This is a genomic window from Nitratidesulfovibrio sp. 1201_IL3209, from assembly GCF_036763125.1.
Lineage (GTDB): Bacteria > Desulfobacterota > Desulfovibrionia > Desulfovibrionales > Desulfovibrionaceae > Cupidesulfovibrio.
Genome location: NZ_JBAIYT010000022.1, coordinates 1 through 57,671 on the forward strand (window position 1 = coordinate 1; position 57,671 = coordinate 57,671).

The 57,671-nt window shown below is 70.0% G+C and carries 47 protein-coding genes and 1 tRNA gene (1 of these 48 running past the window's edge); 29 read left to right on the plus strand and 19 right to left on the minus strand.

The genetic code is table 11. From position 1 onward, the window contains the following. Positions 1-170: 170 nt before the first annotated feature. Positions 171-725 (minus strand): rhodanese-like domain-containing protein, encoded by a 555-nt coding sequence (locus V6B97_RS11080; protein WP_333506571.1) that lies wholly within the window; start codon positions 723-725, stop codon positions 171-173. 219 nt (positions 726-944) lie between these two features. Between V6B97_RS11080 and ilvN the strand changes: the two genes are divergently transcribed. The 4 genes from ilvN (at position 945) to V6B97_RS11100 (ending at position 4,624) form a co-directional block, all read left to right on the plus strand. Beyond that, positions 945-1,427 carry an acetolactate synthase small subunit gene (ilvN, locus tag V6B97_RS11085; RefSeq protein ID WP_333506572.1) on the plus strand — a complete coding sequence of 161 codons (483 nt, stop codon included), beginning with the start codon at positions 945-947 and terminating at the stop codon, positions 1,425-1,427. Between the two features lie 54 nt (positions 1,428-1,481). Then, positions 1,482-2,456 (plus strand): phosphate acyltransferase, encoded by a 975-nt coding sequence (locus V6B97_RS11090; protein ID WP_333506573.1) that lies wholly within the window; start codon positions 1,482-1,484, stop codon positions 2,454-2,456. Positions 2,457-2,610: 154 nt separating this feature from the next. Beyond that, a complete protein-coding gene (gene buk / locus V6B97_RS11095) occupies positions 2,611-3,792 on the plus strand; it encodes a butyrate kinase (RefSeq protein WP_333506574.1) in 1,182 nt (393 codons plus the stop codon). Between the two features lie 271 nt (positions 3,793-4,063). Further along, a complete protein-coding gene (locus V6B97_RS11100; RefSeq protein WP_333506575.1) occupies positions 4,064-4,624 on the plus strand; it encodes a TetR/AcrR family transcriptional regulator in 561 nt (186 codons plus the stop codon). 255 nt (positions 4,625-4,879) lie between these two features. Here V6B97_RS11100 and V6B97_RS11105 read toward each other — a convergent pair whose 3' ends face one another. Continuing rightward, the gene (locus V6B97_RS11105; protein WP_333506576.1) at positions 4,880-6,271 is read right to left on the minus strand and encodes an NAD(P)/FAD-dependent oxidoreductase; all 1,392 of its coding nucleotides are present in this window, start codon (positions 6,269-6,271) and stop codon (positions 4,880-4,882) included. A 494-nt stretch (positions 6,272-6,765) separates the two neighbouring features. On the opposite strand from V6B97_RS11105, the gene V6B97_RS11110 reads away from it, so the two are divergent. The 7 genes from V6B97_RS11110 (at position 6,766) to V6B97_RS11140 (ending at position 16,647) form a co-directional block, all read left to right on the plus strand. Then, positions 6,766-8,277, plus strand: a complete 1,512-nt coding sequence (locus V6B97_RS11110; RefSeq protein WP_333506577.1) for an aldehyde dehydrogenase family protein — start codon at positions 6,766-6,768, stop codon at positions 8,275-8,277. A gap of 250 nt (positions 8,278-8,527) precedes the next feature. After that, positions 8,528-10,282, plus strand: coding sequence for an ArnT family glycosyltransferase (locus V6B97_RS11115; RefSeq protein ID WP_333506578.1), 1,755 nt, complete (start codon positions 8,528-8,530; stop codon positions 10,280-10,282). Position 10,283: 1 nt separating this feature from the next. Next, on the plus strand, positions 10,284-11,135 hold the full coding sequence (locus tag V6B97_RS11120) for a YkgJ family cysteine cluster protein (protein ID WP_333506579.1): 852 nt from the start codon (positions 10,284-10,286) through the stop codon (positions 11,133-11,135). Between the two features lie 11 nt (positions 11,136-11,146). After that, entirely contained in the window at positions 11,147-13,570 is a 2,424-nt protein-coding gene (locus tag V6B97_RS11125) for a penicillin-binding protein 1A (protein WP_333506580.1), read from the plus strand. Between the two features lie 149 nt (positions 13,571-13,719). Continuing rightward, positions 13,720-14,124, plus strand: a complete 405-nt coding sequence (locus tag V6B97_RS11130; RefSeq protein ID WP_333506581.1) for a cupin domain-containing protein — start codon at positions 13,720-13,722, stop codon at positions 14,122-14,124. A 278-nt stretch (positions 14,125-14,402) separates the two neighbouring features. Next, positions 14,403-15,995 (plus strand): DUF4139 domain-containing protein, encoded by a 1,593-nt coding sequence (locus V6B97_RS11135; RefSeq protein WP_333506582.1) that lies wholly within the window; start codon positions 14,403-14,405, stop codon positions 15,993-15,995. A 424-nt stretch (positions 15,996-16,419) separates the two neighbouring features. Further along, positions 16,420-16,647: a hypothetical protein gene (locus tag V6B97_RS11140; protein ID WP_333506583.1), complete on the plus strand. Its 228-nt coding sequence runs from the start codon at positions 16,420-16,422 to the stop codon at positions 16,645-16,647. 237 nt (positions 16,648-16,884) lie between these two features. On the opposite strand, the gene V6B97_RS11145 is transcribed toward V6B97_RS11140, so the two are convergent. Further along, positions 16,885-17,754: a hypothetical protein gene (locus V6B97_RS11145; protein ID WP_333506584.1), complete on the minus strand. Its 870-nt coding sequence runs from the start codon at positions 17,752-17,754 to the stop codon at positions 16,885-16,887. Between the two features lie 593 nt (positions 17,755-18,347). On the opposite strand from V6B97_RS11145, the gene V6B97_RS11150 reads away from it, so the two are divergent. From V6B97_RS11150 to V6B97_RS11175, 6 genes are all read left to right on the plus strand, one after another. Continuing rightward, positions 18,348-18,424, plus strand: a tRNA-Glu gene (locus V6B97_RS11150). Positions 18,425-18,695: 271 nt separating this feature from the next. After that, a complete protein-coding gene (locus V6B97_RS11155) occupies positions 18,696-19,943 on the plus strand; it encodes an ATP-binding protein (protein ID WP_333506585.1) in 1,248 nt (415 codons plus the stop codon). Between the two features lie 380 nt (positions 19,944-20,323). Next, on the plus strand, positions 20,324-22,108 hold the full coding sequence (locus V6B97_RS11160) for a transporter substrate-binding domain-containing protein (protein ID WP_333506586.1): 1,785 nt from the start codon (positions 20,324-20,326) through the stop codon (positions 22,106-22,108). Then, on the plus strand, positions 22,105-23,553 hold the full coding sequence (locus V6B97_RS11165) for a sigma-54-dependent transcriptional regulator (protein ID WP_333506587.1): 1,449 nt from the start codon (positions 22,105-22,107) through the stop codon (positions 23,551-23,553). The genes V6B97_RS11160 and V6B97_RS11165 overlap by 4 nt, the downstream gene beginning before the upstream one ends. Positions 23,554-23,922: 369 nt before the next feature. Then, positions 23,923-25,161 carry an alpha-hydroxy-acid oxidizing protein gene (locus V6B97_RS11170; RefSeq protein ID WP_333506588.1) on the plus strand — a complete coding sequence of 413 codons (1,239 nt, stop codon included), beginning with the start codon at positions 23,923-23,925 and terminating at the stop codon, positions 25,159-25,161. Beyond that, complete coding sequence (locus V6B97_RS11175) at positions 25,158-27,062, plus strand: cytochrome b/b6 domain-containing protein (protein WP_333506589.1); 1,905 nt, start codon at positions 25,158-25,160, stop codon at positions 27,060-27,062. Before V6B97_RS11170 ends, V6B97_RS11175 begins: the two co-directional genes overlap by 4 nt. A 151-nt stretch (positions 27,063-27,213) precedes the next feature. Here V6B97_RS11175 and V6B97_RS11180 read toward each other — a convergent pair whose 3' ends face one another. Then, positions 27,214-28,560 carry a UDP-N-acetylglucosamine 2-epimerase gene (locus V6B97_RS11180; RefSeq protein WP_333506590.1) on the minus strand — a complete coding sequence of 449 codons (1,347 nt, stop codon included), beginning with the start codon at positions 28,558-28,560 and terminating at the stop codon, positions 27,214-27,216. Between the two features lie 341 nt (positions 28,561-28,901). Here V6B97_RS11180 and V6B97_RS11185 point away from each other — a divergent pair, with 341 nt between their 5' ends. The 3 genes from V6B97_RS11185 (at position 28,902) to V6B97_RS11195 (ending at position 32,693) form a co-directional block, all read left to right on the plus strand. Continuing rightward, a complete protein-coding gene (locus V6B97_RS11185; RefSeq protein WP_333506591.1) occupies positions 28,902-29,600 on the plus strand; it encodes a hypothetical protein in 699 nt (232 codons plus the stop codon). A gap of 232 nt (positions 29,601-29,832) precedes the next feature. Then, complete coding sequence (locus V6B97_RS11190) at positions 29,833-32,265, plus strand: PAS domain S-box protein (RefSeq protein WP_333506592.1); 2,433 nt, start codon at positions 29,833-29,835, stop codon at positions 32,263-32,265. A 254-nt stretch (positions 32,266-32,519) separates the two neighbouring features. Continuing rightward, complete coding sequence (locus V6B97_RS11195) at positions 32,520-32,693, plus strand: twin-arginine translocase TatA/TatE family subunit (protein WP_333506593.1); 174 nt, start codon at positions 32,520-32,522, stop codon at positions 32,691-32,693. A 123-nt stretch (positions 32,694-32,816) separates the two neighbouring features. Here V6B97_RS11195 and V6B97_RS11200 read toward each other — a convergent pair whose 3' ends face one another. Then, complete coding sequence (locus tag V6B97_RS11200) at positions 32,817-34,148, minus strand: nucleoside recognition domain-containing protein (protein ID WP_333506594.1); 1,332 nt, start codon at positions 34,146-34,148, stop codon at positions 32,817-32,819. A 410-nt stretch (positions 34,149-34,558) separates the two neighbouring features. Here V6B97_RS11200 and V6B97_RS11205 point away from each other — a divergent pair, with 410 nt between their 5' ends. Next, complete coding sequence (locus tag V6B97_RS11205; RefSeq protein WP_333506595.1) at positions 34,559-35,659, plus strand: chemotaxis protein; 1,101 nt, start codon at positions 34,559-34,561, stop codon at positions 35,657-35,659. Positions 35,660-36,270: 611 nt separating this feature from the next. On the opposite strand, the gene V6B97_RS11210 is transcribed toward V6B97_RS11205, so the two are convergent. The 3 genes from V6B97_RS11210 to V6B97_RS11220 all read right to left on the minus strand — a co-directional run bounded on the left by V6B97_RS11210 (position 36,271) and on the right by V6B97_RS11220 (position 40,537). Next, positions 36,271-38,139: a sigma-54-dependent transcriptional regulator gene (locus V6B97_RS11210; RefSeq protein WP_333506596.1), complete on the minus strand. Its 1,869-nt coding sequence runs from the start codon at positions 38,137-38,139 to the stop codon at positions 36,271-36,273. A gap of 123 nt (positions 38,140-38,262) precedes the next feature. Next, the gene (locus V6B97_RS11215) at positions 38,263-39,555 is read right to left on the minus strand and encodes a peptidase U32 family protein (RefSeq protein WP_333506597.1); all 1,293 of its coding nucleotides are present in this window, start codon (positions 39,553-39,555) and stop codon (positions 38,263-38,265) included. A gap of 85 nt (positions 39,556-39,640) precedes the next feature. Continuing rightward, positions 39,641-40,537, minus strand: coding sequence for a PHP domain-containing protein (locus V6B97_RS11220; protein WP_333506598.1), 897 nt, complete (start codon positions 40,535-40,537; stop codon positions 39,641-39,643). Between the two features lie 259 nt (positions 40,538-40,796). Between V6B97_RS11220 and V6B97_RS11225 the strand changes: the two genes are divergently transcribed. The 7 genes from V6B97_RS11225 to V6B97_RS11255 all read left to right on the plus strand — a co-directional run bounded on the left by V6B97_RS11225 (position 40,797) and on the right by V6B97_RS11255 (position 45,003). After that, positions 40,797-40,997 (plus strand): Trm112 family protein, encoded by a 201-nt coding sequence (locus V6B97_RS11225; protein WP_015946274.1) that lies wholly within the window; start codon positions 40,797-40,799, stop codon positions 40,995-40,997. Positions 40,998-41,124: 127 nt separating this feature from the next. Then, the gene (locus V6B97_RS11230) at positions 41,125-41,538 is read left to right on the plus strand and encodes an Hsp20/alpha crystallin family protein (RefSeq protein ID WP_333506599.1); all 414 of its coding nucleotides are present in this window, start codon (positions 41,125-41,127) and stop codon (positions 41,536-41,538) included. 147 nt (positions 41,539-41,685) lie between these two features. Further along, positions 41,686-42,132: an Hsp20/alpha crystallin family protein gene (locus tag V6B97_RS11235; RefSeq protein WP_333506600.1), complete on the plus strand. Its 447-nt coding sequence runs from the start codon at positions 41,686-41,688 to the stop codon at positions 42,130-42,132. 148 nt (positions 42,133-42,280) lie between these two features. Beyond that, positions 42,281-42,829, plus strand: a complete 549-nt coding sequence (gene yfcE / locus V6B97_RS11240) for a phosphodiesterase (RefSeq protein WP_333506601.1) — start codon at positions 42,281-42,283, stop codon at positions 42,827-42,829. A 37-nt stretch (positions 42,830-42,866) separates the two neighbouring features. Beyond that, a complete protein-coding gene (locus tag V6B97_RS11245; RefSeq protein ID WP_442935485.1) occupies positions 42,867-44,027 on the plus strand; it encodes a tRNA dihydrouridine synthase in 1,161 nt (386 codons plus the stop codon). Between the two features lie 165 nt (positions 44,028-44,192). Next, positions 44,193-44,564, plus strand: coding sequence for a MerR family transcriptional regulator (locus tag V6B97_RS11250; RefSeq protein WP_333506602.1), 372 nt, complete (start codon positions 44,193-44,195; stop codon positions 44,562-44,564). After that, positions 44,557-45,003 (plus strand): carboxymuconolactone decarboxylase family protein, encoded by a 447-nt coding sequence (locus V6B97_RS11255; protein WP_333506603.1) that lies wholly within the window; start codon positions 44,557-44,559, stop codon positions 45,001-45,003. The genes V6B97_RS11250 and V6B97_RS11255 overlap by 8 nt, the downstream gene beginning before the upstream one ends. 85 nt (positions 45,004-45,088) lie before the next feature. Here V6B97_RS11255 and V6B97_RS11260 read toward each other — a convergent pair whose 3' ends face one another. From V6B97_RS11260 to V6B97_RS11295, 8 genes are all read right to left on the minus strand, one after another. Beyond that, on the minus strand, positions 45,089-45,628 hold the full coding sequence (locus tag V6B97_RS11260) for a hypothetical protein (protein WP_333506604.1): 540 nt from the start codon (positions 45,626-45,628) through the stop codon (positions 45,089-45,091). Between the two features lie 284 nt (positions 45,629-45,912). Continuing rightward, entirely contained in the window at positions 45,913-46,335 is a 423-nt protein-coding gene (locus tag V6B97_RS11265; protein WP_333506605.1) for a VOC family protein, read from the minus strand. Between the two features lie 32 nt (positions 46,336-46,367). Continuing rightward, positions 46,368-47,321: a serine O-acetyltransferase EpsC gene (gene epsC / locus V6B97_RS11270; protein WP_333506606.1), complete on the minus strand. Its 954-nt coding sequence runs from the start codon at positions 47,319-47,321 to the stop codon at positions 46,368-46,370. A 67-nt stretch (positions 47,322-47,388) separates the two neighbouring features. Then, positions 47,389-48,321, minus strand: a complete 933-nt coding sequence (gene cysK / locus V6B97_RS11275; RefSeq protein ID WP_333506607.1) for a cysteine synthase A — start codon at positions 48,319-48,321, stop codon at positions 47,389-47,391. Between the two features lie 231 nt (positions 48,322-48,552). Next, positions 48,553-49,752 carry a cysteine desulfurase NifS gene (nifS, locus tag V6B97_RS11280; protein ID WP_333506608.1) on the minus strand — a complete coding sequence of 400 codons (1,200 nt, stop codon included), beginning with the start codon at positions 49,750-49,752 and terminating at the stop codon, positions 48,553-48,555. Then, a complete protein-coding gene (nifU, locus tag V6B97_RS11285) occupies positions 49,749-50,594 on the minus strand; it encodes a Fe-S cluster assembly protein NifU (RefSeq protein ID WP_333506609.1) in 846 nt (281 codons plus the stop codon). Before nifU ends, nifS begins: the two co-directional genes overlap by 4 nt. 196 nt (positions 50,595-50,790) lie before the next feature. After that, positions 50,791-51,774, minus strand: a complete 984-nt coding sequence (locus tag V6B97_RS11290; protein WP_333506610.1) for an HD-GYP domain-containing protein — start codon at positions 51,772-51,774, stop codon at positions 50,791-50,793. A gap of 243 nt (positions 51,775-52,017) precedes the next feature. Next, positions 52,018-53,034 (minus strand): HD-GYP domain-containing protein, encoded by a 1,017-nt coding sequence (locus tag V6B97_RS11295; protein ID WP_333506611.1) that lies wholly within the window; start codon positions 53,032-53,034, stop codon positions 52,018-52,020. 314 nt (positions 53,035-53,348) lie between these two features. Here V6B97_RS11295 and V6B97_RS11300 point away from each other — a divergent pair, with 314 nt between their 5' ends. After that, entirely contained in the window at positions 53,349-54,932 is a 1,584-nt protein-coding gene (locus V6B97_RS11300; protein ID WP_333506612.1) for a methyl-accepting chemotaxis protein, read from the plus strand. A 102-nt stretch (positions 54,933-55,034) separates the two neighbouring features. On the opposite strand, the gene V6B97_RS11305 is transcribed toward V6B97_RS11300, so the two are convergent. From V6B97_RS11305 to V6B97_RS11315, 3 genes are all read right to left on the minus strand, one after another. Beyond that, a complete protein-coding gene (locus tag V6B97_RS11305) occupies positions 55,035-55,529 on the minus strand; it encodes an amphi-Trp domain-containing protein (protein WP_333506613.1) in 495 nt (164 codons plus the stop codon). Between the two features lie 64 nt (positions 55,530-55,593). Next, complete coding sequence (locus tag V6B97_RS11310) at positions 55,594-56,820, minus strand: GAK system CofD-like protein (protein ID WP_333506614.1); 1,227 nt, start codon at positions 56,818-56,820, stop codon at positions 55,594-55,596. Positions 56,821-56,833: 13 nt separating this feature from the next. Beyond that, positions 56,834-57,671 carry the 3' portion of an HprK-related kinase B gene (locus tag V6B97_RS11315; protein WP_333506615.1) on the minus strand. 302 nt of this gene lie beyond the right edge of the window, so only the last 838 of its 1,140 coding nucleotides appear in the window; the start codon falls outside the window, past its right edge — the gene reads right to left on this strand; it ends in the stop codon at positions 56,834-56,836.

Genomic DNA, 57,671 nt, shown 5'->3' on the forward strand with positions numbered 1-57,671 from the left:
AACTTTTTTTAAATTTTTCCACCCCTCCCCCGCACCCCCTCCCCTCCTTCAAAACTTTTTCATCGGGTAGCGCATAGACAGCACGCCAGTATGCACGAGGTGGCGGCCCTCCGTCGGGTGGGCCGCCGTTCGCGTGCGTACCTGAGCGAGGAAAGAAGAGGAGGGGCGGTCTACTTTTCCAGCGGCAGATTGGCCGCGTTCCAGGCCAGCGTGCCGCCGTTCATGTGCAGGACGGAGGTGAAGCCGAGGTCGCGGAACACTTCCAAGGCCTTGCCGCTGCGGTTGCCCGAGCGGCAGTACACCAGGTAGGTGCGGTTGCGGTTCAGCGAGCGCACCCGGTCGCGGAATTCCGGCGAGGTGAAGTCGATGTTCCGCGCGCCCTGCACATGTCCTTCGGCGTATTCCGCCGGGGTGCGCACGTCCAGCACCATGAACGTTTCGTCGTTTTGGCGCTGCCGGATGATGGCGTAGGCTTCCTCGGGCGTCACGTCGCGCCAGCCGGTAGCCTGCCCGGCGATCTGTTGGGCGGCCTGCGCCGCGCCCTGCGCGTCATTGCGGGATGAGAGGCCTTCCGGCAGCATGACGTGCACCGAGTACACCGCCACGCACAGGGCGGCCAGCCCCAGCAGCAGCGTGCGCAGCGAGGTGCGCCTGGAGGCATGGGGGATGCGGGCGTGTTCCGCGCGCGGGCTGAATTCCTCGTCGGGTTCGGGGCGGTAGGTCATGGCGGTTCCTGTTTCGGGCAAGGCGGTGAATGGCGGGCCGGAGCCGTACGGCATCGCCGGGGCAAGCGTCCACGCCGTCCATCCATAGATAGGGCCGGGCCGCAGGGCGCGCAAGCCGGGGGGGGCGCCGGTCACGCATGGCGGATATTCCGTCAAGCCGTTGCGTGAAGCGCCACGGCCGCGTTATGCTCCACCCCATCGACACATGGGAGTGCCGCCATGAAACATACCTTGTCCGTGCTGGTGAAGAACAGGGCCGGGGCCGTGGCCGAGGCCACCGACGTCTTCCGGCGCCGGGGCATCAGCTTTCGTTCCATCTCCTGCGCCGAGACCGAGGACTTCGACGTCTCGCGCCTCGTGCTGACCGTGGAGGACCACGAGGCCGAACTGGAAGCCATCGCCGACGAACTGCGCGCCCAGGACGTGGTGGCCATGGTCGAGGACCTTTCTCGCCGCGACTTCGTGGACCGCGAGCTGGTGCTGGTGAAGGTGGACGTGACCCGCGAGACCACCACCCAGATCATGCAGGTGTGCGAGGTGTTCCGCGCCAGCGTCATCGGCATGGGCCAGGAAACCATGACCGTGGAAATGACCGGCGACACCCAGAAGGTGGACGGCTTCATCCGCATGTTGCGCCCGTTCGGCATCCGCAGTCTGGCGAGGACGGGGGTGGTCGCCATGAAGCGCGGCGACGACGATTAGCAGGGGCGGCGATTTTGCCTGATCGCCGCGTCAAACTCCAGCGGAGCAGCCGGTTTGACCACTGAAGCGAACATCTGTCAGAGCCCGCACACGGGCGTGCAGGGGCCGCGCAGCCTCGACGATCTGGTGGCGCGGGTGGCCGACTGCGGGGCGCGTCCGCGTATCGTGCTGGCCGCCTGTGCCGAGGCGCACGCCTTGGGCGCGTTGTTGGACGCCATGGACCGGGGCATCGCCCAGCCCCTTCTGGTGGGCGACATGGAGCAGGCCGCGCGCATCGCGGCGGACCTGTCGCGCGACATTTCCGGCCTCGCCGCCGTGCACGCCCCCGACCCGCGCGAGGCCGTGCAGCGCGCCGTGGATCTGGTGCGCGGCGGCGAGGCCGAGGTGCTCATGAAGGGTCTGGTAAACACCGATGTGCTGCTGCGCCGGGTGCTCAACCGCGCCACGGGCCTGCCGCCCAAGGGCGTGCTGAGCCACGTGGCCGTGTTCGAACTGCCCGTGCGGGGCGGCGGCACGCGCCTGGCCATGATGACCGACGCCGCCGTGAACATCCGCCCCAATCTGCAACGCAAGCTGGAAATCGTGCACAACGCCGTGGCCGTGGCCCGCGCGCTGGGCATCGCCCGGCCCCGCGTGGCCATGCTGGCGGCCACGGAAAAGGTCATCCTGCCCGCCATGCCCGCCACCCTGGACGCCCAGATCGTGGCCCGCATGGCCGAGCAGGGCGAATTCGGCGCGGCGGACGTGGCCGGTCCCATGGCCCTCGACATCGCCATCTCGCCCGACGCCGCCGCCCGCAAGGGCGTGGACCACCCCGTGGCCGGGTGCGCCGACATCCTCGTCGCGCCGGACATCGAGAGCGGCAACATCCTGTACAAGTCGCTGACCACCCTGGCCCACGCGGACATGGCCAGCACCATGGCGGGCAGTTCCGCGCCGCTGGTGGTCACCTCGCGCGGGGACAGCGAACGGTCCAAGTTCTGCTCCGTCGCGCTGGCGGGGTATCTGGCCCTGGCGGCACGCGGGTAGGCAAACCGTCCCGCCCTGTTCCGGCGGCCCGGCTCCCGGTCTGCCGCCCCTGCACGACACAGCCTTTCGAGAGGATACCCATCTGACGTCCCAGTCTTCCCACATCGCCAATCAGGCCGCCAACTCGGCCCCTGCCGCCAGCACACTCGGTCCCGTGGATTCGCCCGGTCCCGCAGTCGAACGCATTCTGGCCATCAACCCCGGCTCCACCTCCACCAAGGTGGCCCTGTATGAGGGCGAGACCGAGGTGTTTTCCGAAACCGTGGAGCACCCGCGCGACGAACTGGCGGCCTTTCCCACGGTGATGGCCCAGTACCGATACCGCCGTGCCGCCGTGGATGCGCTGCTCGCCAAATACGGTGTGGCCGACCTGCCCCTGGCCGCCGTGGCCGGGCGCGGGGGGCTGCTGCCGCCAATGCCCGGCGGGGCGTGGCGCATCACCCCGGCCATGCTGGAAACGCTGGAGCAGGCCCGCTACGGAGAGCACCCCTGCAACCTGGGCGCGCCGCTGGCCCACGACTACGCCGCCCGCTGGGGTGTGGCGGCCTACATCGTGGACCCCCCGGTCACCGACGAGATGGACGAGGTGGCGCGCATCTCGGGCCTGCCCGCCTTGCCGCGCCGCAGCGTGTTCCACGCCCTCAGCCAGCGCTCCGCCGCGCGGCGCGCCGCCACGCTGCTGGGCGTGGACTACGCGGCCAACCGCTGGCTGGTGGCGCACATGGGGGGCGGCATTTCCGTGGCCGCGCACCGCTGCGGGCGCATCGTGGACGTCATCAACGCTCTGGACGGCGACGGCCCCATCGCCCCGGAGCGCACCGGCCGCCTGCCGTCGCTCGGCGTGCTCTCGCTGGTGCAGGACGGCACCTACACCTTCGAACAACTGCGGCGCATCATCCTGCGCGAGGGCGGCATGTGGGCCCACTGCGGCACCAACGACCTGCGCGTGCTGGAGCGGCGCATGGACGGTGCGGCCGGTGACGGCGAGGACGGTGGCGGCGGCGCCGCGCCCGACGCCCACGCCGCACTGGTGTTCGAGGCCGTGGCCTACACCATCGCCAAGGAGATCGCCTCGCTGGCGCCAGCCCTCATGGACGGCGGCAGCGGCACCGGCTGCGGCGAGCCCGTCAATGTGAATGCCTGCCCGGCCCGCATCGCCGGGGTGGTGCTGACCGGCGGCATGGCCCGCAGCGTCCGGCTGACGGAACGGCTGCGCCGGCGGCTGGAATGGCTGGCCCCGGTGGTGGTGCTGCCCGAGGTGGAAGAGATGCACGCCCTGGCATCGGGGGTGCTGCGGGTGCTGCGTGGGCAGGAGACGCCCGGCGACTACGCCTGATACGACAGGCGCGACGGGGTGCGGCGGGCGTAGTCAGGCCGCGCCCCGCCAGTGCGGGGCAGGCTGGAACGATGGTGTCCGGTGCGATGCTGCCGGGCGCGATGCATTCCGGTCCGGACTCCGGGGGCGGCGTTTCGGCATGCCGTTTCGACCCCGCGCAAATTCCGGTGCTTGACGCCGCGTGCGGGAACGTGTCTATGGTGTGCAGCGCAACGCGCGTTCCGCACCTTTCGCTTCCCTTGCGGCGGACGCATCCAGAAAAGAGGCACGCATGGCATCCTCCAAGGACCTGATACTGGAAAACGCACGCGCCCTGTTCGCCGCCAACGGCTTCAAGGGCACCACCATCGCGCAGATCGCCAAGACGTCCAACGTGACGGACGCGGCCATCTACCGGCACTACCGTTCCAAGCAGGAAGTGTTCGACGTCATCGTCGAAACCTACCTGGAAGAGTACCGGAAGCTGATGGCGGCCATCAAGGAACGGCAGAAGAGCGGCTACTGCCTGCTGGAAACGCTGATCCTCGACCATTGCGGGTTCATCGACATGCGCCTGACCGACACGCGGGTGCTGCTGAACACCTACACCACCATCCCCAGCGCCCGCGCGGTGATGGACGCGCTGTCCACCAGCCTGTTCCAGACCGTGGAGGCCTGCCTGATCCGGGGCATCCGCGACGGCACGGTGCGCGACGACATCGACGTGCCGGAAACGGCGCGCATCATCGGCATCCTGCTGCTGGGCCTGAACCGCCGCCGCATCTTCTGGCCGGAAACGCCGGACCTTGCGCGCGGGGTGGTGGCCTTCTGCCAGCGCAGCATCAAGAGCTGACCGGACAGCTTGCGGCGGGGCGCGGGGCCTGCGGCCTTTGGCGCCGCGCAGGCCCCGCCCGGCATCGGCGATGCGCCGATGGGCGCCGCCCGGCGCGCGGTCGTGCCGCCGGTGAAGGCCCGGCATCCCACGATTCCTCCGATTTTTCCTTTTGCGAAAACGGGACGCCCCGCAAGGCGCCCCGTCCGTTTGTCCGCTTCATTCCCGCGTATCGCCCCCATCCCGCCTGCCCGGAGAATGCGGCGCGCCGCCAGGCTACAACCGTTCGATGATGGCCTTGGCCGGAATCAGCCCGGTGGCCGCGGCGGACACGATGTTGCCCGCCACCCCCGGCCCGTCGCCCGCCACGAACAGCCCCTTCAGCGAGGTTTCCAGGCGGTTGTCCGTCTCCACCTGCGTGGCGAAGAACTTGATCTCCGGCGCGTAGAGCAGCGTTTCCTCGTTGGCGATGCCGGGCATGACGTTGTTCAACTGCTCCAGCCCCTCCACCAGGTTGGTCACGATGCGTTCCGGCAGGGCCATGGCGATGTCGCCGGGCACCACGTTGGTCATGGTGGGCTCTATGTAGCCCTTGTTGACGCGGTTCCATGTGGACCGGCGGCCCCGCCGCAGGTCGCCGAAGCGTTGCAGGATGGGCTTGCCGCCGCCGATGATGGTGGCCAGCCGCCCGATGGCGGTGCCGTAGCCCTGGTTGTCGGACACCGGGTCGGTCAGCACCACCTTGGACAGGAAGGCGAAGTTGGTGTTCTCCGACTTGCGGTGACGGTAGGCGTGGCCGTTCACGCACACGAAGTCCTGGTAGTTCTCCAGCGCGATGAACCCTTCCGGGTTGGTGCAGAAGGTGCGGGTCTGGTCGTCGTACTTGTCGGTCTGCACGAAGAAGGTGGGGTCGTAGATCACGTCGGTGATATCCGACATGATGTCCTTGTGCACTTCCACGCGCACGCCCACCTCTATGCCGCGCTGGCTCACGGCCAGGCCGTGCCCGCGCGCCAGTTCGCCCACCCAGTCCGCGCCCACGCGGCCGGGGGCGATGATCACCGCCTTGCAGGAATATTCGCCCTTGTCGGTGACAACGCCGCGCACCGCGCCGTTTTCCACGGTCAGGGCGCGCACTTCCTCGCCGGTGCGGATATCCACGCCCTTGTCGCGGATGTGCGCGCACATGGAGGCGATGTGGTCGGGCAGGCAGTCGCTGCCGAGGTGCTTTTGTTTGATGAGCAGCAGGTCGATGCCGTGCTTCTTGGCCTGCTTGCGGATGGCCTTGGCCGCCTCCATGTCCGAGGGGTAGACCGGGCCGTCCATGCCGAAACGGTTGAAGATGGTCTCCGTCTCGTTGATCAGGGCTTCCGCCTCGGAACGGGGCATGAACTGGGTAAGGTCGGTCTTGCCCAGCTTGTGGATGAAGTTGAGCTTGCCGTCCGAGAACAGGCCGCCGCCGCCCATGCCGGACAGGATGTGGCACGGCTTGCACTTCAGACACTTCTGCGTCTTGTTGATGGGGCAGCTGCGCTTGCGCACGTCCTGCCCGCGCTCGATGAGGCAGGTGCGCAGGCCGGAATGCTCGGCAAGGTGGTACGCGGCAAACAGCCCGGCCGGGCCGCCGCCCACGACGATAACGTCGAACTGATTGGAACCCTTTGACATCGTGAAAACTCTCCCTGACGGATCATTGCGGCGTCCGCGCGGCATGGGGAAAGGGGCACCTGCGTCGCGCCGTGCCACGGGCACGCCGAAGGGGCGCAAGCGGTGTCGCGTGCGCCCGCAGTGACCGGCCCCGTTGGCGCTGTTTCCAGACGCCGGGCCGCACGAAGGCCAGTCTAGCCTGCACCGCAAGCGGCAAACCTGTCAAGACGCCCGCGCGGCCGTGTTTCCCCGTCGGCCCCACTGGCGCGGCGACACGGGATGGGGTATCACTACACAATGGCGGACCGTACCGGGCGCACACCACGGTCTTCGGCCCGATCCGGTCCGCACTGGCCCGAACTGGCCCGAACCGGCCTGAGCAGGCGGGCAGTTCCGGCGTCCCATGTCCCCGACGGGCGTCCCGTGCCCCGGCCAGCCGCCAGCCTTCCGCCGAACCCTCCGTATCGGGCGGGGCGCATCCGCCCCGCGCCGGAACGTCCGCCAAGGAGCGCGCCATGCCCCAGACCTCCGTCCCCAGTTCCGTCCCCAGTTCCGCCCAGCCCTCCGCATCCCCCTTCGCGTCCGTCCCTGCCGACGCCGCCGCAGGCACTTCCGTCACCGGGCCCTCGGTCACCGGTGAGGACATGGCCGCGCTGGCCGCGCGCCAGAAATCGTTCATCGCCTCGGGCGCGGTGCTGCCCTCCGGGGCGCGGGTGGACGCCCTGCGCCGCCTGCGCGAAGGCGTGCAGGGCTACCGCGACCGCCTGGCCGACGCCATCCGCGCCGACTACGGCCGCCCGGAACACCCCTTTCTGGTGCGCGAGGTGGTGCCCGCGCTGCACGAGATCGACTGGCTGATCAAGGCCGTGCCCGGCTTTTGCGGCGGGCGGCGGGTGCTCTCGTCGCTGGGGCAGTTCAAGGCGCGCAGCTACGTGCGCCGCCAGCCGCTGGGCCGGGTGGTCGTGCATGGACACTGGGCCGACCCGTTCCGCAGCCTGCTGGTGCCCCTGGCCGACGCCGTCGGCGCGGGCAATGCCGTGGTGCTGCGCCCCTCGGCCGAAGCCCCGGCCACGGCCGAGATGGTGGCCCGGCTGGTGCGCCAGTACTTCGAGCCGGAGCACGTGGCCGTGGTCACCGGCGGGGCGGAAACGGACGAGGCCCTTCTGGCCACCGCGCCCGGTTTCGTGTGGTACGACGGCGACACGCGCGGCGCGCGGACCATCGCCGCCTTGGCCGCCCGCACCCTGACCCCGTACGCCGCCATCACCGGCGGGCCGTCCGCCGCGTTGGTGCACGGCGACGCGGACATCGCCATGGCCGCCCGGCGCATCGTGTGGGCCAAGTTCCTGCACGCCGGGCAACTGCGCGCCGCGCCCGACGTGCTGCTGGTGCAGCGCACCGTGCTGGACCGCGTGCTGGATGGGCTGCGCGCCGAACTGGAACGCGCCTTCGGCCCGCAGCCCCGCGCCAGCGCGGACTTCGGCCGCATGGTCTCCGCCGCCGGGTTCGTGCGCCAGGCGGAACGGCTGGCCGCCGGGCGCGCCCTGCCCTTCGGCCCCGGCGACGCCCCCGGCCAATCCGACAGGGCGGCCCTGTACGTGCCGCCCGCCCTGATCACCGACGTGCCCGACGACAGTCCGGTCCTGCGCGAGGAGGGCTTCGGCCCCGTGCTGGTGGTGCGCCCCTATGCCCGGCTGGACGAGGCCACGGCCTTCCTGGCCGGGCTGCCCGCGCTCACCGCGCTGTACGCCTTCACCACCGCCCACGCGCGCGGCGAACGGCTGATGGAAACCACCCGCGCCGGGGCCGTGCTGATCAACGACGCGGCCACCCACCTCGCCAACCCGCGCCTGCCGCAGGGGGGCGTGGGCGAAACCGGGCACGGCGCCGTGGCGGGTCCGGCGGGGCTGGCCACCTTCTCGGCCCCGCGCGCGGCCGCCGTGGGCTCCAACTTCTTCGACATCCCGCTGCGCTTCGCCCCCGGCTCGGACCTGAAGCTGAAGGTGCTCAAGCGGCTGTACAGGTAGCGCCTCCCCCGGCGGCGGCAGGGCGCCCCGCAACAACTGCACACGCCTGAACGGGAAGGGCGGGCAGCGGTCGGCCACGGCCGCATCCCGCCCTTCTGGACACCCCCACTCCGAGAGGCTACATTCCCTGCGGCACCGTTCGGGAGCGGTTCGCACCAGAACGGTTCGCACCGGACACGCTCCCCGGCACGCGGTTCCGCCCGCGCCCGCCGCCCCCATCCCCCTATCCCCACAGGTTGTCTTCGCGCGCATGTCCGCATCCATACACCGGCCCGAATTCCGCCCGACCGCCCCAGCCATTGGCACAGCCACCGGCACCGGCAGCCATGGCGCGCACGCCCCGCGCGCCGGAGCCACGGTCACGGCCTCCATCCTGCCCACCGCCCCCGTCTGGGAACGCAATCCGGCCCTGTGCGCGGGCGTGATCATCGCCGTCACCACCCTGGTCCGGCTGTGGTTCGTGGCGTCCGGCCAACTGGACCTGGTGCAGGACGAATCGCAGTACTGGGACTGGTCGCGCAGGCTGCAACTTTCCTACTACTCCAAGGGGCCGCTCATCGCGTGGCTCATCCACGCCTGGACGGCCCTGCTGGGCGACACGGAAACCGGCGTGCGCATGGGCGCGGTGGTCAATTCGGCCCTGGCCCAGACCCTGCTGTACCTCGGCGTTGCCCGGCTGTTCCGCGCGCCCGCGCTGGGCGTGCTGACCCTGTTCGTGGCCAACGCCACTCCGCTGTTCATGGCCTCGGGCGTGCTGATGACCACCGACAGCCCCCTGCTGCTGTGCTGGGCCGGTGCGCTGTTCTGCCTGCACTGGATATCGCAGGAACCGCGCCGCCGCATGCCTTACGCGCTGCTGTTCGCCTGCATGGCCCTTGGCGTGCTGGCCAAGTACATGATGTTGGCCATGGGCGGCTTGGCCGTGCTGTGGCTGTGGGGCCTCGCGCGCCACGGCCTGCTGGCGCGCGGCGTGGCCTGGCGCGTGCTGGGGGTGATGGCTGCCGGTTCCGCCGTGGGCATGCTGCCCATCCTGGCCTGGAACATCGCCAACGACTGGGTCAGCTTCCGCCACGTGGCCACCCTGGCCGGGGTGGCGGGCAAGGCCGCCAAGACCTTCCTGACCCCGGACCGCCTGCCCGAGCACCTCGGTGCGCAGGCGGGCATCATCACCCCGTGGTGGCTGGGCCTGATGCTGGTGGGCGGCTGGCGCGCCCTGCGCAACGCCTGCACCGGGCAGGCGGCGGGGGGCGCCAACGGCAACAACGCCTCCGCCCCCCCCTCCGACACCGACCGGCTGCGCCGCGACATCCTGCTGGCCGCCGGGTTCTGGCCCCTGTGGGGCGGCATGACCCTGTGGAGCCTGCACACCCGCATCTATCCCAACTGGCCCGCCATGAGCTATGTGGCGGGCATCATGCTGGCCGCGTGCTGCCTGGCCGACCTGCTGGCCGCCCGCCGCCGCGACGCCGCCCTCCGCGCGGAGGGGGCGCGCACCACCGTCTGGCGCAGGCTGGTCCCCGTGTGGGCGGTGCTGGGCGTGCTGACCTTCGGCCTGGTGCACACGCAGGACGTCCTGCCCCTGCCGCCGCAGTACAACCCCGCCACCCGCCTGAAGGGCTGGGCCGACCTTGGCGAACACCTCGACGAGGTGCGCCGCGAACTGCCCGACCCGGACCGGGTGTTCTTCTTTTCCGACGCCTACGACATGACCGCCTCGCTGGCCTTCTACGCCCCCGGCCAGCCGGTGACCTACTGCGCCGACTTCGGCCGCCGCATGAGCCAGTACGACATCTGGCCGTCGCCCGCCGACAAGGTGGGCTGGGACGCGGTGCTGGTGCGCCGCGACGGGCCGGACATGCCCCGCCAGCTTGACGCCATGTTCGATTCCGTGCAGGCCACCCGCTACCAGTCCACCCACCGGGGCAAGCCCGGCCGGGCCTTCTGGGTGGTGGTGCTGCGCGGCTTCAACGGCAACTGGCCCACTTCGGGCTCCGGAGCCTACTGACATGGCGCGCGCACCCCGCACCCCCGGCAAATCCGGCGCGCCCGGCACCCCCGGCGCTTCCGGCAAGCCCTGCGCCCGGCCGCATGCCAGACGGGACGCGCCCCCGTCCGATCCCTCGGCCTGCGCCCGCTGCGCATCCGAAGGCCAGACATGCTGCTCCACCACCCCCGGCGAGGAGGAGTTCTGCTTCCCCCTGTCCCGCTCGGAATGGGAGCGCATCGTGGAATGGTGCGACCACGTGGGCGGATTCGCCACCGAGCGCAACACCCGCCCCTTCGTGGACGGCATGAAGCGCCTGTTCCCCGGCGAGGAGGCGGCCGTGGAAGCCCTGTTCCCCCTGCACGGCGAACACCTGCGCCTGGCCGTGGACCGGCGGGGCGACTGCGCCTTCCTGGGGGCCGAGGGCTGCCGCCTGCCGCGCGAGGTGCGGCCCTGGTACTGTCGCCTGTTTCCCCTGTGGATGCGCGGCGAGCGCATCACCCTGTTCACCCCGGACCACTGCGTGGCCGTGCGCGAGGGGCGCACCCTGGCCAGCGTGCTGGCCGCCGTGCACCTGACGGAAAAGGACGTCCGCCTGCTGTTCGGGCGCATGCGCCTGGCCTGGGGCCTGCCCCCGCTGGATACCTTCGGGACAGGGCTGCCCTTCGCCTCTCCGAACGGCGACCGGGACGCCGCCCCCGCGGCCGATGACGTCGATGCCCCCGCCGCACCGCCTCCCCACGGAGCGCGGGACGCGGCCCTCCTGCCCAAACCCCAGCCCGTTCCCGATCCCCGCACCGCGCCGCGCGGCCGCCGCAGGCCGCCCCGGCCCGGCAAACCGGGCGCTCTGGACGACGGGCCGGAAACGTTGTAACGCGCACCCCCATGAAAAAACTGCTGCTCACCCTCGGCATCGTCGGCGCGCTGGGCATTGCCGCCGCAGCCGGGCTTGCCGCCATGCTGGTGGTCTGGGCCTCGCACGACCTGCCCAGTTTCACCCGCATCGCCGATTACCGCCCCCCCCTCGTCACCACCGTGTACGCCCGCGACGGCAGCGTGATGGGCTACTTCTACCGCGAAAAGCGCTTCCTGGCGCCGCTGGACAAGATGTCGCCCCGCGTGCCGCAGGCATTCCTGGCCGCCGAGGACGACGGCTTCTACCGGCACGAGGGCATCGACCCCATCGCCATCTTCCGCGCGTTCCTCAAGAACATGCAGGCCGGGTCCATCAAGCAGGGCGGCAGCACCATCACCCAGCAGATCGTCAAGCGGCTGCTGCTGACCTCGGAAAAGAGCTACGAGCGCAAGATAAAGGAAGCCATCCTTGCATACAGGCTGGAAAAATACCTGAGCAAGGACGAAATCCTCACCATCTACCTGAACCAGATCTACCTCGGCGGCGGCGCCTACGGGGTGGAGGCGGCGGCGCGCACCTACTTCGGCAAGCACATCAACGAATTGTCGCTGGCCGAGGCGGCGGTGATCGGCGGCCTGCCGCAGGCCCCCTCGAAGTACAACCCCTTCCGCGACCCCGACGCCACCAGACAGCGCCAGATGTACGTGCTGCACCGCATGCTGGAACTGGGGTGGATCAACCGCGCCGAATACGACGAGGCCGTGGCCCAGCCCCTGGTGTACCGGTCCATGGACGACAGCGGCTGGCGCGAGGGCGCGTGGTACCTCGAAGAGGTGCGCCGCCAGCTCATCGACTTCTTCAGCGAGGCCAACGTCAAGCGCCTGGGCCTGAAGGTGGACCGCTACGGCGAGGACGCCATCTACGAACTGGGCCTGCACGTGCGCACCAGCATGGAGCCGGTGCACCAGGCCGCGGCGGAAAAGGCCCTGCGCACCGGGCTGGACGACGCCTCGCACCGCCACGGCTGGCGCGGGCCGCTGCAACGCCTGAAGCCCGCCGAATACGACGCCTTCCTGAAGCACGAGAACTTCACCCCCCCCGCGCTGGCCGACGGCGCATGGGCGCGGGCGCTGGTGACCAAGGTGGTGCCTCAGGGCGCGGAAGTGCGCCTGGGCGCGTACCGGGGCTTCATCGACGTGAAGACCATGGCCTGGTGCCGCACCCCGGACGTCCGCTACGCCCCCGAGCACGTGGCCGCCGTCAAGGACGCCAGGAAGGTGCTGGACGTGGGCGACGTGGTGTGGGTCTCCGCCCTGGGGGCCGACGGCAAGGCCGCCAGCTACAACCCCTCGCTGGTTTCGCAGGCCGGGGTCATCCAGCTTTCGCTGGAACAGTACCCCGACGTGCAGGGCGCGGTGGTGTCCATCGAGCCCGACTCCGGCGACGTGCTGGCCCTGGTGGGAGGCTACAGCTTCAGCGACAGCCAGTTCAACCGGGCCGTCCAGGCCAGGCGGCAGCCCGGTTCGTCGTTCAAGCCCATCGTGTACTCCGCCGCCATGGACCACGGCTTCACCGCCGGGTCGGTGGTGCTGGACGCGCCCTTCGTGTACCTGAACGAGTACACCGACAAGATCTGGCGGCCGGAAAACTTCGAGGGCGTGTTCTACGGCCCCACCCTGCTGCGCACGGCGCTGGCCAAGTCGCGCAACCTGTGCACCATCCGCGTGGCCCAGAAGATCGGCATTCCCGCCGTCATCGAGCGGGCCACGGCGCTGGGGCTGGAAGGGCCGTTCCCCAACGAGCTCTCCGTCAGCCTCGGGGCGGTGGCGGTTTCGCCCATCAACATGGCGGAAGCCTACACCGCCTTCGCCGCCGAGGGGCGCGTGGCCAAGCGCAGGTTCATCCATTCGATACAGGACGCCTGGGGCGAGACGCTGTTCGAGTCGAAACCCGACGTGCGCGAAGTGCTCAGCCCGCAGAACGCCTTCATCATGGCCACCCTGATGAAGGAAGTGGTGCAGGACGGCACGGCCACCCGCGCCAAGGCGCTGGGCAGGCCCTTGGCGGGCAAGACCGGCACCACCAACGACGAGCGCGACGCCTGGTTCATCGGCTACACCCCGCATCTGGTCACCGCCGTGTACGTGGGCTTCGACCAGGTGGCGCCCATGGGCAAGTTCGAGACCGGCGGGCGCGCCGCGCTGCCCATCTTCGTGGACTACCGCAAGGTGGTGGAGCCCTCGTATCCGCCGGACGACTTCCCCATGCCCCCCGGCATCGTCATGGTGCGCGTGGACGGCAAGACCGGCCAGATCGCCGGACCCGGCTCCGAGACCAGCTACCTGCTGCCGTTCCAGTTGGGCACCCAGCCCACCTCCACGGCGGGCGACCCGGTGCACCGCGGCGACGACGACACCAAGAGCGCGGAAGACCTGCTGAAGCAGCTGTACTGAACCGAACGGGCCGAACGGCCGCACGCCCCGTAACGGGACCACGCCGGACGGAACACGACCGGATGCATGCGCCCCGGCTCCATGAGGACTTTCGAGAACCGTGGGGCCGGGGCGCTTCGCTCGGGCGCGACGCACCCAAGGGAGCGACCATGGCCAGACCCGCGACCGATGGCGGCGCCGCCGCCACGCTGACCACCCGCGCCGGGGCCGCGCCCTACGTCACCCGCGACGGGTCCATCATCCGCGAACTGATGCACCCCGCCGTGCACGGCAACCGCAACCAGTCGCTGGCCGAGGCCGAGGTGCCCCCCGGCTGCGTCACCCTGCTGCACCGCCACCCGCGCAGCGAGGAACTGTACCACGTCACCGCCGGACAGGGGCTGATGACCCTGGGCGAGTCCACCTTTGCCGTGGGGCCGGGCGACACCGTGCACATCGCCCCCGGCACGCCGCACCGCATCGCCAACACGGGGGATGCGCCGCTGCTGGTGCTGTGCTGCTGCGCCCCGCCCTACGGCCACGACGACACCGACCTGCTGGACCCCGCCGGGTAGGCGCGCCGCCACCGGCCGCGCGGTCACCGGCAAATCTTCTTTGGGCGGCTCCTTGCCGGGCGTTTCACGCCGGCCATTCCGCCCCCCGGCGCCGCAAGCTGCGCGCGCCCCTCGCCCCGCCGCGCGAAACGTGCTATGGGTTCGGCATGAGCATTTTCTCCACCGGAGGCGCAACGCGCCGACCGACCTTGTCCCGGCTTTCGTTCCGCCCATGCCGCCCATTCCGCCCGACCCGCCTATTTGGGCATACCCTGGCCGGTTTGGCGGCCCTGGCCGCCGTGTTGACCGCCGTGCTCGTGCTGGCCGCGTTTCCCGTGCAGGCCGCCCAGCAGGCCCAGCCGTCGGATTCCTCCGCAGCCCGGCCGGCAGCCGCATCCCCGCCGCCCGCATCCGCCGCACAGGCCGCCGACCCGCTGCCCGCAACGCCCACGTCCGTGGTCCTCTACCCCCGCTCCGCGCGGGTCATGGTTGAGGAACGCGTGACCGTGGAGCCCGCCCCCGGCGGCGGGCAGGCGTTTCGGCTGGCGCTGCCCGCCGGGGCGGACCCGTCCACCCTGTCCGTGACCGTCCCCGGCAACGGGGTGGCGTCGGTAAGCATCCGTGAGATCGATGCCGCAGACGCCCCCCGCGTGGTGCGCCTGCGCGCGGACCTGGCCGGGCTGCGCCGCGAGGCCGCGTCCGTGGCCGGGTCCATCGCCGCCACCGAGGCGCGCATGGCCCTGTGGTCCAAGCCGCCGGTGACCAACGCCCCCACCGCCGACCTGGAACGGCTGGACGCCCAGATGGCCAGGCGGCTGGCGGAGTTGAACGCCACCCTGCCCGACCTGCGCGAGAGGGAAGCCGCGCTGGCGGCGCGCATCGACCGGCTGGAACAGGAACTGAACGACGCGGGCGGCGCATCGCGCACGGCCCCGGTGGCCACGGTGCTGCTGGCCGGACCGGCGCGCGGGGCGCTGGCCGTCACCTATGCCTACACCCTGCGCGACGCGGGCTGGCACCCCGCCTACCGGCTGGAGGCCCACCCCGACAAGGGCACGGTGGGCTTCACCTTCGAGGCGGAAATCCGCCAGGGCGGCTCCGTGGACTGGACCGGCGCGCGCCTGTCCGTGGCCACGGTGGAGCCGGGCGCGGCCCTGCAACCGCCGCCCCTGCGCGACTGGCAGTTGCGGCCCGTCATCGGGGTAACGCCCATGGTCATGAAGGCGGCCCCTGCGCCCATGGCCGCCGAAGCCGTGGCCCTGCGCGCCGACACCGCGCCGCAAATGGACGAGAAGGCCACCTACGAGGTGTGGGACCTTGGCCCGCGCACCCTGCCCGCCGGCGGAACGGCCCGCGTGGCCCTGCGCGGCGAGGAATGGCCCGCCACCTTCCGGCACACCGTGCGCCCGGCGGCGGACCCGCGCGCGTTCCTCACCGCCTCCGTCACCCTGCCCGAACCGCGCCACTACCCCACGGGCGAGGCGCTGTACGTGGCCGACGGGGCCAGCGTGGGCAGCGCGCCCTTCAGCCTGGCCGAGGACAAGGCCGACATCTTCTTCGGCAGCGACCCCATGGTGTCCGCCACCATGCGCCTGGACGAACGCAAGAGCGGCCGCGAAGGGCTGGTGAGCAAGCAGCAGACCCGCGTGTGGGCCTGGACCATCGAGGTGGCCAACCGGCGCGCCACGGCGGTGTCCGTGCGCGTGGAAGACCCGGAACCGCAGCCGCGCGACACGGCCATTTCCCTGACCGTGGAGTCCGACCCCAAGCCCGCCGCCGAAAACCACCGCCTGGTGTGGAACCTGGACGTTGCGCCGCGCGCCACCGCCACCATCCGCCACACGGTGCGGGCCACGGCTCCGGCCGACATGCGGCTGGATGACGGACGATAGCGGCCGGTAACGCCCGGACACCCGACGCACCCCGGAAATGACGACGGCCCGTCCGGATGGACGGGCCGTTTCGTGTATGTAGAAAACCCCGCGCTATGCGTGGGGTTTTCGTCAGCTTACAGCTATGGTGATGTAAGAAAAACTCCTTTTGAGTTTGTTATGGAAGACCTGCGGTCTGGCAACTGCAAGTCAAACGAATCAAAAGGAGGTCACGATGGGTGACGCCAAGAGTGTAGCTCACGCCAAGTGGAACTGTAACTACCACGTCGTTTTCATGCGGGAACGGGGGCCGGGGTAGCGTGGAGGTTCGCCGGGACGGCGGCGTGGCGGGAAATGCCCCTTCGTGTGTCTTGAAAACCGCCGCTCCGGCCTTATGTTTGTGGACGAGACACCAGTCGCGCCCAGCGCGAGGGAGGTGATGCGCATGTTCACCGGTATAGCACGCGTGCCGAAGCACGTATGGGACAGCGATCCCGCCGTCCGGGACGACTTCGAGCGGTTGATCGAACGGCTGGAAGGGCTGGCCCTGGATGTGGGCCTGGACCCCGACCGCAACATCTGCCTTACCGATGGTGAGGCGGACGTGCGGGTGGGGATCAGCGAGGAGATGGACATGTATCTCCGCGAGGAACCAGGCACCTGGCGCATGTAACAGGTACCGCGCGTCGGCCCGGAGGGGATGCATCCCGGCGGGCTTTCGGCCGGAAACCGGCCGGGCATGACGCGTGAACGGCACGATGAAGGGGCGCTCCGCCAGTGGTGGAACGCCCCGTTTTTTGTCTCGTGCGTATGGCGTGGCCGGTGCGCGGCGGCCGCGCGTGGGGGGGCAGCGGGAAGGGTGCAGCCCACCCGTTCCGATGCCGCCTTCCCGCCCGATTCCTTCGCCCGCCTACGAGCAGGACGAGGACACCGAGTTGGGTGGAAACACCCGGATGGCCCAGGTCAGCGCCAGCGCGAACAGTGCCGAGATGATACCCACGCCCGCGTCCCAGAACGGCGGCGCGCCAAGGGCGATGCGCATGAGCAGGGTGGCGATGACGTAGCCCGAGTTGCGGAACACCGCGTGGAACGAGGGCATGAAGGTCTGCGCCACCAGCACCATCAGGATGTCGGCGAAGATGAGCACCGTGTAGATGGTCTCGAAGAAGTCGAACGACTGGCCGGTGGTGGCGAACATCCATCCGTCCCACAGGGCCACGCCGATGAACGTCACGAACAGGCCGAGCGCCAGTATCTTCTTGGCCATGACGTAGTGCATGCGGTCCATGGCCGAGGTGATGTACCCCTGCGGCCGCTGCACCTTGTAGTACAGGCCCAGGCACAGGAATATCACCAGCGCGGCGCTGGCGGACACGATGATGTGCAGCACGGGCATGAGGTCGAGCGAAAGGCTGATGGGCTCGTGCATGTGCGAAAGCTCCTTGAAGGAGTTCCGCAGCAGGATCAGCGCGAGGATCTCGAACTGCTTGCCGACGGAGCGCGACAGGGAGCAGGACAGCACCAGGATCAGGCTCATCACTTCCAGCACCAGCAGCATGGTGAAGGCGAAGTTGACGGCCTGGAAATGGTTGGAGGGAACGAAGCGGGTCAGCTCTTCCGGCAGGCCGGCCAGCAGGCCGCGCCGGTTCAGTTCTATGGCGACGATGCCGCCGATGAACGCGAAGATGAGACCGAGCGCCACCCGGCGCTGGGTGCGCGGGTGTTCCCAGTAATGGTGCAGCAGGTCGAAGAGATGGGTGAGCGGTTCGAGGCGGAACATGGTCGTGCCCGGGCGCCGGGGCCTGATGGATGGTTTCGTGTCTTGCGCGGCCACGCGGAGTGCGAGCCGCGTGCGCATGCGACCGACGTCGTCCGCCTATAGCAGGAAATAACGACAAACAGAAAGGGATTTGCCTGAATTTTCCGAACCGTCGGTTGGTCCGCCCCGGCATTGCCGTATGGGCTCGGGACCAGGTTCACCGGCAAATCCCTTTCATCGGGAAGTGTTCCGTCGGCATTATTCCGTCGCATCCTCCGCCGGGGTTTACCTGCGGGCGCCAGGGGAGCACCCGCGGGCCTCTGCCATGTATGTCTGGGAAGCGGGGGCCTTCCCGGACTTGCATGACCTTTCCCTTGCCATAGGGATAAGGCCGCGCGGCGGGGCGTCAAGCGCGGCGGGCTGCTGTCGGCGTTATTTTGTGAGGGGACGGGTGGCGGTGGCGAATGGCGTAGGAGGATGGGCGACGGACATCGCGGCCGTGCGGTCCGTGGACACGGCGGCCTGCCCGGACCGCCATGCCCGCCGAAAAAACAGTTGACGCGCCGCCTTCCCGTTGGCTATTGAATCGCTCCGCGCCACCGGCGCGCCAGCGCGTCCCCATCGTCTAGCTGGCCCAGGACAACGGCCTTTCACGCCGTCGACAGGGGTTCAAATCCCCTTGGGGACGCCAAATTTCGGACTCGAGAGAGCGGCAAGGTATTTCGCACCTTGCCGCTCTTCCGTTTTCGCGGGGTTGATCGGGAACGCCAGGCCCGAATGGGTCTGGCATAGCCTTGCCGGAACGCGCGGCAGCTTTTCGTGTGTGCAGCATCGCTTTGCAGTTTTTGTGATGCATCTCAGTTTTCTATCTAGCCTTTGGTGTCTTGGTCTTGTGGTGGTGGGGTTGAAAATCTGACCATATGGACTTGTAAAATCGCCCACGAGATGGCATATTTTACACCATGAACAACCGCACAATACATGCCCGGCTGCTGGAAGCCCTGTCCGACACCCCGGTCGTTTTCCTGCGGGGTGCCCGCCAAACCGGCAAGACGACGCTGGTGAAGCAACTGGCCGAAAAAACAGTCGATGCCGATGGCCGTCAGTATATCAGCCTGGATTCGGCCACGGCCTTGGCCGGGGCGCTGGATGACCCGACGGGTTTCTTGCAGGGGCTGAAGAAGCCTTTGATCATTGACGAGGTGCAACGCGCATTCGCTCTGGTGCTTGCCATCAAGGAAGACGTGGACCGCGAGCGCCACCCCGGACGCTATCTGCTGACAGGTTCTGCCAACATCCTGGCCTTGCCGGGCATTGCCGATTCGCTTGCGGGCCGCATGGAAGTGTTGACCCTGTATCCGCTTTCGCAGGGAGAAATGGCAGGCGTCCGAGAGGACTTCATCCAGGCGCTGTTCCGGAAGGATTTTGTACCCGAGGGCACGTCGCCTTCATTGACCAGGGACGCCCTTCTGGAGGCCATCGCCGCAGGCGGCTATCCGGAGGTGCTTGCCAGAAGCAGCCCGAGGCGTCGTGCCGCCTGGTTCGATTCATACATCACCACCCTGGTGGAACGGGATGTGCGCGATATCGCCAATATCCAGGATATCAGCGGGTTGCTCCGCCTGCTGCGTCTGCTTGGCGTCCGTTCCGGCACGCTGCACAACCAGGCCGAACTGTCGCGGAGCGTGGGCGTGCCCGCCAGCACCCTGGGCAGGTATATCCCGCTGCTGGAGGCGCTGTTCCTCATCTGGTTCCTGCCCGCGTGGTCGAGCAACTTGAGCAAGCGGCTGGTGAAGTCCCCAAAAATCCACGTCTGCGATTCCGGCTTGGCCTGCCACTTGTGCGGCGCGGATGCCGCGCGCCTGGCCGACGACTCCATCATGGCCGGTCGGCTGCTTGAGTCCTTTGTCGTTGGGGAACTGCTGAAACAGAGCAGTTGGACGGAACACCCGGTGTCGCTCTACCATTATCGTTCGCAAAGCGGCGAGGAGGTGGACGTGGTGCTGGAAGACAGGGCCGGGCGCGTGGCAGCCGTGGAAGTGAAGCTGGCCGCCAGCGTGGCACCGCACGATATCAAGGGGCTGGCGTCACTGCGCGACGCGCTGGGCGATCGTTTCGTCCGGGGCGTGGTCGTGTATACCGGGCAGGAAGTCATGCCCGTGGGCGACAGGATTCTTGCGGTGCCCATCGGGATGATGTTTGCAGGGTAAACGCGGGCAGGCAGCGATTTGGGAGGCACTTTGCTGGTTTTGCCGATCTGCTGATGCGGGCGCGCGGGAGAACAGCAGCCAGGGGTGCCCGCCGGGCGTGCCCGGCACGGCAGCGTTTGGAACGAGGGGGATAGTCGCTTTCCCCGTTGTCTGACAGGCCAGCCGCAATTTCATCCGTTTCCATCCGATTATGGGGCTTGCCGGGGCAACGCTGCCCGCTGCTACCCCCGACTTCCCGCCCAAGCCCCGCCTGCCCCCATCACATTGACGCCACCCCGCCGAGTTCCTATGACTGGCGGGTGCGCACCCCCAGCAGCAAACCGGCACTCCGGCCAGATACGCAAGGCTTCGAACCTGTGACCCGCAGCATCCCTTTGGCCGTGGTCCGTGCGTTTGCGCTTGGCCTCGTCCTGTCACTCGCCTGCATCGCCGTCCCGGTCACCTCTGCCCACGCCGTCACCCCGGCCCGCGCCGCCCCCGTCACTCAGTCGCAGGACGCCCCTCCCGCGCAGCGGGTGCTGGTCATCGGCGGCGACAGGAACTACCCGCCCTACGAATACCTGGACGACAAGGGCCAGCCCACCGGCTTCAACGTGGACCTTTCGCGCGCCGTGGGAGAGGCCATGGGCGTCCCCGTACGGTTCGTGCTCATGGACTGGTCTCGCCTGCACGACGCGCTGGCCGACGGCACGGTGGACGCCCTGCAACGCACCCCGTATTCCAACCTGTGGCTGCGCGAGGCGGAACTGACCCCGCCGCACACCACCATCAACCACGCCATCTTCGCCCGCAAGGGCACGCCCGCCGTTTCGTCGCTGGAAGAGCTGGCCGGAAGGAAGGTCATCGTCCACCCCGGCGGCAGCATCAACGACATCCTCGACGGCATGGGCTACGAGAAGGACCTGATCTTCTCCAAGACCCCCGTGGGCGGGCTGCGCCGCCTTGCCGGGGGCGAGGCCGACTACGCGGTGGTGGCCATGCTGCCCGGCATGTTCACGTTGCAGCAGGACGGCATCGACAACGTGCGCGTGGTGGCCAAGAGCGTCACCAGCCAGCCCTACGGCTTTGCCGTGCGCCACGGCGACGAGGCCACCCTGGCCCTGCTGGGCGAGGGCCTGGCCCTGGTCAAGCAGTCCGGCCGCTACCAGGAACTGCGCCGCAAGTGGTTCGGCGTTATGGACACGGAAGGCATCTCCGCCCAGGTGGTGGCGCGCTATGCCGCCGTGGTGCTGGGGCCGCTGCTGCTTCTGCTGTGCGCGGCGGCGCTGTGGACGCGCGCGCTCAAGCGGCAGGTGGACCAGCGCACCCGCTCGCTGTCCGACGCCCTTTCGCAACTGCGCGAGAACCAGCAGCAACTGGTGCAGGCCGACAAGATGGCCGCCCTGGGGGTGCTGGTGTCCGGCGTGGCGCACGAGATCAACAATCCCAACGGGCTGATCCTGGTCAACGTGCCCATCCTCAAGAAGCTGAACGCGGAAGCCATGCGCGTGCTGGACGAGGTGTACCGCGAAAAGGGCGACTTTCCGCTGGGCGGCAGCAGCTATTCGCGCATCCGCCACAAGCTGCCCCGCATCGTCGAGGTGGTGGAGGAAAGCGCCCAGCGCATCCGGCGCATCGTGGACGACCTGCGCGACTTCTCGCGCGTGGCCCCCGCCAGCGACCACCAGTCCTTCGACCTGGGCGAGGTGGCGCAAAAGGCCATCCGGCTGGTGGGCAGGTCCCTCCACAAGGCCACCACGCGCTGCGACACGCACTTCGCCCCCGGCCTGCCGCCCGTGTGGGGCAACCCCTCGCGCATGGAGCAGGTGGTGGTCAACGTGCTGCTGAACGCCTGCCAGGCCCTGCCCGCGCCCGAAGACGGCGGCCCGCGCGGTCCGCGTGACCCGCGCGAGCGGGGCATCACCGTGTCCACCGCCGCCACGCCGGACGGCAAGGCCGTGGCGCTCACCGTGGCGGACGAGGGCGTGGGCATCGCGCCGCAGGACATCCCGCGCCTGACCGATCCCTTCTTCACCACCAAGCGCGCCAGCGGCGGCACGGGGCTGGGGCTTTCCGTCTCGGCGGGCATCGTGCAGGAGCACAGCGGCAGCCTGGACTTCACCTCCGAACCGGGCCGGGGCACCACCGTGCGCCTCGTGCTGCCCGTGGCAGGCGGCGCGTCATGAGCGGATACTGTCCCGCCCCCCCGGAACACCTCGCGGCCCCCGGCATCCTTCTGGTGGACGACGAGGCGGACTGGCTGGCCTCCATGACCCTGCTGCTGGAATTCTCGGCCGGGTTCTCCGACGTGCGCGCCTGTCAGGACAGCCGGCAGGTCATGGACATCCTGGACGCCGGGGGCGTCGGCCTCGTGCTGCTGGACCTGACCATGCCGCACGTGTCCGGCGCCGAACTGCTGGCCGCCATTGCCGAACGCCACCCCGACGTGTGCTGCATCGTGCTGTCCGGTCTGAACCAGCTGTCCACCGCCGTGGAGTGCATGCGCCTTGGGGCCTACGACTACTACGTCAAGACCGACGACGAATCGCGCATCGTGGGCGGCATCGCGCGGGCCATGCACATGCTGGAACTGCGCGCCGAAAACCGCGAGGTGGCCAGCCGTCTGGCATCGGGCCGGTTGCGCCGGCCGGAGGCCTTCGCGGCCATCCACACCCGCAGTGCGGCCATGCACGCCATCTTCGCCTACATCGAGGCCGTGGCCAGAAGCCCCCGGCCGCTGCTGGTCACCGGCGAATCGGGCGTGGGCAAGGAAAGCCTGGTGCGCGCCGCCCACGAACTGAGCGGCAGGCGCGGCCCGCTGGTGGCCCTGAACGTGGCCGGACTGGACGACGCGGTGTTCGCCGACACGCTGTTCGGCCACGTGCGCGGGGCCTTCACCGGGGCGGACGCGCCGCGCCGGGGACTGGTGGAAGAGGCGGCCGAGGGCACGCTGTTCCTCGACGAGATCGGCGACCTGTCCATCGCCTCGCAGGTCAAGCTGCTGCGCCTGCTGCAAGAGGGCGAATACTACCCGCTGGGCAGCGACCAGCCGCGCAGGCTGTGCGCCCGCGTCATCGCCGCCACCCACGCGGACCTTGCCGCCAGCGAGCGGGAAGGGCGCTTCAGGCGCGACCTGTTCTTCCGCCTGCGCACCCACCACGTGGCCGTGCCGCCCCTGCGCGAGCGGCCGGAAGACATCGCCCCGCTGCTGGACCACTTTCTGGGCGAAGCGGCGGCGGCCATGGGCAAGCGCAAGCCCACCCCGCCTCCGGAACTGGCCGCGCTGCTGGCCGCGTATCCCTTCCCCGGCAACGTGCGCGAACTGGCGGCCATGGTCTACGACGCGGTCAGCCTGCACACCGGGCGCATGCTGTCCATGGATGTCTTCAAGCGGCACATCGGCACGCCGGAAGCGGCAACCGCCGTGGCCCTGGCCATGACGGAGGGCGATAACCCCTTCGCGGGGCTGACCACGCTGCCCAGCTTCGCCCAGGCGGAACGGCTGCTGCTGGACGAGGCCATGGCCCGTTCCGGCGGCAGGCAGACCCTGGCCGCGCGGCTGCTGGGGGTCACCCAGTCGGCCCTGTCCAAGCGCCTGAAGGCACAACGCCGCGACGACGACGCCTGTTGACGCATTCCCCCGCCGTTCCTCTCCTTTGTTCGCTATGCTCCCGCAACCCTGCCGCCGCGTCCGGCGATGGGGTATTCCAAACGGCACGTCATGCCACCTGGCAATAAGCGCCAACACGGCGTGAATGCTTGTCTTTTCTTGAGTTGGCGAAAATCCTTTCCTGACGGCATACCCCTTCGCGCGCTCCCCACCGTTGTCTTGTCCAGATAGTCACATGGATTCCGGCATGTTGTCGGAACGCTTCGGACTGGCATCGTACCTGCTTTCGTGCTTGCAGCCACGGACGGGCCGTATCGCTGCCGGCGACGCTCCGTGGCGCGCGCGGCATGGGGCCGCGCGCCGCAACGCGAGGAGAAGGAGTACCTCCAGATGACCAAGGACATGAACGATACCGACGCGACCCGCCGCAACTTCATCAAGGCGGGCATGGTGACCGGCGCCGCCGCGCTGCTCACCCCCGTGCTGGCCCAGGCGGCCCAGGCGCCCCAGACGCCCCAGACGGTGGACGCCGCCGCTGCCGCCCCTGCTCCGGCCCCTGCCGCCCCTGCCGCGTCCGCCACAACTGGCCCCAAGCTGAAGATGGGCGACGTGCTGCGCGTGGCCCGCGAAAAGCTGTACCCCATCTGCCGCGTGTGTCCGGAATGCGATGGCGTGGCCTGCGCGGGCGAAGTGCCCGGCATGGGCGGCATCGGCTCCGGCCAGGCCTTCAAGAACAACTACAACGCCCTGGCCCGCATCGAACTGGTCATGCGCACCTTTCACGACGTCAAGAAGCCCGACCTTTCCACCACCCTGTTCGGCCAGAAGCTGTCCATGCCCGTGACCTCGGCGGTCACCGGCGGCGTCACCTACAACATGGGCGGCAAGATGACCGAAGAGGAGTACATCAACTCCATCCTCGGCGGCTGCCTCGATGCGGGCACCCTGGGCTGGGTGGCCGACGGCATCGGCGACAAGATGGAGGTCTTCGAGCGGCGCATCTCGGTGCTCAAGACCCAGTTCGGCGGCAAGGGCATCGTGACCATCAAGCCCAAGACCAACGACGAGATCATCAAGCGCATCCGCATGGTGGAAGACGCCGGCGGCGTGGCCGTGGCCATCGACATCGACTCGGCGGGCCGCGCCGCCCGCGCCGTGCCCGGCCAGACCGTGGAGCCCAAGACACCAAAGCAACTGGCCGAACTGGTGAAGTCCACCAGCCTGCCGTTCATCATCAAGGGCATCATGACCGTGGAGGAAGCCCGCATCGCCGTGGACGTGGGCGCCAGGGGCATCTGCGTGTCCAACCACGGCGGCCGCGTGCTCGACTACACCCCGGCCACGGCCACGGTGCTGCCCGCCATCGCCGCCGCCGTGAAGGGCAAGACCACCATCCTGGTGGACGGCGCGGTGCGGCGCGGCCAGGACGTGCTGAAGTACCTGGCCCTCGGCGCGGACGCCTGCCTGTGCGGCCGTCCGCTGGTGCGCGGCGCCCACGGCGCGGGCCGCGACGGCGTGGCCCTGATCATGAACGCCATCAAGGACGAACTGACCGTGGCCATGACCCTGACCGGCGTGGCCGACGTGCGCAAGGCCACCTCCAACGTCATCGCAAAGGTGCAGGCATGAAACGAGCCTGGAGTCTCCTGCTCCTGGCTCTGCTGACCGCCTGGCCGGGGCTTGCCCTGGCGACCAGCGAAGGGAAGGCCCTGCGCTACGGCGGCGGAGGCCAGGGGACCGTCATGTTCGACGGCAGGCTTCACGCGTCCAAGGGCTTCCGGTGCGACGACTGCCACTCGAAGCTCTTCGACACCAAGAAGACGGCCCACATCACCATGGCCGACCACTTCACGGACAAGGCCTGCTTCAAGTGCCACAACAACACCGACACGTCCGATGCCACGGGGTACCCTCCCGCGGCCTCGCGCGACTGCGCAACCTGCCACCGCAAGGTGGCGTCCAACGCGGTCACCTCCACCGACGCCATGGGCGGGGTCATCGCCACGCCCTTCGCCGGTGACGAGGCGCAAAAGGCCCTGCTGCTGTCCGGCAGGCGGGGCGTGACGGCCCAGAGCACGGCCTGCCTGTCGTGCCACGGCGCGGACACGCCGCCCCATCCGGTGACCGAGCGCGGCAGGACGCTGGACCTGCACATCGACAGGGACGGCTACATGCGCGGCACGCACGCTAACCTGCCGTGCGCCACCTGCCACATCGGGCAGAAGGGCGAGGACAGCTTCCTGCTGCAACCCCACGCGGTGGCCAGGCCGGATAACGCGACCTGCCTGTCCTGCCACAACGTGGGCCTGGCGCACCAGGTGAAGGCCTTCGGGCAGAGCGCCCACGCCCAGAAGCTGGGCGACAAGGTGTCCTGCGACAGCTGCCACAACCCGCACGCCCAGCCGAAAAACCCGGCCAAGGTGGCCTACGTGCCGCTGACGGCCATGTACAACGCCCAGTGCCTGGCCTGCCACGGCGACGCGGGCAAGCTGCGCGAACTGTCGGGGCGCTCCGTGCCCGACGCGAGGTCCGCGCATTCGTTCCTGGCCAACTGGGACGCCCACAGCCGTTCGGTGATGTGCGTGGAATGCCACACGCCCAACGACGCCGACGGCTCCATGGCCAGGCCCGACTCGCACCTCATCGGCGAGAAGAAGACCGCCCTGCGCAACTGCGCCACCTGCCACACCTCGGGCGATTCGCTCATCGTGGTGCGGGCCGGCGTGCACGTGGACGGCGCGGGACCGGTGACCTCGGGCTACTTCCCGCCCAGGCGGGTGATGCCCCAGCTGGACGGCCCGGCCGCCACCGGCCTTGCCGCCGTGGCCGCCTTCGTGGTGCTGCACGCGCTGGGCCGCATGGTCACTGCCAGGAAGAACCACGGTCCGCTGACCGCGGAGTTCGTGTATCCGGGCTTCGTGCGGGTCACCCACTGGATCAACGCCGCGCTGTTCGTGGTGCTGGCCTGCACCGGGCTTTCGGTGCGCTTCACGGAAAGCCCGTGGGCTCTGGGGCTGGAGGCGGCGACCCGCATCCACAACGCGGGCGGCGTGCTGCTGGCCCTGAACTTCCTGGCCTACGTGGTCAGGGCCTTCCTGACCGGCGACATCCGCCAGTACCTGCCGGGGCCGGGCGAGGGCGCGCGCGCCCTGTTCACCCAGGCGCGCTACTACTGCTTCGGCATCTTCCGGGGCGAACCCCATCCCTTCCCGGTGACGGCGCAGCGGCGGTTCAACCCGTTGCAGCGCGTGGCCTACCTGGTGGTGTTCCTGCTGGGCATGCCGGTGCTCATCGCCTCGGGCCTGCTGCTGCTCCTGCCGGAATCGGCGTCGGCGTCCATCGCCCCCCGCCAGTTCCTGGTGGCGGCGCACTTCGTCATCGTCATCGCCTTCGCGCTGTTCTGCGTGGGCCACCTGTACCTTGCCACCACCGGGGCGACCCCGCTCGGCCTGGTGAAGGGCATGATCAACGGGTTCCACGAGCACGAACGGGGCGACCACCGTCCGGACGGGAAGGACGGCAACGGCTGAGCCTGCTTCCGACCGGGCCGACCAATGGTCGGTACCGCCAACCAGCGGCAAACACGGGCGCCGGGGATTTCCCCGGCGTCCGTTCCTGTCCGGCGGGCATGGCGAAATGGAGGCGGAGCGGGCGGGCTCGGGGATGTGGCGGTGGACCGGCCTACGCCCGGAATTCCGCGTGCGGGGGCAGCAGCGGGGCCAGGCCGGTCATGAACCGGTCCAGCGCCAGGGTGATGCGCTCCGAGGCATGGCCGTCGCCGGGGGCGGCGCAGGCCGCCGCCATGGTCGCGTGGTGGGCCGGGTCGTCCAGAAGGGCCGCCGTCTCGCGCAGGATGGCGGCCTTGTCGGTGCCCACCAGCTTGGCGCGCCCGGCGCGCACCGCCTCGGGCAGGTGCGGGGTGGCGCGCAGGGCCAGCACCGGCACGCCCAGCGCGGCGGCCTGTTCCAGCACGTCGGCGGCGTCGGTCAGCACCAGGCAGGCCGCGCGCAGGCAGGCCACGAATTCCGGCAGCGGGGGCACCGGCATCAGGCGCACGTTGGGCACCGCGCCCAGCAGCGGGATGGCCGCATCGCGCAGGGGGCGGTGGCTGCCCACCGGCACCAGGAAGCCGGTGTCGCGGCGGGCCAGGGCCAGTTCGCGCACGGCCGCGCAGACGTCCTTCAGGGCCGGGGGGCTGGCGTGCATGCCGTTCAGGCTGACCAGCACGGTACGGCCTTCGGGCAAGGGCCGGGCGGGAACCGGCGGGGCGTCAACGGGCCGGGCGGTCTCGTCCGGCGCGGCGGTCCGCACCGTAACGGAGCCTTTTCCGCGTGCCTTGCGGAGCGACACCGGGCGGATGTCCGGCACCCTCGGGGCGTGCGCGGCGGCAGAACCGTTCGGGGCTGGTCCCTCCGCCTGCCCGGTTGCCGCGAACCGGTGCAGGCTTTCCGCCACCGTGGCCCCGGTGACGGCGATGCGCGCGCCGTCCACGCCCTCGTGCAGCAAGGCCTCGCGCGCCTTGGCCGTGGCCGCGAAATGCAGCGAGGCCACGGCCGCGATGCAGCGGCGGTTGCCTTCCTCCGCCGACGGGGCGCCCGTCTGGTCTCCGGGGGCGTCGTGCGGCCCGGCGTCGATGTGGGCCACCGGAACGTGGTTGTGGAAGGCCGTCAGCGCCACGGCCAGGGCCGTGGCGGAGGCGCCCTGCACCAGCACGATGTCCGGCCGCAGGCGCGAGACCACCAGCCCGAAGCGCAGCACCGCGTTGCCCGCCAGCAGGTGGAACTGGCCCTCGTCGATGTCGCCGGGCAGGCTGAGGTCGATATCGCACTCCATGCCCAGGTCGTGCAGGGTGGGCACGAACCTGTCGCGGTGCAGGCCCGCGCCGACCACTATGGTGTGGAACCGGGCGGTACCCTCGCGCAGGGCATGCACTACCGGCGCGCAGGCGATGGCCTGGGCGCGCGTGCCCACCACCACCATCACCTTGGCCCGGCGCCGGGCGGGAATGTGAACGACGTTGTCTGCCATGGCGGCCTCCGTTCCGGCGGGCGGCGCGGAGCGGGGTGCACGGGCGGAACATTCCCCCGGCACTGCCGCGTCATTTCCGGCGCCCGCATCGCACGATACTTCGCCCAGCCATAGCAGATGCGCGGGGCCGCGTGCGGGGCGGGCGCGGCACATTTACACCGGTTGACACTATTTAACGCGGGCGATGGGCACGGGCTTGCCCTCGCGGCGCGGAGCGGTTAGCCAGAAGGAACGGACCCGGACCCAGGGCCCGCGCCGCGCCGGCATGCCCGGCCTGGCGGCCTTGGCCCGCGCTTCAGTCCACGCCCCAGCCTGCACCATGACCGCGCCATGATCTTGCCATGACCATGCCGACGCACACGCCCCGCCGCGCCGCCGGATGCCCGCAGCCATCCGGCCACCCCCCGCGCCCCGCCGCGCCGGGGCGCATGCGCACGCATGGCGTCTGCCCCCGCTGCGGGGGCACGATCGGCCGGGGCCACCCGTCAGGCTGGCCCCGGCAGGCCGACCAGGCCGTGCAGCCGCCGGCAAGCGGGCCGGGCGGCCTCGGCACGCTGCTGCGGCGGGGGCTGGCCGCGCCGGTGCGCTACCTGCGGGCCGCGCCGCTGCCCCATGCCACCGGGGGCGTTTCCGCGCTCATCGGCGCCGGTCTGGCCCGCGTGGCGCTGGAAGCGCTGGCGGAAGAGGCATTGTCCCTGGGGCTGCTGCTGTTCATGCCCGCGTCCGGCTGGTTCGGGCTGGCCCTGCTGTGCGGGGCCGACGGCATGAGCCGCTACCGCGAATACCTGCGGGTGCGCCGCATGCTGGACCGCTGGGGGTACACGCCACGGCTGCTGCGGCCCCTGGCGTCGTCGCGCTGCCAGCGCGACGCGGCCATGCAGGCCGCGCGCGAGACGGGCTACGCCGACAGGGCCCGCGCCTACTACCGCGCACTGGGGTACCGCTGGTACCACCTGCTGCCCGACAAGGTGACGGCCAATCCGTTGACATTTCTCGACATACGGTTCCTGAGGGCCACGTTCCTGCCTGGCAAGCGCTAGGGGCTGCCTCTGCCGTGCCTTGTCGTCTGCCCGCAGTCCGGTGCGGACCGGACCTGGCGCGGCAAGTTCCTGTCGCGCCGGGGCGCGTTCTGGTGTAGGCTGACCCGAGGCGACGGCTGTTTTTCGGCAGTTGCGTCGCTCCATTGCGGGGGAAGCGTGCCGGAGACATTCCGGCCCCAACGGGAAGGGGACTAGGGGACGGCGGCGGCGAGCGCCGCCGGGGAGCGCACGCATGGCAGCCGACGACGGACTTCACGATCACGATGCCACCGGGGTTCGCCCCGTATCCGGACAAGCCGACGGCCCGGCCGCTTCCGGCGACGTCCCACAGGCCGCTTCCGGCGACATCCCAGACATGGCCGAGCGCCACCGCCTGCTGCTGGAACACCTGCCCAGCGGCTATTCCCTGCACGAAATGCTCTGGGACGAGCACGGCCAGCCGTGCGACTACCGGTTCCTCGACGTCAATCCCGCCTTCGAGGCCATGACCGGCCTTGCCCGCGACAAGGTGCTGGGGCGCACCCTGCTCGAGGTGCTGCCCGGCATCGAGCGCAGGTGGGTGGACATCTACGGCCGCGTGGTGCGCACCGGCGAAAGCGTCAGCTTCGAGCACCGCGACGCGTTGCTGGGCAGGCACTGGGAGGTGCGGGCCTGGCGCGTGGAGCCGAACCGGTTCGCGGTGGTCTTTTCCGACGCCACCCGCTGCCGGGTCATGGAGGACGAGCTGCGGCGCTCCTCCGCGTTGCAGCGGGCCATGATCCGCAACATTCCCTTCGACCTGTGGGCGCGCGACGCCACCGGCCGCGTGGCCATGCAGAGCGACATCTCGGTGGCCATGTGGGGCGACCTGACGGCATCGCCCGACAGCGAGCGGGACGTGCCGGAGGCGACCCGCACCGGGTGGGAGGGCATCAACGCCCGTGCCCGCGCCGGAGAGACGGTGCGCCACGAGCACGAAGTGCAACTGCCCGACGGCAGGCGGCGGGTCTTCTCCAGCGTGGTGGCCCCCATCCGCGACGAGACGGGCGAAGGCATCCCCGGCATTCTCGGCATCAACATCGACATCACCGAACAGCGCGTCGCCGAACTGGCCCTGCGCGAGAGCGAGCAGCGCTTCCGCGCGCTGGTGGCCAACCTGCCCGGCGTGGTCTACCGCTGCGAGGCCGAGCCGCCGTGGCGGGCGCTGTTCGTTTCCGACCAGGTCGAACAGCTGACCGGGCATCCGGCGGCGGAATACCAGAGCGGGCGCCTGCCCCTGGAGCACATCATCCACCCCGAAGACCGCGCGCGGGTGGCCGGGGACGTGGCGGCGGCCAACGACCCGGACGGACATTTCTCGCTGGAGTACCGGGTGGTGCACGAAGACGGCACCCAGCGCTCCGTCATCGAGCAGGGGCGGCGGGTGCGCGGCGACGAGGGCAGGGAGTTCCTGGACGGGGTGATCCTGGACGTCACCCCCCTGCGCGAGGCCCTGCGCGAACTGGCCGCCGCGCGCGACTTCCTGGACGCGGTGATGGAGGCCATGCCCTCCGCCCTGGCCGGGGTGGGGCCGGACGGGGTGATCATCCACTGGAACCGCGCGGCCGAGGAGGCGTCCGGCCTCCCGCGCGACGCGGCGCGCGGCCGTCCGGCGGCGGAGGTGTTGTCCCGGCTGGTGGGCGTGGCGCCGGAAGTGCACGAGGCCGTGGCCCGGCGGCAGGCCGCCCGCTTCGAGGGCTTGCCCCGCGTGGCGGGGGGGATGCTGCGCCACCTCGACGTGATGCTGTTTCCCCTCACGGGGCAGGCGGGAAGCCCCGGCGTGCCGGGCGCCGTCATCGTGCGCGTGGACGACGTGACGGAGCGCACCCGCCTGGCCGACATGCTGGTGCAGACCGAGAAGATGCTGTCGGTGGGGGGCCTTGCGGGCGGCATGGCGCATGAACTGAACAACCCCCTGGGGGCGGTGTTGCAGGGCGTGCAGAACATCGTGCGCAGGCTGGACCCCGACCTGCCCGCCAACGCCCGGGCCGCGCGCGAGACCGGCGTGTCGCTGACGGCCATGCGCGCCTACATGGAGGCCCGGCGCATCTCGGAAATGCTGGAAGGCATCCGCGACGCGGGCACCCGCGCGGCGGACATCATCGCCACCATGCTCGAATTCACGCGGCCGGGGCAGGGGCGGCGCACCACGGCGCGGGCGCATTCCCTGGCCGAGCGGGCGCTGGCCCTGGCGGGCAGCGACTACGACCTGCGCCGCCAGTACGACTTCCGCAAGCTGCACGTGGTGCGCGACTACGCGGAGGACGACGACACCCTGACCTGCGTGCCCACCGAGATCGAACAGGTGCTGCTGAACCTGTTCAAGAACGCGGCCCACGCCATGGCGGAAAAACGCTATCCGGCCGGGCAGGCGCCCGCCCTGCTGGTGGCCACCCGGCGCGAAGGCGACGAGGTGGTCATCGTGGTGCAGGACAACGGGCCGGGCATGGAGCCGGAGGTGCGCCGCCGGGCGTTCGAGCCGTTCTTCACCACCAAGCCGCCGGGCGTGGGCACCGGGCTGGGGCTTGCGGTCAGCTACTTCATCGTGGTGCGCACCCACGGCGGCAGCATCGCCTGCGACGGAGTGCCCGGCGAAGGGGCGCGGTTCACGGTGCGGTTGCCGGCCCGGCAGGCGGTGGACGGCTAGAACCTTCCGGGGGCATATCCGGCCGGAACCTGCCGATGATCCGAGGTGCGCGGGCCGAAGGACCATTCCGGATCGCGTCTGCTTGTGCAAGTTGCCCGCACAATGCGGGCCATGATTGCACAAGTTGGCGCATCGTTGCATTCGGGCGTATGCGATGCCATGAGCGTGCGGAGGCGGGAGCGTATCCCGGCATGCACCGCGCGCGCGGTGGGCAGTACCTTTGCGCGCACCATGCGCCTTCACGGGACGGAACCATGATCGGAGAACTGTTTCAGCCGATGCATCTGCTGGTGATCGGCATCGTGGCCCTGTTCGTTTTCGGACCGGACAAGCTGCCCCAGCTGGGCAGGACACTGGGCAAGGCCGTGCGTGAACTGCGCGGGGCCATGAACGAACCCGACGAAGTCACCAAGGACAACACGAAGTAGGCGGTGCTTCCCGGCCGGGCGAATCGGGCCGGAACATGCGGCTGGGTAACTATGCCCCGGCGAATACGGACGGGACGGACGCGGCGGTTGCCGTGTCCGTCCCGTTCGTGTGTTGTGCGGCGGCTAGTGCGCTGCAATCCACCACGCGGCGGTGACGGCGGCCAGGCTGGCCACGCGGAACAACTGGCTCTGCACCAGCAGCACCAGCCCCAGCCGGGGGGTGAAGATGCCGGTGTGCGACGGCAACTGATGGCGCAGCGCCCGGATGGGGGTGGCCACTATGGTGCCCAGCACCAGGGCCAGGGCGGTCTGGGCCGTGTCCAGCGAGCCCGCGTCCAGCAGGGCGGCGGCAGCGGCCACCCCGGCCGAGAATTCCGCCGCGGCGGAAAACACCACCACCCCGGCGGCCTGCACCGGCAGGATGCCCAGATCAAGACCGCCGGCGGCCAGATCGCGCAGGGCATCGAACACCCCGGCCTGGTGCAGGGCGTACATGGCAAGGTAGGTGGGCGCGGTGAACAGGGCCATGCGCCCGATGCGGCGGCGGAACCGCGTGCCCACCAGGGCCAGGGCGCTCCGCAGGCGTTCCGGCAGGGTGGCGGGGGCGGCTATCCCGGATATGTGCGATGCGGAAGCGCGCGGGCTGGAAACGTGCGGTCCGGAAGCGCGCGGGCTGGCGGAAAGCTGGCCGGACGGCGGTCCCCCGGCCTTTTCCGGCGGTCCCGCCCGCCGGGTGAGCAGCAGCACCAGCGCCGTGCGCAGCAGGGCGGCCACGCCGTTCAGCGTCAGGTAGATGATGCCCGCCGTGCGCGCCAGCGGCCCCACCACGAAGAAGGTGGTGGGCAGGTGCAGCAGAAACACCGGCAGGCCGGAATTCAGCAGGTACGACAGGCGCAGTTCGCGCGGGGAAAGCCGCCCGGCCATGTGGGCCTCCATGAGCAGCGAGTTGGACGCGGCAGCGGACAGGAAGGCCGTGGCGAAGGCCGCGCCGCTGTCGTCGGGCAGGCGGCCCCAGCGGGTCACCGGGCGGGCCAGCCGGGCCAGCAGCGGCGTCCAGCCGAAGGCTTCCACGGCCAGACCCACGGCCAGACCCACGCCCATGGTCACCAGCATGTGCAGCAGGGGGCGCACCAGCCCCGGCCACGCCGAGTGCCAGGCCAGCAGCTTGGGGTCGCGTGCCAGGATGGCCCCCAGGGCCACAGCGCAGGCCAGCAGCGGCAGGGCCACGCCCATGCGCGAGGCGCGGCGTCCGCCCGCCCGTTCCCGGTGGTCCCGCCCGCCGGGGGGCCTGTGCGCGCCGCGCCCCGGCCCGTGGCCCGGAGCCGTGGCGGAGGACGAGGGCGCACCCGGCGCGCCGGGCGGCTGGGATGGGGCGGAGGCATCGTGCTGGCGGGCGTGCGGGGTGGGCATGGCGGTGGGCGGGGTGGCGGGGCGGATGGCCGCCTGGACGATCATCGGGGGTTCCGGGGCTGCCGCCGGTCGGCAGCCTGCGGGGGCATTGCGGGTTGTAGGCCCGGCGGCGGCGCGGCGCAAGGGAAAACCGTGCGACATGCCGGACTTGGCATGCCGGACTTGGCCGGGTGGACCCTGCAGGGCGCATTCCCGCCGCGAAATGGCGCGCGCGCCCGGTGGCCCTTTGCGGGGAAAGGCGCTATATTCCGCGCCGGGCGATGCCTTGCGCCACGACGGCGGCTTGTCGCCGGGACGGCACGCGGGCGTCATCATCCGGGGACGGTTCCGACATAACATGCGCGGCGAGTCCGGTCGCGGCCACGGCACTCGACCTGCCGGGCCGCGCCGACCGTATCGGCGCACACGGGTTCTCACGGGGCATGGCACGGCCAGCGCCCCGGCCGGGAGGGATCATGGGGCAGACCGGCATTCTGCTGGAATCCGGCACCAACGAGCTCGAAATCGTCGAGTTCTTCGTGGACGAGGCCGCTCCCGACGGCGCGGTTCCGGACGCGGCCGGGCATGGTGTGGACGGCGCGTCCGGCGCGTCCGGCACCGCCTGCGGGGCGGAAGCATCCCGCGAGGCGGCCTTTGGCGTGGCGGGTGCGCCGACTTGCGGCGCGCTGCGGCGGCGGTACGGCGTCAACGTGGCCAAGGTGCTGGAAATCATCCGCATGCAGCCCGTCACCTCGCTGCCGCAGATGCCCCATCCGGCGGTGCTGGGGGCCTTTCCGCACCGCGACGGGCGGGTCATCCCGCTGGTGGACCTGGCAAGATACCTGGGCATCCGGCGTGACCCGCACGGCGAGCCCAAGATCATCGTCACCGAGTTCAACAGCGTCGTCACCGGGTTTCTCGTTTCCGGGGTGAACCGCATCCACCGCATCAGCTGGACCGCCGTGGAGGCCCCCGGCCGCTTCCTGCAGGAGGCCAGCCGCAATTCCATCACCGGCATGGTCCGGCTGGACGAGCGGGTGGTGTTCCTGCTGGACATGGAAAGCATCGTGGCCGAAATGCACCCGGACCTGTCCATCCGCATGGAACGGCCCATGGGCCGGGCTCCCGCCGGGGAGCCGGAGGCGCAGGCGGACCTGCCGCCGCGCCGCTACCGCATCCTGCACGCCGACGATTCCGGCAGCGTGCGCCGCCTGGTGCGCAGCCTGATGGAGGCCAGCGGCCGGTTCGAACTGTTGCAGGCCACCGACGGGCAGGAGGCGTGGGAGATGTTGGACGGGCTGCGGCGCGAGGCCGAAGCCAGGGGCGCGCCCCTGGCCGACCTGGTGCAGGCCGTGGTGTCGGACATCGAAATGCCGCGCATGGACGGCCTGACCCTGTGCCGCCGCATCAAGGAAGACCCCGCGCTGCGCGCGCTGCCGGTGGCGCTGTTCTCGTCGCTGGTCTCGGAACGGCTGGGCCACAAGGGCGAATCGGTGGGCGCGGACGCCCAGTTCGCCAAGCCGGATCTGCAATTGCTCAGCCAGAAGGTGTTGGAGTTGTTGGGCGAAACCGCCTGACGGCCCTTCCCGTTCCGCGTTCCGCCGCCTTCCCTCGCCCTGGCCCGCCACGCGGTGGTGTGGCGGGCTGCCGTTTCGCCCTGCCGTGCCGCGTGCCCGCGTGGCGCATTTCTTCCGTCTTCCGTCACGACGTGCGGGGCGCGCCGTTCCTCATGGAACGACGCGCCCCGATTTCGCCCGCGACGCACCGACTGCGCCACGGACCCCTGCGGATGGAATGCGTCCGACGCATTCCCCTGTACCGGCTGGCCTTGTCCAACCGCCCTCCGGCACGGATCGGGCATCGACCGACATGCCCGGTGTCTGTTGCCATATACTTACCAAGAAGCGTGCCACTCGTGTTGCGGTGGTGTGATGTCTGTTGATCATCAAAAATCACAGTATGTTGTGATTTCATGGATTGAGCGGGCAAATGGTATTGTGGTGCTTCGCGGATGCCTGTCCGCGATGGCGGACGGTTTGAAGCCGGTAAAAATCCGCGATGCCGGACATTGTTTGTGAGCGGTTGTCCGAGATGGCGGACGGCAAGGGCCATCGCTTCAGACCGTCGCTTCGGACCGTTGCTTCGGACCGGGGCCGGGCGGCCGGGTGGGATGCGGCAATGCCTGGGTTCAGCGAGGGGGGATGCCGTGCTTGCGCAGCAGATCGTACAGGTGCGAGCGGGAAAGGCCGGACAGGCCGCAGGCGGCGCGGATGTCGCCCCCGGCCCGGCGCATCAGTTCGCGCAGATAGGTGGTGAACTGGGCGTCGCGGAAATCGAAGAAGCGGGGCAGGTCGCCGGGGAAGGGCGCGGCCTCCCGGCTGCCGGGGCCGGAATGGAATGCCCGCATGGCCGGTTGCGGCATCGGTTCGGCCCCGCCGGTAGACGGTCCGGCATGCGTGGGTTCCGGGGCCGTGGCGGGGTCCATGCCGGTGGCGTCCCCGTCCCGCGCGCGGCGGGCCTCGCCGTTGCTTCCGGCGGGGTGGAGCGCGGCGGGCGTGCGTTCCGGAGGCGGGGCGTAGTGCGGCGAGGTGTAGATGGCATAGGGTGCACGCGGCCCCCAGCCGGGCGAAACCGGCGATGCGGACCGGGTCGGGGGTGCGGGGGCGTCGGTGCGGTCCCGCGCGGGCCGGACTGGCTCACTGTCCGGGGTGCCGCTGTTGCCCGTCTGTACCGGGTGCAGGCTGTCCATGACATCGCCATCCATGGCATCATCGTCCATGGCCTGGCCGGTCATGCCGCGGCGGGCGTGGCCGGAACGTTCCCCGACCCCGTACAGGCAGGACGGGCCGCCCGGCCCCCCGTGGCCGTCGGTGGCGGCCACGCCGTTGCGCGCGGCGGCGCGGGCCAGGCAGATGCGCAGGTAGTCCGGCAGGTGGCGGGCGAACAGCTTGGGCGCGTCCTGGGATGCCAGCACCGCCCGCTCCAGGGTGTGGATGAGTTCGCGCACGTTGCCCGGCCAGTGGTAGGCCAGCAGGGTTTCGTGGAAGTCGGGCGAGATGTCCTTTTCCGGCAGGGCGAAGCGCGCCCAGATGCGCGGCAGGTAGTGCCCGGCCAGGGCGGTGACGTCCTCGCACCGTTCGCGCAGCGGCGGAATGCTCACCACCACCGTGCGCATGCGGTACAGCAGGTCGCTGCGAAAGGTGTTGCGCTCGGCCATGTCTTCCAGGTCGCGGTTGGTGGCCGCGATGAGCCGGAAATCGCTGGTGATTTCCGTGCGGCCGCCCACCGGGCGGAAGCGGTGCTCCTGCAGCACGCGCAGGAACATCTTCTGCATGGACAGGGGCAGTTCGCCCACCTCGTCCAGGAACAGGGTGCCGCCGTCGGCCTGCAACACCAGGCCGTCGCGGTTGGACTCGGCCCCGGTGAAGGCCCCCTTGCGGTGGCCGAACAGGATGGACCCGGCCAGCGAGCGCGGCAGCGAGGCGCAGTCCACGGCCACGAAGGGCGCGGCCGCGCGGGGGCTGTTGTCGTGGATGGCCCGGGCGAACAGTTCCTTGCCCACGCCCGTCTCGCCGGTGACCAGCGCGGCGGCGTCGCTGCCCGCCGCCTCGGCCACCACGTCCAGGCAGCGGCGGATGGCCGTGCTGACCCCCACGATGGAATGCTTCAGGCGCGACGAGGGCCGCTGGGCGGGCAGGCGGGCGCGGTAGTCCAGCGCGCGCAGCAGCGGCAGCACCACCCGGTCGGCGGGCAGGGGCTTGCGCAGCCATTCCCACGCCCCGTGGCGGATGGCCCGCTCCGCGCCGTCCGGGTCGCCCCCTTCGGCGGTGACGATGAGTTCCGGCTGGCCGGGCAGGGCGCGCAGGCCGGGCATGGCCTCCACGCCGCTGCCATCGGGCAGGGTGGCGGCAAGGAAGATCACGTCGGCGTCGTCGGCCAGCAGGCGGCCTTCCACCAGCCCGCCCGCGCGCGAGGCCCGGTGGCCAAGCCCCTCGGCAATGCCCGCCACCAGTTGGGCGAAGGCGGCGTCGGCGTCGATGATCAGCACGTGGGCCATGGTGTTCCGTGGGGTTGAGCGGCCGGGGCCGGGGTGGCGGTTGCGGCGGAAGCGGTTGCGATTGCCGGGGGCGGAGCGCGGCCGGGCCGGGCGGCGTGGCCCGTCAGTCCCCGGCAAGCCCCATCAAGCCCGAATGAACAGGCCGGTGGCAAGCCCTTCGTGGGCGCAGTGCAGCACCCCAGCCATACCGGGGTGCAACTGGTCCACGGTCTCGCCCTTGTGGTTCTCCAGCCGGAAGTCGCCCGGATATAGTTCCGGCCGGTGCAGGCCGGGCAGCAACAGTTCCATGGGCCGCGCGGCGCGCCACGGGGCGCGCACGGACACGCGCCACGCGCCGTCCCCCGAGGGCTGCTCGATGCGCGCCACCACCGGGCGGCGCATGGCGTCGTGCGGCAGGCCCCGGTTCAGCCGCCTGCCGCCGGGCAGGAAGAAGCCCGTGGACAGCGGCCTGCTGGCGGTGTTCAGCAGTTCGTACAGGTAGTCTTCATGCCGGAAGGTGCGCCGGGTCAGGTCGTCCAGCGCGGTGCGGTAGGCGTCGGTGACCTGGGCCACGTAGCCCGCGCTCTTCACCCGGCCCTCGATCTTCAGCGAGGCCACGCCCACGGCGGCGAACCAGCGCACGTACTTCACCAGGCACAGGTCGTTGGGCGCCCAGAAGCTGGAGTGGAACGGGCCGTCCTGCACCGCCTCCCACGCGACTTCGCCGGGCCGGGTCTTTTCCTCCACGGCCAGGGCCATGCCCAGGTATTCGAAGCGGCAGGGGTGGGTGCACTGGCCGAGGTTGGCCGGGCGGTTGTTCATCCACGCCGAAAGCAGGCAGTGCCCGGACACGGCCAGGCACACGGCCCCGTGCACGAAGGCCTCGAATTCCAGCCCCGGACAGGCCCGCACCAGTTCGCGGATGCCGGACATGTCCAGTTCGCGGGCCATGTTCACGCGCACCGCGCCCATGTCCTGCCAGAACAGGGCCGCCTCGCCGTTGGCGGTGTTGGCCTGGGTGGAAACGTGCAGCGGCAGGCGCGGCGCGCGGCGGCGGGCCATGCGGGCAACGCCGGGGTCGGCCACGATCAGGGCGTCCATGCCCGCCGCGTCGGCCTCGTCGATGGCGGCCTCCACGTCGCGCAGGTGGCGCTGGTGGGGCAGGCTGTTCAGGCAGTAGTAGGCGCGCGCGCCCACGGCATGGGCGCGCCGGGCCGCCTCGGGCAGTTCGTCGGGCGCGAAGCCCTGCGCGCCCGCGCGCAGGTTGGGGCCGCGCCCGCCAAGGTACACGGCGTTGGCGCCGTAGCGCAGGGCCGCGTCCAGCTTTTCCATGTCGCCCGCGGGGGCCAGCAGTTCGGGCAGGGCCGGGCGCGCGGGGTCGGGCGGGACCGCGTCTTGCGGGGATGCGTGGGGGGATGATGTGGAGCCGGTGGTCATGATGTGGGTGGCTGTGGTTGGCGGCGGCGGACCCGCCGTCGGTTTGCGGAGTGCGCGGGGCGGTGGGGCGGCGTGGCGCGCGCGCCTACACCGGCAGCCCCTGGCGGCGTCTGCGTTCCTTCAGGTCGTCCAGCACGGCGGTGGTCACGCGCAGGCCGCCGCGCCCGCGCCCCAGCGCGATGCCGGGCTTGCCCGCGCCGTGGTAGTCCGAGCCGCCGGTCAGGGCCAGCCCGTGCCGGGCGGCCAGGTCCACGCAGCGGCGCGTGTCGGCCTGCGAATGTTCGCTGTGGTAGGCTTCTATGGCATCCAGCCCGTGGCGCTTCAGGTCGGCCACGGTGTCGTCCAGCCATTCGGCAAAGCCGTTGCCGGGGTAGCGGAACAGCATGGGGTGGGCCAAGGCCACGGTGGCCCCCACGGAATGCAGCAGGGCCACGCCGTCGGCCGGGGACAGGGTTTCCTTGGCCACGTAGGCGCGGCCGCCGGGGCCGATGTACCGGGCAAAGGCCTCTTGCGGCGTGGGCACGTAGCCCTTTTGGTGCAGGATGCGCGCGAAATGCAGGCGGCTAACCGATTCGCCGCCGGAGATGGCCTCCACCTCGGCGTACTCGATGTCCACGCCGCACTGGCGCAGTTGCGCGGCGATGCGGCGGTTGCGGGCGGCGCGGTGCTCGCGCAGTTCGGCCAGGGTGGCCTCCAGCGGGGTGCCGCCCGGATGGGTGCCGTCGCCTTCGGGCAGCCACAATCCCAGGATGTGCAACTCGCCGTGCTCGCAGCGCACGCCCAGTTCGCACCCCCGGATGACCTCGATGCCCCGCTGGCGGCCTTCGCGGACGGCCTCGTCCAAGCCCGACGTGGTGTCGTGGTCGGTGAGCGCGATGGCGGCCAGCTTGGCGGCGGCCGCCTTGCGGACCAGTTCCGCCGGGGTGTCGCTGCCGTCCGAGGCGGTGGAATGGGAATGCAGGTCTATGAAACGGATGGACATGGCTGCTCCGGATGCCTGATGCCCCGTGCCCGTTGCGTTGCCGGACGGAGCGGCGGGGTACGGCGCGATGCTACGTGCCGCCCCGGCGGGTGTCAACAAAGGCGTCCGGCATCCCGGACGGGGCTGTCATGGGATGGAGCCGGGATGGCGGCGGGGAGATGCCATCGGCGGCGCGCGGAAAACCGGCCATGCCCGCCCCGCTTGAGCAGGCGGCGGCTTCGGGCTATGGTGCGCGCACAATGCAACCAAGGAGTGCGCCGTGTCGCTGAACAAGGAACTGCTGGAAATCCTCGCCTGCCCCAAGTGCCGCCAGCCCGTGGAGCCCGTGGACAACGAGCGCGGTCTGAAGTGCGCCCAGTGCAAGGTGGTCTATCCCGTGCGCGACGAGATTCCCGTGATGCTGGTGGAGGAGGCCGTCCCGGCCGAGCGGTGGGAGCAGGGGCAGCGCTCGGTGAAGTAGCGTACCCCGGCCCCGTCCCGCCCGCATCCGCATTGACAGCGCCGCCGGGGGTGTTAGCTATGCCGGTGTGGCCCCGGTTCGCCGTGGCCGGGCGCCGTCCGCAACCCGCCGACCAGAAGAGGTGCGCATGGTCATCGACTTCAGCGCGTTCTACGAATTTCCCAACCTGCTCGACCGCCTGGCGGGCGACGCGGGCCGCACCCTGGCGGCCACGCGCGGCCGCGCCCAGTTTCCGCCGCTGAACATCGGCGAGGACGACGCGGCCATCCGCGTGCGGGCGCTGGTGCCCGGCGTGGACATGGACGGGCTGGACATCACCATCACCGACAAGACCCTGGTGCTCAAGGGCGAACTGCCCGTGGTGCGTGGCCGGTACTACCGGCAGGAGCGGCCCACCGGCCCCTTCCAGCGGGTGGTGACCCTGAACGTGCCCATCGACCGCGACCGGGCCACGGCCACCATGAAGGACGGCGTGCTGGAAATCGTGCTGCCCAAGGCGCAGGCGGTGCGGCCGCGTACAGTCCATATAGAAGTCCGATAGGAGCCTGCCGTGACGCCCCCAGACCGCCGCCCCCGTTTTCCGCATCCCGCGTCCCGTCCCGCCCGTCAGAACGAACGGGGCGGCCAGGGCGGGCCGGAAGGCCGTGCCCGGCAGGGCCGGTTCGCCCAGTCGCCGCAGCCGCCGCGCATGCGTCCTCAAGCAGATCTGGTGGAGCGCGAGGACGGCTTTCACCTGTTTCTGGACATGCCCGGCGTGGCCCACGACGACCTGGTGCTGGACGTGGAGGGCGACGAACTGACCGTGCGCGGGGTGACCCGTTTCGGCGATTGCCGCGACATGGGACGTGATGGGGGACGCGACGGGGGGCGCGATACGGCGCGCGAGGCCGTGGCAGACGCCGGTCCGGACGTGAAGGCCCCTCCGGAACCCGCCCCCTGCGGCTGCGGCCCGGCGGGCGGCCTCCGCGTGCACGCCATGGAGTTCGGCGACGTGGAGTACCACGCCGTGTTCACCCTGTCGGACATGGTGGACGCCGCGCGCATTTCGGCCCAACTGGCCAACGGCGTGCTGACCATCCGCATGCCCAAGCGCGAGGCGGCCGCGCCGCGCAGGATTATCGTCGAGCACTTGTAGGGGCTGTTTCTAAATAGTCCTTTCGTCCGTTGGCTGCGTCAAATTCCACGTCCACGTTCCGGGCCACCGCCCCCAGGCGGCGGCCCGTTTCCTTCCCGGCGCGGTGCGCATCCGCCGCGCCTCCCACACCATCAGGAATCAGACGACCATGAAGCTGCTCATCGCCTCCGACCTGCACGGCTCGCTGCCGCGCACCGAACTGGTGCTGGAACTGGCCCGCACCCACCACCCGGACGCCCTGGTGCTGCTGGGCGACCTGCTGTACCACGGCCCGCGCAACCCGGTGCCCGAAGGTTACGCCCCGCGCGAGGTGGCGGCGCTGCTCAACGATTGGGCCCCGCGCATCATCGCCGTGCGCGGCAACTGCGACGCAGAGGTGGACACTATGGTCCTGCGCTTCCCCCTGCCGGAAGCGGCGTGGATTTTCGCCGACGGGCTGCGCATCTGGGCCAACCACGGGCACCATCACCAACTGCCCGACCGCTTTCCCGACCTGGCCCCCGGCGACGTGTTCCTGTGCGGGCACACCCACATCCCCCGCGCGGAAACCGTGGACGGCCTGCACATCTGGAACGTGGGCTCCACCACCCTGCCCAAGGACGGGTACGTGGCCTCGTACGGCCTGTATGAGGCGGGCGCCCTGTCCATCCGCGACCTGGACGGCAACGAACTGCTGCGCCACACCCCCGGCGCGTAGCCCGCGCCCGTGCGGCAACCCCGTGCCGGATATGCATATGCCCCCAGCCATGCCCCCTGTCATGCCCCCTGTCATGCCCAGCGCCGCAGCCGACGATCGGCAGGCCGCCGCCGCGCCCTCTGCCGCCACGTCCCTTGCCGCGCGCCTGCGCCAGCCGCTGGCCGTGGGCGGGCGCACCGTGCCGGGACGGCTGTGGCTGGCCCCCATGGCCGGTCTGGGCCACGCCGCCTTCCGCGAGGTGGTGGAAGGCTACGGCGGCTGCGGGCTGCTGTTCACCGGCATGTGCAACGCTCGCGCCGTGCCCACGGAGCGGCCGGAAAAGTCCGAGGCGTTCTCGTGGCGCGAGGGCGAGCCGCCCCGGCTGGTCTGCCAGCTGTTCGGGGCCGAACCGGAGCACATGGCCGAGGGCGCCCGACGGGTGCAGGCCGAAGGCTTCTTCGGCGTGGACCTGAACATGGGCTGTTCCGTGTCCGCCATCGTCAAGCGCGGCTGCGGCGCGGACCTGCTGCGCGACCCGGAGCGGGCCGTGCGCATGGTGGCGGCGGTGCGCCGCGCCGTGGACATCCCGGTGTTCGTCAAGTTCCGCACCGGCTGGTCGCCGGATCCGCAACCCGCCGTGGACCTTGCCCGCCGCTTCGAGGACGCCGGGGCCGACTGCCTGGTCTTCCACCCCCGCGTGGCCCCGGACAGGCGCACCCAGCCGCCCCGGCGCGCCCACATCGGGCTGGTCAGGGCGGCGGTGTCCATCCCGGTCATGGGCAACGGCGACGTGTTCACGCCGGAGGACTGCGCCGGGCTGCTGGACGAGACCGGCTGCGACGGCGTGTCGCTGGGGCGCATCGCCGTGGCCCGTCCGTGGGTGTTCGCGGCCTGGACGGGCGTGCTTGACGACGACCCGGCCCGCAACCCCGCCCCGTGGCGCGAGGCCCCGCTGGCCCTGCTGGACGCGCTGGCCCGGCGGCATGGTCCGGCCCGCGCCGTGCGCATGTTCGGCAAGTTCCTGGTCTACATCACCGCCAACTACACCTACGGCAACGGGTTGCGCGGGCGGCTGCTGCGGGTGACGGGCCAGACGCCCGCGTCTTTCGGAACGGGCGACCCCGGCGGCCTGCGGGCCTTGCAAGCGGCACTGCGGGCCGAACTGGACCCGCTGCCCGACGTGCTGCGCCGTCCCAGCGCCCTGCTGTTCGGCATGTAGGGAGCCGTCCCTCGTTCCGTTTCTGCCGCGTCGTCCTTTCCCCTCCGTTCACGAGTCCACGCCCGGTCATTTCAATGTCCGGGCGCGTTTTTTCGCGCACCCCGTGAAACCGCTTGACTTCGAGCGTGCTCCAACTTGTAGGCTCCGGAAAAAGGAGGAAGGCCCATGCGCATCCGCGACGTTGTGGCGGCCACCGGGCTCACCGCCCACACCCTGCGCTGGTACGAGAAGATCGGCCTGCTGCGCTCGGTGGAGCGCGACCGGGGCGGCCGCAGGCTGTTCACGCAGGACGATCTGCGCTGGCTGGAATTCATCGGCAGGCTGCGCGAGCTGGATATGCCGGTGCGCGAGATGGTGCGCTACGCGGAACTGCGGGAACAGGGCGAGCGGGGCGAAGCCACGCTGGCCGCCCGGCGTGAACTGCTGGAAGGTCACCGGCAGCGCGTGCGCCAGCGCATGGACCGGCTGGCGGCGTGCCTTACCCACTTGGACGACAAGATCGCCTGGTATCGCGGGCAGGAGGACGGCCATGCATGACGGCGGAAAGACGACGACGCAGGCGGATGGGGCGGAAACCCGCTACCGGCGCGGGCTGCGGGTGCTCTCGCAGGTGGACGGCACGGCGGGCGAGCGGGTGGTGGCCAGGCTGGCGGAATTCGCCCCCGATTTCGCGCGGCTGCTGGTGGAGTTTCCCTTCGGGGACGTGTACGCGCGGCCGCAACTGGGCCTGCGCGAGCGGGAGATCGCCACCATCGCCGCGCTGACGGCCATGGGCACGGCGCGGCCGCAACTGGAGGTGCACATCGCCGCCGGACTGCACGTGGGGCTGACCCGCGAGGAGATCATGGAGGTGATCATGCAGATGGCGGTATACGCGGGCTTTCCCGCCGCGCTCAACGGCCTGGCCGCCGCGCGCGAGGTGTTCGGGCGGCATGCTGCGGAACATGGCGGAGGCCATGACGGGGGCGGGGCATAGGGAACGGAAGGCAACGTTGGCAGACAGGGAAACGCGGCGGGCGAACCGGTGCCGTCCGCCCGCCTGCCCTCTGGAACGTCCTTTCCTACCTCGGCCAGGCCAGCAGCACGTCCTCGCGGCGCAGCGGCAGGTCCAGCGCGTCCTCCGGGACAGCGTGCGCCGCGCCGCCTGCCTCCAGTCCCGCCGCGTACCCCGGCGGCAGCGCCCACACCCCGATGGCCGGGCCCCCGTCCATGCGAATGGCCAGCGCCACGGCCTCGTCGTTCAGGCCCAGGATGCGCGCGGGCCTGCGGCACCACGGCAGCCGCGCCACGGCGGGCAGGGGCGGCGCGCCCTTCTTCCGCTTGGGCATGCAGGGTTCGCCGCGCAGGCGGAAGGACAGCAGCACGCTGGTCCAGTCCCCCTCGCTGCCGTCGGCGCGGGCGGGCGTCAGCGTGTCCTCCTGCCGGGCGAACAGGCGGAACACCTCCACCCGTGCCCGGTGGTAGGTGTCCGTGCGGCGGCAGCGCACCCCGCTGCGGTGGATGGCGAAACAGGTTTCGTTGATGGCGAGCAGACGGCGGGTTCCCGTGCAGGTGACGCCGGGAATCGTGACCATGGAATCGGCAAGTAGCTGGAACGGCATGTCGGTTCCTCCTGCTGATAACCTACTTCTCCGGTAGGCTATTCGGAAGCGGAAGGCAAGGGAAATCGGAGGAAATTCGTTCCATCTGTTTCAGTCTGGTACGTGCCGTTCCGACATGCATCGGTATGAAATGCGTATCTACCTGAAAGAAAAGCTGAAAGAATGGCTGAAAGAAAACGGGTCCCGCGCCGTGCGTGCGCGGGACCCGTTGCGTTTCGGGCCAGGAAAAGGGTGAAGAAAGGCAAGAGTGGCACTCGGCCCCACTCAGCCCCGCTTAGCCCCACTCAGTTGAAGACGATCCGCCCTGCCTCGTCCAGCTTCAGGGAAGGCACGTGGGCCACTTCCCACGGATGCCCGTCCGGGTCGGCGAAGTAGCCGGTGTAGCCCCACGGCTTGTCGCGCGGCGCGTCCAGCACCGTGCCCCCCGCCGCCACGGCCTCGGCCAGCAGCGCGTCCACCATGTCCCGTTCGGTCACGTTGTGGGCCAGGGTGATGCCCCCCGGCGCGGGCTTGGCCCCGGCCATGCCGCAGTCTTGCAGCAGTTCGTCGCGCGGGTACAGGGCCACGGCCAGTTCGCCCACCTGGAAGAACACGATTGTATCGCAGTCCGGGTAGGCGGGCTTCCAGCCCAGGGCTTCGTAAAAGGCCCGGCTGCGGGCAAGGTCCGCCACGCCGAGCGTCAGCAGGCAGATGCGGGGGATGGGCATGGGGTCTCCTTGGGGGTGTTGCGCCGCGATGCCTATGTGCGCCCCACCAGTTCCTCGTCGGGCTTGGGCTTGGCCGAACGCTGCTGCACGATCTTGGAACCGGGCGGCACGTCGTGGGTCACCCACACGTTGCCGCCGACCATGGACCCCTTGCCGATGGTCACCCGGCCGAGGATGGTGGCCCCGGCGTACACCGTGACGTTGTCTTCCAGTATGGGATGGCGCGGGTTGCCCTTGATCAGCACGCCGTCGCCGTCCTTGGGGAAGGACAGCGCGCCCAGGGTCACCCCCTGGTACAGGCGGCAGCCGCGCCCGATGATGCACGTCTCGCCGATGACCACGCCGGTGCCATGGTCGATGAAGAACTCCTCGCCTATCCGCGCGCCGGGGTGGATGTCGATGCCGGTGCGCGAGTGGGCCATCTCGCTGATGATGCGCGGGATCAGCGGCACCTCCATGCGGTACAGCTCGTGCGCGATGCGGTGGTTGATCATGGCCGCGATGGACGGGTAGCAGAACACCGTTTCGCCGGGGCTCTTGGCGGCGGGGTCGCCTTCGTAGGCGGCCTTGACGTCGCTGGCGAGCATGCGGCGGATTTCCGGCAGCTTCTGCAGGAACTGGATGGCCTTGTCGCGCGAGTGCAACTCGCAGCTGCCGCATTCGCGCGCGAAGTCGGCGCAGGTGAAACACGCCCCCCGGCGGATCTGCTCGGACAGGATGCGGAAGATGGAATCGAGGTTGGCGGCCAGGTGGTAGCGCATCGATTCCAGGTGCACGGTGGCGGTGCCGAAAAAGCCGGGCAGCAGCGCGGCGCGCAGGCGGCTGACCATTTCGGCCAGGGCTTCCAGCGAGGGCATGGGCGCGTCGTGCAGCGAGCGGTGGTAGACCGCTTCGTACGATTCCGGCGCGCACAGTTCGCCCGCGATGCGTTCCAGTTCGGGCATGCCTTGCAGCGAGCGGGCGTCGAGGTCGTCGAGTTTCTTCATGCGCGTGCGATCCGTCGGGGTTGGGGGTGATGGGGGGGGCGGCGTTTCCGTGTCGTGCCGCGCCGGACTAGTCGGGCATCTCCGTGAACAGCGGCGTGGACAGATACCGCTCGCCGGTATCGCACACCACGAACACCACGCGCTTGCCCGCGAATTCCGGGCGGCGCGCCACGGCCAGCGCGGCGAAGGCGTTGGCCCCGGACGAGACGCCGCACAGAATGCCTTCCTCGCGCAGCAGCCGCCGGGCCATGGCCAGGGCGTCCTTGCCGGGCACGCGGATGATCTCGTCGTAGACCCTGGTGTCCAGCACCGGGGGCACGAAGCCCGCGCCGATGCCCTGGATGGCGTGCGGGCCGGGGGTTCCGCCCGACAGCACGGGCGACTCGTCCGGCTCCACGGCAACTATCCTGACGGCCGGGTTCAGTTCGCGCAGGCGCCTGCCCACGCCGGTCACGGTGCCGCCGGTGCCCACGCCCGCGACAAAGGCGTCCACCTTGCCGCCGGTGTCGGCCCAGATTTCCTCGGCCGTGGTCTTGCGGTGCACCAGGGGGTTGTCCGGGTTCACGAACTGGCCCAGCATCACCGCGCCGGGCGTTTCGGCCACGATGCGCTCGGCTTCCTCGATGGCCCCGCGCATGCCCCTGGAGGCAGGGGTAAGCACCAGCCGCGCGCCGAAGCCGCGCAACAGCGCCTTGCGCTCGTTGCTCATGCTTTCGGGCATGGTCAGCACCAGGGTCAGGCCGCGCACCGCCGCCACGAAGGCCAGGCCCACGCCGGTGTTGCCGCTGGTGGGCTCCACCAGCATGCCGCCGGGGGCCAGTTCGCCGCGCTCCATGGCCCCGTCGATCATGGCCAGGGCGATGCGGTCCTTCACCGAGGCGCAGGGGTTGTTGAATTCCAGCTTCGCCACCACCTCGGCCGCGCAGCCTTCGCTGACGCGGTTCAGGCGTACCAGCGGGGTGCGGCCGACCAGTTCCGTCATGTCGCGGGCGATCTTCATGCAAGCCTCCTCTGGGTGTCCGGTGCGGATGGACATGGTAGCGCGCGCGGGGGCGGCGTGCGTGGCCGCCGTGTCGTCGGTGTACGAAAAGGGGGAGGGAGCGCCCCCTCCCCCGAACGTGCGGTAACGTATGTGCGGATGCGGCCGGAACTGTTGGCGATGCCTACGGATGCCACAAACGGCCCGGCGCGTACAGTGGCAGGCGGGGCAGGGCCACGCCCTTGCGGGCCGCTAGCAACTGCACGCGGGCTTCTTGAGCGCCGCCTCTGCCTCGCTGCCGGCGCGGAAGGGCGACATCTCGCGCAGGCGGGCGATGACGCGCGGCAGTTCGCGCACCACGTGGTCCACTTCCTCCACGGTGTTGAAGCGCGAAAGGCTGAACCGGATGGAGCCGTGCGCGTAGGTGAACGGCACGCCCATGGCCCGCAGCACGTGCGAGGGCTCCAGGCTGCCGGAGGTGCAGGCCGAGCCGGAACTGGCGCATACCCCCAGTTGGTCGAGCAGCAGCAGGATGGCCTCGCCCTCCACGTACTTGAACGAGATGTTGCTGGTGTTGGGCAGGCGGTTGTCCCGGTCGCCGTTGACGATGGCGTCGGGGATGGCGGCCAGCAGGCCCGATTCCAGCCGGTCGCGCAGGGCGCGCACGCGGGTGTTCTCTTCCGCCATGTTGGCGGCGGCCAGGTCGCAGGCCACGCCCAGGCCGATGATGGCGGGCACGTTCTCGGTGCCGCCCCGGCGGCCGCGTTCCTGATGGCCCCCGCGCAGGAAGGGCCGGAAGGCCGCCCCGCGCCGCACGTACAGCGCGCCGACGCCCTTGGGGGCATGCAGCTTGTGGCCGGACAGCACCAGGTAGTCCACGGGCAGTTCGCGCACGTCGATGGCCAGCTTGCCCACGGCCTGCACCGCGTCGGTGTGGAAGGGCACGCCGCGCTCCTTGCAGATGGCGGCCGCCTCGGCCACGGGGAAGATGGTGCCCGTCTCGTTGTTGGCGAACATGATGGACACGATGGCCGTGTCCTTGCGGATGGCCTCGCGCAGTTCGTCCAGGTCCATGCGGCCCTTGTCGTCCACGCCCAGCAGGGTCAGTTCGTAGCCGTTCTTTTCCAGGTGCTGGGACAGGCTGAGCACGGCGGGGTGCTCCACACGGGTGGTGATGATGTGTTTCTTCTCGGGCTGGGCGGCCAGCGCGGCGCGGATGGCGGTGTTGTCGCCCTCGGTCCCGCACGAGGTGAACACGATCTCTTCCGGCGTGGCCCCGATGAGCCGGGCCACCTGCTCGCGCGCCTCGCGCACGGCGCGGCCCACCTGCCCCCCGAAGGTGTGCATGGACGAGGGGTTGCCGTACAGTTCGCCGAAATAGGGCAGCATGGCCGCAAGCACGGCCGGATCCACGCGGGTGGTGGCGTTGTTGTCGAAGTACACGGTGTTCACGCTGCCGCCTCCTTGACCACGATGTTCTCGTCCACGTGCTCGCGCAGGGTCTTTTCCACGAAGCCTTCCAGGGTCAGGCGGCTGGAGGGACAGCTGGTGCACATGCCGCGCAGGGCCACGTAGACGGTGGAGCCGTCCATGTCCACCAGTTCGATGTCGCCGCCGTCCTGTTGCAGGCGCGGGCGGATTTCGCCTTCCAGCACCTTCATGACCAACTGCATGCGCTGCACGTTGGTGAGCTTTTTCGGCGCGGCGGCCAGCGGGGTTTCACACAGCGGGGCCTTGCCCAGTTCCGCGTCCAGCAGCTTCTGGAGTTCGCCCACGCATTCGCCGCAGCCGCCGCCGGCCTTGGTGTAGTGGGTGATTTCCTCCACGGTCTTCAGGTTGTTCTCGCGGATGGCGCGCACGATCTGCTCGTCGGTGACGCCGAAGCACTTGCAGACAAGCTGCCCCTCGTGCGCGTGCTCCACGGCGGGTTCGCCGCGCCAGTTGCGGATGGCGGCCTCCAGCGCTTCCTGCCCCATGACCGAGCAGTGCATCTTTTCCTTGGGCAGGCCGCCCAGAAATTCGGCGATGTCGCGGTTGGTCAGCTTCAGGGCTTCCTCCACCGTCATGCCCTTGATCAGTTCGGTGAGAGCCGAACTGGAGGCGATGGCGCTGGCACAGCCGAAGGTCTGGAACTTGGCGTCCACGATGCGGTCGCCGTCGATCCTGAGATAGAGCTTGAGGGCGTCGCCGCAGGCAAGGCTGCCGACCTCGCCGACGGCGTTGGCGTCGTCAAGGGAGCCCACGTTGCGCGGGTTCAGGAAGTGCTCACGCACCTTGTCGGTATACTCCCACATGTTGCTGTTCCTCCGGGGGGCGTTAACGCGAATCGCGCGTCATTATGCGGCATATAACAACGTACGTCCGGCCGGGGAAGGGGCGGAGCGGATTTTTCCGGTCGGGATTGTGCGGCGGGACAGGTGACGGAACAGGCGGCGGAACGGGAGGCGGACGGGAGGGGGCGCGCCGGAGGCGTTGCGGCGCAAGGGGGCGCTACACCACGTTGGCGCCGGAAAGGATCATCACGAAGCGTTTGAAGATGTCGAGGTCGATCTGTTCGCGCATCTCGTTCATCATCAGGCGCAGCACCTGGAAGGCGTTCATGGCCGGGGCGTAGGGGCGGTTGGAGGTCAGGGCGTCGTAGATGTCGGCGATGGTGATGGCCCGCACCGGCAGGGGGATTTCGCCGCCGGCGAGGCCGCAGGGGTAGCCGGAGCCGTCCAGTTTTTCATGGTGGAACAGGATGCAGTTGATGGCGTCCTGCGACAGGGGCATCAGCGTGCACGCGCCCACGCCGAACACCGGGTGCCGGTTGACCTCGATGCGCTCGTCCGGGGTGAGGGTGCCGGGCTTGGCCAGGATGTCCGGGTTCACGAAGGTCTTGCCGATGTCGTGCAGCATGGCCCCCAGGCCGAACTGGACCAGGCTTTCCTCGTCGAAGCCGTAGCTTTGCAGGATGGCCTGCGAATACACGAAGACGTGCAGCGAGTGGGAATAGGTGTGGTAGTCGTGCGCCACCAGCGAGGCCACGGTCTTCAGCGAATTCTCCAGCGTCAGGAAGCTGATGCCTTCGGTGACCAGGGCCAGGATGCGGTCGAAGGTGGCGCGCTTCAGGCTGCGGGGCAGCTTGCGCTCGAACACCTCCTGCACGATTTCCGTGGAGGTGGCGTAGAACAGGCGGGCCCGTTCGGGCAGGGGAATGGTTTCGTCGGAAAGGATGCTGCCCAGGTGCTGTTCGCGGTGTTCACGGTACAGGGGGTGCTGCGCGCGGTGGACGTAGATGCTCTCCACCCCGTGCGCGCGCAGTTGCAGGCGATGGCGCGGCGTGAACTGCTCGCCTTCGTGGGCGTAGAGGACGAACCCCTTCTCCTGCCTGATGTACACGCCGAAAGAACCCGACATGTCGGGCAGAAGCATCGTGGTGGGCACCGCGAAGAATTCCGAGGGGTCCTGTTGCGCAGCCGATGCCTGTGTCATTTCCAAGAATTTCCTGGATGTTGCAGTGGTGCCGGGCCGTTGAGGACGCACCTCTCCCCTCGCAAGGCATGACGGAAAGCACAAGCATTGTCAACTTTTTCTAGACTTTCTCTTTAATGGAAGGGGTGGGGGGAAGGAATAGCGAGTCGGCGGGGCAACCAAAGCGTGCCGGACCGTGCGCTTGCGCTCGCGCGTGGCTGGTCCCGCAGTCCGGCGGCGCCCTCATGCGTCCGGTGGGGCCGGTCAGTCCATCCCGGCGCCGAAGCCGCCGTCCAGCATGGCCCCGGACAGCACCAGCACGAAGCGCCGGAACATCTCCATGTCCAGGGTGGACGCCATTTCCGCACGCATGCGGTTCAGCACTTCGAAGGCCGAGGTGGCCGCGGGCAGGCCCCCGCGCGTGGAGATGAGCGTGTCGAAGGTGTCGGCCACGGCCAGGGCCCGCACCACGGGCGGAATCTGGTCGCCGGAAAGCCCGGTGGGGTACCCGCTGCCGTCCATGCGCTCGTGGTGGAACAGGATGCAGTTGATGGCCTCTTGCGTCAGGGGCACCTGGGCGATGGTGGCCACGCCCTGCGCAGGATGGGTGCGGTACACCGCCTCCTCGTCCGGGGTCAGGCGTCCGGCCCGCTCGATGACCGTCTTGGGCACGCGGGTCATGCCCACGTCGTGCAGCAGGGTGCCTATGCCCACGCGGATCAGCGCCGCATCGTCCAGCCCCAGGGTCTGCGCCAGGGGCATGGTGTAGATGAACACGTTGATGGAGTGGGTATAGGTCTTGTAGTCGTGCGCGATGAATTCGCCGAGGGCGCGCAGCGAATCGGCGCTGGTCAGGAAGCGGATGGACTGGGTGACGAAGTAGTGCAGCCTGCGGAAGGTTTCGCTGTCCAGCGGCACGGGCATGCGCGCCTCGAAGGCGGCGCGCAGGATTTCGGTGGAGGCCCGGTAGAAGGTGCCCGCCCGTTCCGGCAGGGGAATGGACTCGTCCTGCAGTATGGCGCCCAGGTTTTCTTCCACGTAGCGGGTGTAGTTTTCGCGCTGTTCAAGAAGAACGTACACCTCGCGCACGCCGTTCTCGAACAGGTTGAGCCGGTGCCGCTCGGTAAAGGCTTCGCCCGCGGCGGCATACAGCACCAGGGTGTTGCCCTGCCGCAGGTACACGCTGAACGACCCCACGGCCTTGGGGAAGATCATCAGGGGCGATACGGGGAAGAAGCGCGGGTCGCCCGCCGGAGTATGCGAAGGAATTGTTTCTTTCATGGGATGTTACGCAATGGACGTGAAAGCCGTCCGGAAAGGAGTGTGTCGTCGTGCGGCGAACATACCGTTGTCGCGCGGCGAAGGAAAGGGCCTTGCGCATGCGGCCGGAAGTTGTCGGCAGCCCCGGGGATTTTCTTGAAAGGCCACGTCCGCTCGGCTAACGTTTATGCCGGTTGCGCCGATAGGCTGTAACGTGATGCATGCCGCCAAATGCATCCGTTGCGGGCGCACGCAGCAAATGCTCCCGGCGCGGGGCGGCGCCGCCAGACTCCACCGCCATTTTGCCGTGTCCTGTCACACAAGGAGATGCCTCGATGATGCAAGGGTTGCGCATCCGGACACTTATCTTCCTGCTCGCACTGGTTCCCCTGGTCTGTCTGGGCGGTTTCGCCTGGCTCGGTTCCGTGGGCGCGGGCTCCATCACCCCCGGCGTCATCTGGCTGGCCGGGGGCATCACCGTGGGGTGCGCGGTGGTGCTGGCCATAGCCCTGGCCCTTCTGCTGCACGCCAAGGTGGTCAGGCCCCTGGGCGAGATCACCTGGCGGCTCGACCGCCTGAAGGCCGGGGACCATTCCGTCTGTTTCGCCTGCGACGGCGGCGATGAACTGGTCGAGATGCGCATCGCCCTCGATGGTCTTATCGGCCAGTTGCGCAGAAACCTTTCCTTTGCGCAGGGCGTGCTGAAGGGCATCGACACCCCCTTCGTGGTGGTGGACCCTAAGGAGGTGCTCACCTACACCAACACCAACCTGCTGCACATCCTGGAGCACGACGGCAAGCCGGAGGACTTCCACGGCCAGAACGTGGCCCAGTTCTTCTACGGCGACGCCACCCGGCGCACGGTGCTGCGTGACTGTATCGAGAACGGCACCGTGGCCCGGCGCGAGGTGGACCTGACCGGACGCAAGGGCGGCAAGCGGCGCATCTTCATCAACGCCTCGCCCCTGTACGACATCGAGGGCAAGCTGATGGGCGCGCTGTGCATCTATCAGGACCTTACCGACCTGCGCGCCCGCGAGGCCGAGTTGGAGGCCACCAACCGGCGCATCGCCGACGCGGCCCGCCAGTCGGAGGAAATCTCCGGCGAGGTGGCCCGCACCTCGGCCACCCTGGCCGGGCAGATGCGCAACGCGGGCACCCTCACCGACCGGCAGGCCGGGCGCATCGGCGAGACGGCCGCCGCCATGGATGAAATGAACAGCGCCGTGCTGGCCGTGGCCCGCAGCGCCTCGGACGCCGCCCATCAGGCCACCGACGCCCGCGCCAAGGCGGAAGCCGGGGCGGGCGTGGTGGAAAAGGCCATGGCCGCCATCGACGAGGTGAGCGCCATGGCCGCCCGGCTCAAGGCCGACCTGGGCGCGCTGGGCACCAGGGCCGAGGGCATCGGCCGGGTCATGGAGGTCATCAGCGACATTGCGGACCAGACCAACCTGCTGGCCCTGAACGCGGCCATCGAGGCTGCCCGCGCCGGTGACGCCGGACGCGGTTTCGCCGTGGTGGCCGACGAGGTGCGCAAGCTGGCCGAAAAGACCATGAACGCCACCCGCGAGGTGGGCGAGGCCATCCGGGCGATCCAGGAAGGCACCCGCGATTCGGTGGCGGGCATGGAGGCGGCGGTGCACGCGGTGGAACGTTCGCGCGGGCTGTCCGCCGAATCGGGCGCGGCCCTGGCCGAAATCGTCACTCTGGTGGTGGCCACCAACGACCAGGTGCACGCCATCGCCACGGCGGCGGAACAGCAGTCGTCCACCAGCGAACACATCAGCAGTTCCGTGGCCGAGGTGCGCGACATCTCGGGCAAGGTCACGTCCGAGGTGGAGCAGGCCGGGCGCGCGGTGAGCGCGCTGGCCGACATGGCCGGGCAGTTGCGGGGGATCATTCATAATATGACAGCATAGGGGCGCAAGCCGCCCCGCCCCGAAAGACAAGGCAACGCGGCCGCCCGTCGGAATACTCTGGCGGGCGGCCTTCGTGCCTGTTCTGTCTGGTGTGGCGCGGGGCTATTTGCCGCCGGGCTTGGTGGAGTCCTTGGGGGCGGCGGGCTTGGCCGGTTCCGGCTTGGAGTCGCCATAGCTCACCGAGGACGCCGGGGCCGTGGGGCCGGGCTTGGCCGGGGCAGCCGCAGCTTTGGCGTCGGCGGGCTTGGCCGGGGCCGGGGTGGCCTTGGCGGCTTCCGCGGGGGCGGAGGTGGGGCAGCCCTTGGCGCAGGGGGCGTCGGCCTTGGGCAGGTCGGCGGAGATGGTCAGCGGGTCTTCCACCACGGCGGGGGCCGCGCTCCATTCCAGTTCCAGCGAGAACTTCTGCTTGTCGCCCTTGCGGCGCGCCTCGATTTCCACGTTCACGCTCTGCGGCGGGGTCAGCACCACCGATTCGCCCCCCCGCTCCACCACGATGCGGCCTTCCTTGAAGCCCTTCAGCAGCGCTTCCAGGTAGGCCACCGCCTCGGCGTAGGCCATCTGCTGTTCGATGCTCACCTTCTGCTTTTCACCGTCCATGGGAATCCTCCATTAGTTGGTAGCGGTTGTGTCCGGTGCGGGCCGCGCGGACGCCCTGCCGGGCTCAGCACAGCGAAAGCAGCACCGGGTTGAGCAGGCGTTCGTCGATGTACGGGGCCGACTGGCGGCTCACCAGCGGGCAGTCCAGCACGCGGATGCCCAGTTCGGCCAGGCGCTGCAACATGGCCCTGGGAATGCCGCCGGGGTAGCGGCCGCCCTTGGAATCCACCAGCATGAAGTCCAGCACGTCGCGCGGGCTGATGGCGTCCGGCGCGTCGTTGCGCAGGTGGCGCAGCAACCGCTCCACCTGCAACTCAAGGGTGTGGCCCAGCAGTTCCGGGTCGCTGCCGGTGTTGGGCACGAAGACCTTGGGGCAGCGGGTGGCGGCCAGGGCCGCGCCCACGCCCGAGGGCAGCAGGTTGGCGATGACGCTGGAATAGAAGCTGCCCACAGGATAACACACCAGTTCGGCCATGGCGATGAGTTCGCGCACCTTGGCCCGCAGGCGCAGGTCCGCCGGGGCGGTGTCGTCGGGCGACCTGCACAGCCAGATGTCCTCGATGCGCGCGGTGAGCGGCGGCGTGCCGTTCTTGCCGGTGAAACGGTGCTGCCCGCCGATGACCCGGCCGTCGGCCAGCTTCACGGCCAGGTGCAGGTCGGCGTTGGCGATGGGCCGCACCACCCCGCGCACCTGCACCAGCTTGGAAAAGATGAAGATCACCGGGTCCAGGTGGCGGCGGTTCTGCAGGTAGCCGGACGCCAGCACGATGTTGCCGAGGCTGGCCCCGCGCGGGTCGAAGCCGCCTTCCTTTTGCAGCCCGGCATGCTCGATGAACGCCCCGATGTGCGAGCGCACGATCTTGCGCAGCGGGTCGGGTATCGCCCGGACAAGAGGATGCCTGCCTTGGGCCAGCGCGGAGAGGGTGTCGGCCAGCTCTGCCCGTCCCGCCCGGTCGCCCTCGGCGGGCAGGCGGAAGGCGAACAGCCGGAACACGGCGGGGTTGCCGTGCAGGCTGCGGTCGGCCAGGGCCATCAGCCGGTTGCGCAGGTCCCCCACGGCGGGCATGGCGAAGGCCTGGCGCAGCCGGGCGGAACTGCCGCCGGAATCGAACGGGGTGATCAGGTGCACCGAGTTGTGGGTGTAGCGCGCAAGGTCGGTGGCGGCGTCGCGCAGCGCCGTGCCCCCGCTGAAGAACAGGATGCGCGGCCCCAGGTCCGGCGCGCGGGCGAAGCGTTCCACCTTCACCGGGTCGGGCAGGGTGACCTGCCGGGTCAGCAGCAGCCGGGCCATTCCGCGCCCGGCCCTACAGCCCGCCCGTGGACAGGAAGCGCATGCATGCGTCCGCCGCGCCGTCGAAGTCCACCCCGCCGGACATTTCGATGATCGGTACCCCGGCAAGGGCGCGCGCGTACTCCGCAAGGCCGGGGTCGTTTTTCCAGCCGCCGGGGCCGGGCAGGTAGAAGACTCCGGTGGACTTCATGAACGCGGGCAGCAGGTCGGGCCGGTGGTCCGCGCTGTCCATGCGCACCCGCAGCGGTTCGCCGTTGCGCCGCCAGTTCAGGATCACCAGCGCGTCCAGCGGGGCCTGCGGTACGAAGCGCCCCGGTCCGAAGCAATCGGAGATGATGGCGTCGTACTTGCGCTCCAGGTGCCACAGGTCGTCGGGGGGCAGCGCGGACAGGATGATGCGTTCCTCTTCGGTCAGCACCGGGGCAAGGTCGGGGTTGGCCAGGATGGTGCCGGGGTTGATGCGCGGCTGCTTGGGAATGCCCAGGCAGCGCGGGGCGGCGACGCCGCTTCCCCGTTCCACCAGCACCCGGTCGTTGCTGACGAAGGTGGTCCCCCGGCTCATCAGCCGCAACGACAGGGTGGACTTGCCCATGCCCGAAAATCCCGCCACGGCAAGGCCGCGCCCGGCGTGGGACACGGCGGCGGCGTGGCCCAGCAGGCAGCCCCGGTTCAGCATCAGTTCCAGGTAGCGGTTGTTGATGAAGTTGACCACCTGGTTGTCGTTGGCGATGCACGGCCCCACGGCCACGTTGTCCCCCCCGCCGAAGGCGAAGAGCATGCCCGTCAGCCGCTTGTGCACCATGCGCCCGTCCTGCAGGTCCAGGTATTCTTCCTTGACCGTGCGCTTGCCC

Excerpts from the sequence above, each read along its gene's own strand:
- V6B97_RS11080 (WP_333506571.1), bottom strand. The coding sequence starts at position 725 with ATGACCTACCGCCCCGAACCCGACGAGGAATTCAGCCCGCGCGCGGAA.
- ilvN (WP_333506572.1), top strand. The coding sequence starts at position 945 with ATGAAACATACCTTGTCCGTGCTGGTGAAGAACAGGGCCGGGGCCGTG.
- V6B97_RS11100 (WP_333506575.1), top strand. The coding sequence starts at position 4,064 with ATGGCATCCTCCAAGGACCTGATACTGGAAAACGCACGCGCCCTGTTC.
- V6B97_RS11105 (WP_333506576.1), bottom strand. The coding sequence starts at position 6,271 with ATGTCAAAGGGTTCCAATCAGTTCGACGTTATCGTCGTGGGCGGCGGC.
- V6B97_RS11110 (WP_333506577.1), top strand. The coding sequence starts at position 6,766 with ATGCCCCAGACCTCCGTCCCCAGTTCCGTCCCCAGTTCCGCCCAGCCC.
- V6B97_RS11115 (WP_333506578.1), top strand. The coding sequence starts at position 8,528 with ATGTCCGCATCCATACACCGGCCCGAATTCCGCCCGACCGCCCCAGCC.
- V6B97_RS11120 (WP_333506579.1), top strand. The coding sequence starts at position 10,284 with ATGGCGCGCGCACCCCGCACCCCCGGCAAATCCGGCGCGCCCGGCACC.
- V6B97_RS11125 (WP_333506580.1), top strand. The coding sequence starts at position 11,147 with ATGAAAAAACTGCTGCTCACCCTCGGCATCGTCGGCGCGCTGGGCATT.
- V6B97_RS11130 (WP_333506581.1), top strand. The coding sequence starts at position 13,720 with ATGGCCAGACCCGCGACCGATGGCGGCGCCGCCGCCACGCTGACCACC.
- V6B97_RS11140 (WP_333506583.1), top strand. The coding sequence starts at position 16,420 with ATGTTCACCGGTATAGCACGCGTGCCGAAGCACGTATGGGACAGCGAT.
- V6B97_RS11145 (WP_333506584.1), bottom strand. The coding sequence starts at position 17,754 with ATGTTCCGCCTCGAACCGCTCACCCATCTCTTCGACCTGCTGCACCAT.
- V6B97_RS11155 (WP_333506585.1), top strand. The coding sequence starts at position 18,696 with ATGAACAACCGCACAATACATGCCCGGCTGCTGGAAGCCCTGTCCGAC.
- V6B97_RS11165 (WP_333506587.1), top strand. The coding sequence starts at position 22,105 with ATGAGCGGATACTGTCCCGCCCCCCCGGAACACCTCGCGGCCCCCGGC.
- V6B97_RS11170 (WP_333506588.1), top strand. The coding sequence starts at position 23,923 with ATGACCAAGGACATGAACGATACCGACGCGACCCGCCGCAACTTCATC.
- V6B97_RS11175 (WP_333506589.1), top strand. The coding sequence starts at position 25,158 with ATGAAACGAGCCTGGAGTCTCCTGCTCCTGGCTCTGCTGACCGCCTGG.
- V6B97_RS11180 (WP_333506590.1), bottom strand. The coding sequence starts at position 28,560 with ATGGCAGACAACGTCGTTCACATTCCCGCCCGGCGCCGGGCCAAGGTG.
- V6B97_RS11185 (WP_333506591.1), top strand. The coding sequence starts at position 28,902 with ATGACCATGCCGACGCACACGCCCCGCCGCGCCGCCGGATGCCCGCAG.
- V6B97_RS11190 (WP_333506592.1), top strand. The coding sequence starts at position 29,833 with ATGGCAGCCGACGACGGACTTCACGATCACGATGCCACCGGGGTTCGC.
- V6B97_RS11195 (WP_333506593.1), top strand. The coding sequence starts at position 32,520 with ATGATCGGAGAACTGTTTCAGCCGATGCATCTGCTGGTGATCGGCATC.
- V6B97_RS11200 (WP_333506594.1), bottom strand. The coding sequence starts at position 34,148 with ATGATCGTCCAGGCGGCCATCCGCCCCGCCACCCCGCCCACCGCCATG.
- V6B97_RS11205 (WP_333506595.1), top strand. The coding sequence starts at position 34,559 with ATGGGGCAGACCGGCATTCTGCTGGAATCCGGCACCAACGAGCTCGAA.
- V6B97_RS11210 (WP_333506596.1), bottom strand. The coding sequence starts at position 38,139 with ATGGCCCACGTGCTGATCATCGACGCCGACGCCGCCTTCGCCCAACTG.
- V6B97_RS11215 (WP_333506597.1), bottom strand. The coding sequence starts at position 39,555 with ATGACCACCGGCTCCACATCATCCCCCCACGCATCCCCGCAAGACGCG.
- V6B97_RS11220 (WP_333506598.1), bottom strand. The coding sequence starts at position 40,537 with ATGTCCATCCGTTTCATAGACCTGCATTCCCATTCCACCGCCTCGGAC.
- V6B97_RS11230 (WP_333506599.1), top strand. The coding sequence starts at position 41,125 with ATGGTCATCGACTTCAGCGCGTTCTACGAATTTCCCAACCTGCTCGAC.
- V6B97_RS11235 (WP_333506600.1), top strand. The coding sequence starts at position 41,686 with ATGCGTCCTCAAGCAGATCTGGTGGAGCGCGAGGACGGCTTTCACCTG.
- yfcE (WP_333506601.1), top strand. The coding sequence starts at position 42,281 with ATGAAGCTGCTCATCGCCTCCGACCTGCACGGCTCGCTGCCGCGCACC.
- V6B97_RS11245 (WP_442935485.1), top strand. The coding sequence starts at position 42,867 with ATGCCCCCAGCCATGCCCCCTGTCATGCCCCCTGTCATGCCCAGCGCC.
- V6B97_RS11250 (WP_333506602.1), top strand. The coding sequence starts at position 44,193 with ATGCGCATCCGCGACGTTGTGGCGGCCACCGGGCTCACCGCCCACACC.
- V6B97_RS11255 (WP_333506603.1), top strand. The coding sequence starts at position 44,557 with ATGCATGACGGCGGAAAGACGACGACGCAGGCGGATGGGGCGGAAACC.
- V6B97_RS11260 (WP_333506604.1), bottom strand. The coding sequence starts at position 45,628 with ATGCCGTTCCAGCTACTTGCCGATTCCATGGTCACGATTCCCGGCGTC.
- V6B97_RS11265 (WP_333506605.1), bottom strand. The coding sequence starts at position 46,335 with ATGCCCATCCCCCGCATCTGCCTGCTGACGCTCGGCGTGGCGGACCTT.
- epsC (WP_333506606.1), bottom strand. The coding sequence starts at position 47,321 with ATGAAGAAACTCGACGACCTCGACGCCCGCTCGCTGCAAGGCATGCCC.
- cysK (WP_333506607.1), bottom strand. The coding sequence starts at position 48,321 with ATGAAGATCGCCCGCGACATGACGGAACTGGTCGGCCGCACCCCGCTG.
- nifU (WP_333506609.1), bottom strand. The coding sequence starts at position 50,594 with ATGTGGGAGTATACCGACAAGGTGCGTGAGCACTTCCTGAACCCGCGC.
- V6B97_RS11290 (WP_333506610.1), bottom strand. The coding sequence starts at position 51,774 with ATGACACAGGCATCGGCTGCGCAACAGGACCCCTCGGAATTCTTCGCG.
- V6B97_RS11295 (WP_333506611.1), bottom strand. The coding sequence starts at position 53,034 with ATGAAAGAAACAATTCCTTCGCATACTCCGGCGGGCGACCCGCGCTTC.
- V6B97_RS11300 (WP_333506612.1), top strand. The coding sequence starts at position 53,349 with ATGATGCAAGGGTTGCGCATCCGGACACTTATCTTCCTGCTCGCACTG.
- V6B97_RS11305 (WP_333506613.1), bottom strand. The coding sequence starts at position 55,529 with ATGGACGGTGAAAAGCAGAAGGTGAGCATCGAACAGCAGATGGCCTAC.
- V6B97_RS11310 (WP_333506614.1), bottom strand. The coding sequence starts at position 56,820 with ATGGCCCGGCTGCTGCTGACCCGGCAGGTCACCCTGCCCGACCCGGTG.